General features: G+C 70.4%; 50 protein-coding genes and 1 pseudogene (2 of these 51 only partly in view). 25 read left to right on the forward strand and 26 right to left on the reverse strand.

Going from position 1 to position 56,930, the window contains the following annotated elements; all coding sequences use genetic code 11:
• The 4 genes from AB0G59_RS05445 to AB0G59_RS05460 form a co-directional block, all read right to left on the reverse strand.
• Positions 1-1,284 carry the 5' portion of an MFS transporter gene (locus AB0G59_RS05445; RefSeq protein ID WP_360908259.1) on the reverse strand. Its footprint begins 24 nt before the window's first position, so the window shows 1,284 of its 1,308 coding nt (coding positions 1-1,284); it begins with the start codon at positions 1,282-1,284; its stop codon lies beyond the left edge, outside the window.
• On the reverse strand, positions 1,281-3,656 hold the full coding sequence (locus AB0G59_RS05450) for a lantibiotic dehydratase (RefSeq protein WP_360908262.1): 2,376 nt from the start codon (positions 3,654-3,656) through the stop codon (positions 1,281-1,283). Before AB0G59_RS05450 ends, AB0G59_RS05445 begins: the two co-directional genes overlap by 4 nt.
• A 297-nt stretch (positions 3,657-3,953) precedes the next feature.
• Positions 3,954-4,436 (reverse strand): nuclear transport factor 2 family protein, encoded by a 483-nt coding sequence (locus AB0G59_RS05455; protein ID WP_360908264.1) that lies wholly within the window; start codon positions 4,434-4,436, stop codon positions 3,954-3,956.
• Between the two features lie 14 nt (positions 4,437-4,450).
• Positions 4,451-5,188, reverse strand: coding sequence for an SDR family oxidoreductase (locus AB0G59_RS05460; protein ID WP_360908266.1), 738 nt, complete (start codon positions 5,186-5,188; stop codon positions 4,451-4,453).
• Between the two features lie 124 nt (positions 5,189-5,312).
• Between AB0G59_RS05460 and AB0G59_RS05465 the strand changes: the two genes are divergently transcribed.
• Together AB0G59_RS05465 and AB0G59_RS05470 are read left to right on the forward strand one after the other, a co-directional pair.
• Positions 5,313-6,140, forward strand: a complete 828-nt coding sequence (locus AB0G59_RS05465) for a helix-turn-helix transcriptional regulator (protein WP_360908268.1) — start codon at positions 5,313-5,315, stop codon at positions 6,138-6,140.
• A gap of 287 nt (positions 6,141-6,427) precedes the next feature.
• On the forward strand, positions 6,428-6,991 hold the full coding sequence (locus AB0G59_RS05470) for a serine hydrolase domain-containing protein (protein ID WP_360908270.1): 564 nt from the start codon (positions 6,428-6,430) through the stop codon (positions 6,989-6,991).
• 42 nt (positions 6,992-7,033) lie between these two features.
• Here AB0G59_RS05470 and AB0G59_RS05475 read toward each other — a convergent pair whose 3' ends face one another.
• Entirely contained in the window at positions 7,034-7,492 is a 459-nt protein-coding gene (locus AB0G59_RS05475) for an Lrp/AsnC family transcriptional regulator (protein ID WP_360908271.1), read from the reverse strand.
• 62 nt (positions 7,493-7,554) lie between these two features.
• On the opposite strand from AB0G59_RS05475, the gene AB0G59_RS05480 reads away from it, so the two are divergent.
• Positions 7,555-8,328 carry an AzlC family ABC transporter permease gene (locus AB0G59_RS05480; protein ID WP_360908273.1) on the forward strand — a complete coding sequence of 258 codons (774 nt, stop codon included), beginning with the start codon at positions 7,555-7,557 and terminating at the stop codon, positions 8,326-8,328.
• The gene (locus AB0G59_RS05485; protein ID WP_360908275.1) at positions 8,321-8,650 is read left to right on the forward strand and encodes an AzlD domain-containing protein; all 330 of its coding nucleotides are present in this window, start codon (positions 8,321-8,323) and stop codon (positions 8,648-8,650) included. Before AB0G59_RS05480 ends, AB0G59_RS05485 begins: the two co-directional genes overlap by 8 nt.
• Before the next feature lie 60 nt (positions 8,651-8,710).
• Here AB0G59_RS05485 and AB0G59_RS05490 read toward each other — a convergent pair whose 3' ends face one another.
• Positions 8,711-9,697, reverse strand: coding sequence for an MsnO8 family LLM class oxidoreductase (locus AB0G59_RS05490; RefSeq protein ID WP_360908277.1), 987 nt, complete (start codon positions 9,695-9,697; stop codon positions 8,711-8,713).
• A gap of 207 nt (positions 9,698-9,904) precedes the next feature.
• On the opposite strand from AB0G59_RS05490, the gene AB0G59_RS05495 reads away from it, so the two are divergent.
• Both AB0G59_RS05495 and AB0G59_RS05500 read left to right on the forward strand, forming a co-directional pair.
• The gene (locus AB0G59_RS05495; protein WP_360908279.1) at positions 9,905-10,972 is read left to right on the forward strand and encodes a polyprenyl synthetase family protein; all 1,068 of its coding nucleotides are present in this window, start codon (positions 9,905-9,907) and stop codon (positions 10,970-10,972) included.
• Between the two features lie 46 nt (positions 10,973-11,018).
• Positions 11,019-11,510 carry a polyketide cyclase gene (locus AB0G59_RS05500; protein WP_360908281.1) on the forward strand — a complete coding sequence of 164 codons (492 nt, stop codon included), beginning with the start codon at positions 11,019-11,021 and terminating at the stop codon, positions 11,508-11,510.
• 14 nt (positions 11,511-11,524) lie between these two features.
• On the opposite strand, the gene AB0G59_RS05505 is transcribed toward AB0G59_RS05500, so the two are convergent.
• Entirely contained in the window at positions 11,525-12,850 is a 1,326-nt protein-coding gene (locus tag AB0G59_RS05505) for a M14 family metallocarboxypeptidase (RefSeq protein WP_360908283.1), read from the reverse strand.
• Positions 12,851-13,016: 166 nt separating this feature from the next.
• Here AB0G59_RS05505 and AB0G59_RS05510 point away from each other — a divergent pair, with 166 nt between their 5' ends.
• A complete protein-coding gene (locus AB0G59_RS05510) occupies positions 13,017-14,432 on the forward strand; it encodes a polysaccharide lyase 6 family protein (protein ID WP_360908286.1) in 1,416 nt (471 codons plus the stop codon).
• Positions 14,404-15,053 (forward strand): annotated as a pseudogene (locus AB0G59_RS05515) (methyltransferase domain-containing protein). Before AB0G59_RS05510 ends, AB0G59_RS05515 begins: the two are co-directional and overlap by 29 nt.
• Positions 15,054-15,345: 292 nt before the next feature.
• On the opposite strand, the gene AB0G59_RS05520 reads toward AB0G59_RS05515, so the two are convergent.
• Genes AB0G59_RS05520 through AB0G59_RS05530 form a run of 3 tightly spaced genes read right to left on the reverse strand, consistent with a single transcriptional unit; the run spans position 15,346 to position 19,070 of the window.
• Positions 15,346-16,713, reverse strand: coding sequence for a HAMP domain-containing sensor histidine kinase (locus AB0G59_RS05520; protein WP_360908288.1), 1,368 nt, complete (start codon positions 16,711-16,713; stop codon positions 15,346-15,348).
• A gap of 44 nt (positions 16,714-16,757) precedes the next feature.
• Positions 16,758-17,465, reverse strand: coding sequence for a response regulator transcription factor (locus AB0G59_RS05525; RefSeq protein ID WP_360908290.1), 708 nt, complete (start codon positions 17,463-17,465; stop codon positions 16,758-16,760).
• A 45-nt stretch (positions 17,466-17,510) separates the two neighbouring features.
• Positions 17,511-19,070 (reverse strand): alpha/beta fold hydrolase, encoded by a 1,560-nt coding sequence (locus AB0G59_RS05530; protein WP_360908293.1) that lies wholly within the window; start codon positions 19,068-19,070, stop codon positions 17,511-17,513.
• A gap of 208 nt (positions 19,071-19,278) precedes the next feature.
• On the opposite strand from AB0G59_RS05530, the gene AB0G59_RS05535 reads away from it, so the two are divergent.
• Positions 19,279-20,430, forward strand: coding sequence for a GDSL-type esterase/lipase family protein (locus AB0G59_RS05535; protein WP_360908295.1), 1,152 nt, complete (start codon positions 19,279-19,281; stop codon positions 20,428-20,430).
• 126 nt (positions 20,431-20,556) lie between these two features.
• On the opposite strand, the gene AB0G59_RS05540 is transcribed toward AB0G59_RS05535, so the two are convergent.
• Positions 20,557-21,141 (reverse strand): TetR/AcrR family transcriptional regulator, encoded by a 585-nt coding sequence (locus tag AB0G59_RS05540; RefSeq protein WP_360908297.1) that lies wholly within the window; start codon positions 21,139-21,141, stop codon positions 20,557-20,559.
• A gap of 81 nt (positions 21,142-21,222) precedes the next feature.
• On the opposite strand from AB0G59_RS05540, the gene AB0G59_RS05545 reads away from it, so the two are divergent.
• From AB0G59_RS05545 to AB0G59_RS05560, 4 genes are all read left to right on the forward strand, one after another.
• On the forward strand, positions 21,223-21,660 hold the full coding sequence (locus AB0G59_RS05545) for a nuclear transport factor 2 family protein (RefSeq protein WP_360908299.1): 438 nt from the start codon (positions 21,223-21,225) through the stop codon (positions 21,658-21,660).
• A gap of 17 nt (positions 21,661-21,677) precedes the next feature.
• On the forward strand, positions 21,678-22,517 hold the full coding sequence (locus AB0G59_RS05550) for an NmrA family NAD(P)-binding protein (protein ID WP_360908301.1): 840 nt from the start codon (positions 21,678-21,680) through the stop codon (positions 22,515-22,517).
• A gap of 383 nt (positions 22,518-22,900) precedes the next feature.
• Positions 22,901-23,233 carry a cytochrome P450 gene (locus AB0G59_RS05555; protein ID WP_360908303.1) on the forward strand — a complete coding sequence of 111 codons (333 nt, stop codon included), beginning with the start codon at positions 22,901-22,903 and terminating at the stop codon, positions 23,231-23,233.
• Positions 23,234-23,281: 48 nt separating this feature from the next.
• Positions 23,282-23,830, forward strand: coding sequence for a hypothetical protein (locus AB0G59_RS05560; RefSeq protein ID WP_360908306.1), 549 nt, complete (start codon positions 23,282-23,284; stop codon positions 23,828-23,830).
• 55 nt (positions 23,831-23,885) lie between these two features.
• Here AB0G59_RS05560 and AB0G59_RS05565 read toward each other — a convergent pair whose 3' ends face one another.
• The 5 genes from AB0G59_RS05565 to AB0G59_RS05585 all read right to left on the reverse strand — a co-directional run bounded on the left by AB0G59_RS05565 (position 23,886) and on the right by AB0G59_RS05585 (position 30,407).
• Positions 23,886-26,426 carry an FtsX-like permease family protein gene (locus tag AB0G59_RS05565; protein ID WP_360908308.1) on the reverse strand — a complete coding sequence of 847 codons (2,541 nt, stop codon included), beginning with the start codon at positions 26,424-26,426 and terminating at the stop codon, positions 23,886-23,888.
• 124 nt (positions 26,427-26,550) lie between these two features.
• Complete coding sequence (locus AB0G59_RS05570) at positions 26,551-27,333, reverse strand: ABC transporter ATP-binding protein (protein ID WP_360908310.1); 783 nt, start codon at positions 27,331-27,333, stop codon at positions 26,551-26,553.
• 176 nt (positions 27,334-27,509) lie between these two features.
• Complete coding sequence (locus AB0G59_RS05575; protein WP_360908312.1) at positions 27,510-28,772, reverse strand: HAMP domain-containing sensor histidine kinase; 1,263 nt, start codon at positions 28,770-28,772, stop codon at positions 27,510-27,512.
• Between the two features lie 5 nt (positions 28,773-28,777).
• Complete coding sequence (cseB, locus tag AB0G59_RS05580; RefSeq protein ID WP_360908314.1) at positions 28,778-29,473, reverse strand: two-component system response regulator CseB; 696 nt, start codon at positions 29,471-29,473, stop codon at positions 28,778-28,780.
• A 259-nt stretch (positions 29,474-29,732) separates the two neighbouring features.
• Positions 29,733-30,407, reverse strand: a complete 675-nt coding sequence (locus AB0G59_RS05585; RefSeq protein WP_360908316.1) for a TetR/AcrR family transcriptional regulator — start codon at positions 30,405-30,407, stop codon at positions 29,733-29,735.
• 143 nt (positions 30,408-30,550) lie between these two features.
• On the opposite strand from AB0G59_RS05585, the gene AB0G59_RS05590 reads away from it, so the two are divergent.
• A complete protein-coding gene (locus AB0G59_RS05590) occupies positions 30,551-31,189 on the forward strand; it encodes an SRPBCC family protein (RefSeq protein WP_360908318.1) in 639 nt (212 codons plus the stop codon).
• 165 nt (positions 31,190-31,354) lie between these two features.
• On the forward strand, positions 31,355-33,280 hold the full coding sequence (locus tag AB0G59_RS05595; protein WP_360908320.1) for a S41 family peptidase: 1,926 nt from the start codon (positions 31,355-31,357) through the stop codon (positions 33,278-33,280).
• A 101-nt stretch (positions 33,281-33,381) separates the two neighbouring features.
• On the opposite strand, the gene AB0G59_RS05600 is transcribed toward AB0G59_RS05595, so the two are convergent.
• The 3 genes from AB0G59_RS05600 to AB0G59_RS05610 form a co-directional block, all read right to left on the reverse strand.
• Positions 33,382-33,807 carry a peptidase inhibitor family I36 protein gene (locus tag AB0G59_RS05600; RefSeq protein WP_360908322.1) on the reverse strand — a complete coding sequence of 142 codons (426 nt, stop codon included), beginning with the start codon at positions 33,805-33,807 and terminating at the stop codon, positions 33,382-33,384.
• 390 nt (positions 33,808-34,197) lie between these two features.
• Positions 34,198-34,827 carry a class I SAM-dependent methyltransferase gene (locus AB0G59_RS05605; RefSeq protein ID WP_360908324.1) on the reverse strand — a complete coding sequence of 210 codons (630 nt, stop codon included), beginning with the start codon at positions 34,825-34,827 and terminating at the stop codon, positions 34,198-34,200.
• A 94-nt stretch (positions 34,828-34,921) separates the two neighbouring features.
• A complete protein-coding gene (locus AB0G59_RS05610) occupies positions 34,922-35,551 on the reverse strand; it encodes a TetR/AcrR family transcriptional regulator (protein ID WP_360908326.1) in 630 nt (209 codons plus the stop codon).
• A 90-nt stretch (positions 35,552-35,641) separates the two neighbouring features.
• Here AB0G59_RS05610 and AB0G59_RS05615 point away from each other — a divergent pair, with 90 nt between their 5' ends.
• The 3 genes from AB0G59_RS05615 to AB0G59_RS05625 all read left to right on the forward strand — a co-directional run bounded on the left by AB0G59_RS05615 (position 35,642) and on the right by AB0G59_RS05625 (position 38,043).
• Positions 35,642-36,586 (forward strand): beta-ketoacyl-ACP synthase III, encoded by a 945-nt coding sequence (locus AB0G59_RS05615; protein ID WP_360908328.1) that lies wholly within the window; start codon positions 35,642-35,644, stop codon positions 36,584-36,586.
• Positions 36,587-36,691: 105 nt separating this feature from the next.
• Positions 36,692-36,862 (forward strand): 50S ribosomal protein L32, encoded by a 171-nt coding sequence (gene rpmF / locus AB0G59_RS05620; protein WP_190066072.1) that lies wholly within the window; start codon positions 36,692-36,694, stop codon positions 36,860-36,862.
• A 5-nt stretch (positions 36,863-36,867) separates the two neighbouring features.
• On the forward strand, positions 36,868-38,043 hold the full coding sequence (locus AB0G59_RS05625; RefSeq protein WP_360908330.1) for a GTP-binding protein: 1,176 nt from the start codon (positions 36,868-36,870) through the stop codon (positions 38,041-38,043).
• A gap of 292 nt (positions 38,044-38,335) precedes the next feature.
• On the opposite strand, the gene AB0G59_RS05630 is transcribed toward AB0G59_RS05625, so the two are convergent.
• Complete coding sequence (locus tag AB0G59_RS05630; protein ID WP_360908332.1) at positions 38,336-38,953, reverse strand: TetR/AcrR family transcriptional regulator; 618 nt, start codon at positions 38,951-38,953, stop codon at positions 38,336-38,338.
• A 66-nt stretch (positions 38,954-39,019) separates the two neighbouring features.
• Between AB0G59_RS05630 and AB0G59_RS05635 the strand changes: the two genes are divergently transcribed.
• From AB0G59_RS05635 to AB0G59_RS05665, 7 genes are all read left to right on the forward strand, one after another.
• Positions 39,020-40,354: an alpha/beta hydrolase gene (locus AB0G59_RS05635; RefSeq protein WP_360908334.1), complete on the forward strand. Its 1,335-nt coding sequence runs from the start codon at positions 39,020-39,022 to the stop codon at positions 40,352-40,354.
• A 241-nt stretch (positions 40,355-40,595) separates the two neighbouring features.
• Positions 40,596-40,805: a cold-shock protein gene (locus AB0G59_RS05640; RefSeq protein WP_360908336.1), complete on the forward strand. Its 210-nt coding sequence runs from the start codon at positions 40,596-40,598 to the stop codon at positions 40,803-40,805.
• Between the two features lie 88 nt (positions 40,806-40,893).
• On the forward strand, positions 40,894-41,106 hold the full coding sequence (locus tag AB0G59_RS05645) for a hypothetical protein (protein ID WP_360908339.1): 213 nt from the start codon (positions 40,894-40,896) through the stop codon (positions 41,104-41,106).
• A gap of 291 nt (positions 41,107-41,397) precedes the next feature.
• Positions 41,398-42,855, forward strand: coding sequence for a phage tail sheath C-terminal domain-containing protein (locus tag AB0G59_RS05650; RefSeq protein WP_360908341.1), 1,458 nt, complete (start codon positions 41,398-41,400; stop codon positions 42,853-42,855).
• Between the two features lie 26 nt (positions 42,856-42,881).
• Positions 42,882-43,322, forward strand: coding sequence for a phage tail protein (locus AB0G59_RS05655; RefSeq protein ID WP_360908343.1), 441 nt, complete (start codon positions 42,882-42,884; stop codon positions 43,320-43,322).
• 35 nt (positions 43,323-43,357) lie between these two features.
• Entirely contained in the window at positions 43,358-44,683 is a 1,326-nt protein-coding gene (locus AB0G59_RS05660; protein WP_360908345.1) for a phage tail sheath C-terminal domain-containing protein, read from the forward strand.
• 6 nt (positions 44,684-44,689) lie between these two features.
• Entirely contained in the window at positions 44,690-45,124 is a 435-nt protein-coding gene (locus AB0G59_RS05665; RefSeq protein WP_360908347.1) for a hypothetical protein, read from the forward strand.
• 30 nt (positions 45,125-45,154) lie between these two features.
• Here the strand turns inward: AB0G59_RS05665 and AB0G59_RS05670 are convergent, their stop codons facing one another.
• The 6 genes in view from AB0G59_RS05670 to AB0G59_RS05695 are tightly spaced (at most 47 nt apart) and all read right to left on the reverse strand, a layout consistent with a single transcriptional unit that may run on beyond the window.
• The gene (locus tag AB0G59_RS05670; protein WP_360908349.1) at positions 45,155-47,305 is read right to left on the reverse strand and encodes an ATP-binding protein; all 2,151 of its coding nucleotides are present in this window, start codon (positions 47,303-47,305) and stop codon (positions 45,155-45,157) included.
• Positions 47,302-47,928 carry a DUF4255 domain-containing protein gene (locus AB0G59_RS05675; protein WP_360908351.1) on the reverse strand — a complete coding sequence of 209 codons (627 nt, stop codon included), beginning with the start codon at positions 47,926-47,928 and terminating at the stop codon, positions 47,302-47,304. The genes AB0G59_RS05670 and AB0G59_RS05675 overlap by 4 nt, the downstream gene beginning before the upstream one ends.
• Before the next feature lie 47 nt (positions 47,929-47,975).
• Positions 47,976-50,939, reverse strand: coding sequence for a beta-propeller fold lactonase family protein (locus AB0G59_RS05680; RefSeq protein WP_360908353.1), 2,964 nt, complete (start codon positions 50,937-50,939; stop codon positions 47,976-47,978).
• Positions 50,936-54,235, reverse strand: a complete 3,300-nt coding sequence (locus tag AB0G59_RS05685; RefSeq protein ID WP_360908354.1) for a baseplate J/gp47 family protein — start codon at positions 54,233-54,235, stop codon at positions 50,936-50,938. Before AB0G59_RS05685 ends, AB0G59_RS05680 begins: the two co-directional genes overlap by 4 nt.
• A complete protein-coding gene (locus AB0G59_RS05690) occupies positions 54,232-54,798 on the reverse strand; it encodes a phage tail protein (protein WP_360908356.1) in 567 nt (188 codons plus the stop codon). Before AB0G59_RS05690 ends, AB0G59_RS05685 begins: the two co-directional genes overlap by 4 nt.
• A 19-nt stretch (positions 54,799-54,817) precedes the next feature.
• Positions 54,818-56,930 carry the 3' portion of a hypothetical protein gene (locus AB0G59_RS05695; RefSeq protein ID WP_360908358.1) on the reverse strand. 38 nt of this gene lie beyond the right edge of the window, so only the last 2,113 of its 2,151 coding nucleotides appear in the window; the start codon falls outside the window, past its right edge; its stop codon occupies positions 54,818-54,820.

Genomic DNA, 56,930 nt, shown 5'->3' on the forward strand with positions numbered 1-56,930 from the left:
GTTCTTCTCATCGATGGACGCGTTCGGGTCGACGCGGGAACTCGGCTCATCGGTTTCGGTGGTGAAGCGCCGAAGAGCGGGGAAACACAGAGCGACGAAGGCAATGCCGACGACACATGAGAGCCCGCCGGTCAGCGCGCTCACCGACGGGGTGGTGGCCGAAGCGACGACGCCGCCGCGGAAGTTGCCGAGGTGTGGGCCGCCGGCGCCGACCACGAAGTCGAGGGCGGTCGTCCGGCCGCGATACCCGTCGGGAATGCTGGTCTGGACGATGGACCCCCGCAGGACGACGGCCGTCGCGTCAGCGGCCCCCGCCACGACCAGCACGGTCAGTGCCAGCCACAACTGGTCGGTCAACCCGAGACCGGCGAGCGAGGCTCCCCACAGCGCACCCGCGGCGAGCAACCAGATGCCTTTGCGCGAGGTACGTCCCACCGGACCGGAAAATGACATGGCGAGGACCCCGCCGACCGCGGGAGCGGCGTTGAGCAGGCCGAGTGTGGTGGGTGACCCGCCGAAGCGGTCGGAGTTGAGGGCCGGCAGAAGAGCGAACGGCATCGCGAACACCGTTGCGGTCAGGTCGGAGAGCAGCGCACCCGCGACGATCCTGTTGCGGGCGACGTATCTGATGCCGTCCCAGATGGACCGGACACCGGGCTTGGACGATCCTCCTTCGACCCGCATGGGAGGCAGCCGGAAGACGCCGTACAGCGCGAAGAGGAACGTCAGCGCATCCACGAAATAGCAGATCTTCACCCCGCCGGCGGCGGCAAGGAATCCACCGATGGTGGGGCCGAGCATCACGCTCAGGTGAAATGCCAGCATCTGCAGGGTCAGGCCGGCCGGCAGCTGCTCCTTCGACAGCAACCGGGGGATAAATGTTCGGCGGGCGGGATTGTCGATGGCGAACAACAGCGACTGGGCCATGGTGAGTGCATAGAGAGGCCACACTTGTTCGCTGCCCGTGAAGGCCTGGACCCCGAACAGCAGGGAGACCACAGCCATACTGCTGCCCGTCACGAGGACGAGCTTGCGGCGGTCCAGTGCGTCCGCCAGCGACCCACCGATCAGACCTACGACGAGGGTCGGCAGCAGGGTGGCCAATCCCACCCCGCCCACCGCGGCCGAGGAACCGGTGACCTGGTACACCTGCAGCATGACCGCGAAGGTGGTCATCCGGCTGCCCAGCGATGACAGCGTGCCCCCGAGCCAGAGCCGGCGGAAAGCCGCGTCGGTCCTGAGGGGTTCGACATCGACGAGGATCCTGCGAATCTGCGCCTTCACTGTTCCTTCTGCCCCGAGTTGATAGCGCGCTCGCGGACCATATCTGTCCGGTCGGCGGAGAATACGGCGTATCGAAGCTCCGAGGTGACTTTCCCCCGGTTGCCGGTCAACCATAATTGGTCAGGGCCGGGAAGCATCTCGGACAGCACCAGTCGGCCGTTCCCGGCTGCCCGCGCCAGGCGCGAGACCTGACGTACCAGCAGAGGGCTGTCCAAGTCGCAGTAGACCGGTTTGAGTTCCTGTGGGAACTTCACGAATATGTGCCGGGGAAGACGCTCCCGCTCTCGCAAGCGCTGCACCGCCAGGAATCCCCGGTGCCAGTCCCGGTCGTGGAACCCGTCCGCCGGCAGTGCCCACATCGCGCGCTGGAGGACTACTCGCCCACATACCAGCCGGGGGAGATGCCGCCGAGCGCCCAGCGGAAGCGGCAGGCCGTCGACGCGCTGGGGAAAGGAGAACACAGCGAACGGGTTACGTGCCCGAACACCCTGCCAATAGAGAGGCGGGGAGGTCAGCCGAAGGCTTCGGTCACTGTGCGGCAGGTGCAGTCGCAGACCGCGCGGACTGTCGCTGACCATCAGTTCGTGCAAGCGCACCCGTGAGTCCGCCGGCCGAGACGATCGATCGGCCGCCTCGATGTCGAGGCACGGCAGATCGACTCGAGCGTAACTCTTGTTGCGATGCCTGTGCGTTACGTCGGCAAGGTCCTCGTCCTCACCCAGGATCGTCCGATAGGCGTCCGCTACATGGGCGCCCAGTTCGACGTCAGGGCAGGCCTCGGCGACCCACGGTGCGAACAGGCCGTGCGACAACCCCTCCTCGGCTGCGTGCAGATCGCCCACCACGGCCAGGAAGTCCCCGCGAACCAGCCCGTCCGGACTGTCGGTGCACAGCATCAGATCGGGGTTGCAGACAGCGGGCAGGGCCTCGCCCGCGAGCGCACGCGCCGCCACGATCGCGTCGTCGTCGATGTGATGCACCGGTTCCGTGGATTCCACGGGGGCCAGCAGCTGCTCCAGTGCGGCCTGCTTCGCGGCCAGCAGGGACTCGACCTCGTCGTACCGGACCGTAAGCGAGGTGTCATGGCGCAGGCAGGCGGTGACGAAGTCATGAACCGGTACGTGCGCTCCGACCCCGAAAACGTCGCGAAACCAGTGCTGCATCATGCGCCGCACCGCGCTCAGGCGGGCCCTGGGCAGCATCAGGAAGATGTCGTACACGAAGGCGAGATCACGCTCGATCACGTCGCAGAGCGGCTGCCCCAGCACCATGTCGCCGTGCTCGCTGTCGCAGTCCTCGTTATAGATGGTGCGATCACCGTAGGTGACGCCTGCCGCTCGGTAGAGCGAGTCACTGGTGGCTGCGGTGAATGCCGTCTCCAGCGCGGTGATGGCGGCCGCCCGGTCCGGTTCGCCGACCGCTGCGGCCAGACCGGAGAGGGCGGACCCGACAGCGTCAAGGTGCCGCTCGGCATCCCGGTCTCCCACCTCAGCGGCGAGGTGACGCAACGGCTGAAGCGTGTCCCTTCCCCCGTACGGGAGCTCAGGGCCCGTCAGCACCGCGCCGGATTCGGCAAGCCAGCGCAGCATCGCCACAGCCTCGGCTTCCGGCAGCGGTTCGCCGTACTCGGCCTCGTACTGGCGGCGGATCTCGCCCACCGGCCGACTGCCGTCGCACAACCGCAGCAACCGCGCCTCGCGTTCCGGGATCGAGAACTGGAAAACGCCGGTGACCGCCTCCGGGAAGCTCTGGTGTCGCTTGCTGAAGTCGTACCCGATGACCCCCAACCCACCGTCGGTCAACCGACAGCCGGGGGCGATACGCGGCCGCCACCAATGGTGAGCAGTGGCGGCATCGCCGAGGAAGGACGTCTGCAACTGTTCCGCGGCCCAGGGTGACAACTGCGGGCGGCGCTGCGGGACGACAGACGTCGACATCACACCGATCCGGTCGGGGTCGAACACGGCGGTGGTGATGGGCCCGGCATGGCTGACTGTTTCGTTCTTGGCGCAGTACCTCTGGAGCATCAAGGTCAGCGTGTCCGTCTGCTGGCGGTCCGCGCTACGCCACGTCTCCATCGTCTCGACCCGCCGATCCAGCCACGGTGCCATCCGCCGCCACAGCGGGGGGTTGGCGAACTGCACGGCATCGCGCAGTCCCGGCTCCGTATGGAACCGCCGAATGACAGCGGCAGAGGTCTGTGTCACCTCGGCCTCGTACACGGCGCCCACCTCGGCGGCGATGTCACCTCGGCGCAGCGCCGCCACCGTCGCACCGGACCCCAGCTCCGCGAGCCAGGAGGCCGGAAAACCGGCGCTGCGCACCACGAGCACCCGCAGAGCCCGCCACGGCGGCGCGGCGGCCTCGTTCACACGACCACCCACAGGTTGGGCACTGTTTACCACCCGTAGTTGCTGAAGTGAGCCGGAAAGGTAGTTTTAGTGACAATGCAGCCGAAACGAAAGCCCTGTCAACGGCCGGGCTGAGCGCCTCCTGTGGGCGGGATGAGTTCTGGTCACCCGGCCCCGTCCGTGCATCGACTGCCCTGCGGCTCCACCTGGGGCGCTGCCCAGCGGTGGCCGAGTGCGCCGGAATATATCAGTCCGAAAAGCACCGATCGTCGGGGTGCGTGGGCATGTTCGAAGAGTCGCGTAAGGGTGAATGTGTGCTCACTCCGGTTCGAAGGCTCGCAGGGTGTCGTCGCCGTCGGTCCACAAGACCCCGAGCCGCTGCCGGGCCAAGAGCCAGCCGTCCCCGTTCCGGCGGAACTCCCAGTCGTAGGAGCCGCCCATGGAGTAGGGGGCGGAGGTCCTCCCGGGAGCGGTGACGGCGACGAACCACATGTATCCGATGCCGGTCGCCCGGTCGCCTGCCACGTCCACGTCCACGTGCATGTTGAGGATGTGGTGCTGCATGCTCGTGTAAGGCGACTCGGCCTCCTCCACCTTCGCCCGGATGGCCTCCCTTCCCTGGATCCGCCCCCAGGGCCCGAACTCCAGCACAGCGTCTTCGGCCCAGCACGCGGACCAGGTCCGCCAGTCCTTGCGGTCCAGTGCCCGCCAGCCTCGGATCATGAGAGCGTGCAGGGCGTCGCGGTCCTCCAGGGCCCGCACCCTGCGCGCCAGGTCCTCGAGGGCAGGGAAGTGCGGCATTGCGGTTCCTTTCGTCACTGGGCACTCGCCGCAGGTCGTACGACGATCTCGTTCACGTCGACGTACGGCGGCTGGGAGATCGCGTAGGCAACGGCGTCCGCGATGGCGGAGGCCGGCAGGGCCACGGCGCGGTACGCCCGCATGGCCGCCCGGGCGGCAGGGTCCGCGATGCCGTCGGCGAGTTCGGACTCGGTGACACCCGGCGAGACCAGCGTGACCCGGACGTCACCGGCCGACTCCTGACGCAGGCCCTCGGAGATCGCACGGACCGCGAACTTGGTCGCGCAGTAGACGGCGGCGGTGGGAGAGACCTCGCGCGCGCCGACGGAGGCGATGTTCACGATGTGCCCGCCGCCTTGCGCGCGCATCACGGGCAAGGCGGCGGCGATGCCGTGCAGGACACCCCGTATGTTCACGTCGATCATGCCGTTCCACTCCTCTGTCCTGAGCGACTCCAGCGGCGACAGCGGCATCACCCCGGCGTTGTTGACCATCACGTCCACGCGGCCGTAGCGCTGTTTGGCCGCCGCCACGAAGTCGTGGACGTCGGCCGCCTCGGTGACGTCCAGGCGCCGGGACGCCGCCGTGCCGCCGGCGGCGGTGATCTCCATGACGAGTCGGTCCAGGCGATCGGTGCGCCGTGCCCCCAGGAACAGGCGGTGGCCGTCGGCGGCGAGCCGGCGGGCGGTCGCCTCGCCGATCCCACTGCTGGCGCCGGTGATCACTACGACCTTGGCTGTCTGCTCTGGCATGACTGCACCCTTCTCTCGGTAGGGCACCGAGTCTGGGCGGGATGTTCCGGGCGGCCCAGGCCGTGTGCCGCCTGGGTGCGGTACACCCAGGCAGCACGCCGGGCCCACGGCCTAGCCTGGGCACATGACCGACAACCAGCTGGGTGAGTTCCTGCGCGCGCGCCGGGCCGCCGTGCGGCCCGACGAGGTCGGGATGCCGAGCCATGGCGTGCGGAGGGTGGCAGGGCTGCGCCGCGAGGAGGTCGCCGTACTGGCAGGAGTGAACGCGGACTACTACACCCGACTGGAACAGGGCCGCGAACGTCACCCGTCCGCGCAGGTGGTGGATGCGCTCAGCCGCGCGCTGCTGCTGGATACAGACGCCCGGACGCACCTTCACCAACTGTCCGGAACCGCACCGTCCCAGCGGCCCGTCGCCGCCACCGACCGGGTCGCCCCCGACTTGCGCGTCCTGCTGGACGGCTACCCCAGCACTCCGGCGTTCGTCATCAACCCGACCTTGGACATCCTGGCCGCCAACGCCCTGGCCGAAGCGCTGTATTCCTCCTTCGAACCGATGGACAACCTGGCCCGCATGGTCTTCCTCGACCCGGCGGGCCGGCCCTTCCACTCCCGGTGGGACCGGACGGCCGAGACGGTGGTGGGGCATCTGCGCCAGGCGTCCGGCGTCGATCCGGGCAGTCCACGCCTACGGGCTCTCACAGGCGAACTCAGCGCGCACAGCACGGACTTCGCCCGGCTGTGGAACACCCACACCGTGCGCGGCAAGACCCGGGAGAACAAGTACTTCCACCACCCGGACGTCGGCGGCCTGACCCTCACCCACCACGCCTTCGACGTGCGGGACGCCCCGGGCCAGCAGCTGATCATCTACCATGCCGAACCCGGCAGCCCCAGCGCCGAGGCACTCAGCCTGCTCGGCTCCGTGCACGCCACGGCGCACCGCGCCTAGGGGCTGCCTGCGACGGAAAACGTCAGCCCATGTGGAGATCTGACGTGCGCGGCAATGATGCCTGAGGAAGCGTACGGGCGTCCGCCGTGCGTGGCGCACCCGCGCGGTCCAGATGCAGGACTGCACCAACGACGCCAACCAGCGCGCGTATCCTTCTCAACCACTCCGGCACTGCCCGCGGTCTTGGTACACAGGCGGCCCTTCCGTAACGCGGTCAGCAACACCCCCCGCAGTTGCACCGGGCCGCATGAGTACGGCCCGGTTCCAACGACTGTGAGGTGTACGGAATGGCGTTACGGAAGAGCACGAAGGCCGGCGTGGTGGGTATCGCGGCGGCCGCAATGGCGGCCACTGCCTTCGTGGGGCCCGCCCAGGCGGCATCGGACGTAGCTCCCGCGGGGGCCGGCCACCGGGCCACGCAGCGCGCGATGGACGCGGCTGTGAAGGCGGGAATCCCCGGCGTCACGGCTCAGGCACGTGACACCGACGGCGTCTGGAAGTCGGCTTCGGGCGTGGGGGACCTGAGGTCGGGTGCGCCGCGCGGCAAGGACGACAAGTTCCGCGTCGGCAGCATCACCAAGACGTTCGTGGCGACGGTCCTGCTCCAGATGGAGGCGGAGGGGAGACTCAGCCTCGACGACACCGTGGAGCGCCGGCTGCCCGGCCTGGTACGGGGCAACGGCAACGACGGCGGCAAGATCACCGTCCGGCAGCTGCTCAACCATACCAGCGGCCTGTTCGACTACCTGGCCGACGAGGAGTACAGCAAGACGTACATGCAAGGTGACGGCTACCTCAGACACCGCTACGACACCCTGCCGCCCGAGAAGCACGTGAGCACGTCAACCTGAGTGACCGAGTCGGCCTAGTTGTCGCGGGCTCGCGGGCTGCTCTTATGGATTGGTCTTGATCTCCTTCATGGTCAGGTGGGATTCGAGGCGGAGGACGGCGGGCAAGCAGCTGAGCTTGCCGGTGAGGAAGGCTTCGTAAGCGGCGTGGTCGGCCACGGCGACGCGGATGAAGTAGTCGGGGCGCCCGTACATGCGGCGGAACTCGACGACCTCTTCGTAAGAGGCCACGGTGTCCTCGAATTCCTCGAAGCTCTTGCGGTCCTGGGCGTAGATCTCGACGTCGATGAGGACCTCCAGCCCGCGACCCATGGCCTCGGGATTGATGGCGGCCCGGTACCCGGCGATGACGCCGGTCTCTTCCAGCCGCTTGACCCGGCGCAGGCAGGGCGGCGGGGTCAGGCCGACCCGCTTGGCCAGCTCGACGTTGGTCAGCCGCCCGTCCTGGCGGAGGTGAAACAAAATTTCTCGATCGACCTCATCGAGGCTCACTTCATTGCTCACAGCGCCATCATAGAGCGATAAGCAGCAACCATATGAGGCGGGATTCTTTCTAAAATTTCTCCATGAACATAAGCCCGGCTGCCACCGAGGGCCGTCCTCGGCCTGCGCCCGCCCCTGCGCCCGTCCCCCCGCCCGCCGGACCGCTCGCCAGACCGTCCGAGGCGCGTGCGGCGTTCAAGGCGTCCGTGGGCGCCGGCCTGGGATTCGTCCCCCTCGGGCTTGCCTTCGGGGCGCTCGCGGCACAGTCGGGCCTGGACTGGTGGTGGGCGGGGCTGTCCGCGACGCTCGCCTTCGGCGGATCGTTCGAGTTCCTGCTCATCGGCATGGTCACCGCCGCAGCCCCGCTGGCGGCCATCGCACTGTCCGCGTTCATGGTGAACGTCCGGCACGTCTTCTACGCGCTGTCCTTCCCCCTGCACCGAATAACCGGCCGCCTCGGCAAGACGTACGCCACCTTCGCCCTGTGCGACGAGGCGTACGCCCTCACCACCGGGAAACAGGCCCGCTCCTGGTCCGGCCGGCGCATCCTGTGGCTGCAGCTCTTCCTGCACCTGTACTGGGCAGCCAGCGCGGTGGCCGGAGCCCTGCTCGGCTCCCTCATCCCGGACGGCGTCACCGGCCTGGACTTCGCCCTCACCGCCATGTTCACGGTCCTCGCCCTCGACGCCGTCCGGGACCTGCGCGGCGACCTGCCCACCCCCGCGCTCGCCCTGCTCAGCGCCCTGGCCGCCCGACTCCTCTTCCCCGGCCAGCTGCTCCTGGCCGCCTTCGCCCTGTTCACCGCCGCCCTCCTGACCCGCCACCTCACCACCGGCAGGAAGCCGACCCATGCCTGACACGCGCTACGCCATCGCCGCCGTCCTCGTCGCCACCGCCGTCACCTGGGGCCTGCGAGCCCTTCCCTTCGCCGCCCTCACACCCCTGCGCGCCAGCAGCACCGTCCAGTACCTCAGCACCCGCATGCCCGCCGGCGTCATGGTGATCCTCCTCGTCTACTGCCTGCGCGACCTCCCCCTCACCCACGCGCGCGCCGTGGCCCCGCTGGCCGCTCTCACCGTCACCGTCGGCCTGCACCTGTGGCGCCGCAACGCGCTGCTGAGCATTCTCGGCGGCACGGCAGCCCACGTGATCCTGGCCAGCACGGTCTTCGCCCCCTGAGCCCCGCCTGACGCGGACGCCGGTGCCGCCGCTTGTCCACCTACGTAGCCCGGCGTTTCCCTACGGGGTCGCCGTGGCCTCGATGTACTGCTTGATGAGTTCGTAGGAACGAATGCGGTGGCCGAGGTCATAGACCGGTGTGGTCAGCATGAGTTCGTCCGCTCCGGTCTCACCGACCAGTTGCGCGAGCCGGTGCACGACGGTTTCGGGTGTCCCGACGGCCTGCTGCGCACGGAAGCCGTCCAGCGCCCGCCGTTCTTCCACCGTGAAGGAGTGGGCGGCCGCGTCCGCCGGGGTGGGGAAGGGGATCTCACTGTGGCCGTTGAGGAGCCCGGCTTTGACGACTTCCATTGGTCCGGCTCGCCGCGCGGCCTCTTCTTCCGTCTCGGCACACACCGCCTCCACACACACCAGCACCCGAGGCTGCTCGCACCAACGGGACGGGGTGAACGCCGCCCGGTAACGCTCCAGGACCCCGAGGGTGTTGTCCGGGCGGATGTGGTGCGCGACGGCGATCGGCAGGCCGAGTTCCGCGGCCAGGGCGGCTCCTGCGGTGCTGGATGCCAGGAGCCATGGCTCCGGGAGCGGGCCGAGCGCGACCTCGTCGACCAGGAGGGACAGGGTCGCGGCTATGTCGCCTCGGTATTCCCCGTCCGTCGCCGGTCCGGCGCCGCGGCGCAGCGCCCGTGCGGTGGCCTCGTCGAAGGTCCCGGGGCCACGGCCGATGCCCAGGTCGATGCGATCCTCGTGCAGGGCGGCCAGCGTGCCGAACTGCTCCGCCAGCGTGATGGGGGCGTGGTTGGGGGCCAGCACTCCGCCCGAACCGAGACGGATGGACGAGGTCGAGGCGGCAGAGTGCGCGATCAACACGACGGGCGGGAACGCGCCGATCGCGGGCGAGTGGTGATGCTCGGCATACCAGATCCGGTGGTAGCCCAGCCGTTCCATTCCCTGTGCGAAGGCCGTGGTGTCGCGCAGGGTATCCAGGGCCCGGGCGCCCTCTTGAACTATCGCGACTTCCAACGCTGAAAGCGGTACATCGATCATGTCGTCAGCATAGAGATCACGCAGGTGAGCACGGCGGCGAGGCCGAGGAAGACGCCGATCGCCATGGGCGATCAGCTTCCGGATGAACCGTCCGGTCGGACGGCGAATGCTGCAGTAACTCCCGGTCGGCGGTGTCGTTATGCGGTGGGCGGAGGCCCCGAGACGACCACTGCGGGGCTGCGGACCACGGGATGGGGCGAGGCAGTGATGACACGCATTCTGTTGCACAGCACTGTCTCGCACGGCACATCGGAGCGGCCGCCGGGGAGTGAGGAGATCCTCGAGCGGGGGGTGGCGCTCGTCGAGCCCGAGCTGCGCCGGATCGTGGCACGGCTTCATCCGTCCGTGGCCCAGGTGTGCCGCTACCACCTGGGATGGGACGCAGAGGGCTCGGCGGGCCTCGTGCAGCGGGCCGGCAAGCGCGTGCGCGCGGCGCTGGCGGTGCTGTCGGTCCGCTCCGTCGGGGCGCCGGAGCGGTTCGCCGCGGTCGCCGGAACGGCCGTCGAGCTGGTGCACCAGCTTTCCCTTCTGCACGACGACGTCATGGACGGTGACACCGAGCGTCGCGGTCGGCCTGCCGCCTGGGCCGCGTTCGGTACGGGTCCGGCCGTGCTCGCCGGTGACGCTCTCGTTGTGCAGGCCGTCGCCGGGATCTTCCACGCGCAGGCTCCCGGGGCTGCTGCGGCCACCAACGCTCTCATCGTGGCCGTGGAGAAGATGGTGGAGGGGCAGGCGGAGGACCTTTCGCTCGAAGGGTCGTCCATGAGCGAGGTCTCCCCGGACCGGTACGTGCGCATGGCGCGCGGCAAGACCGGAGCTCTCTTCGGCTGTGCCGCGGCTTTGGGCGCTGTGCTGGCCGACGCGCCGGCCCCCGTGACGCAAGCACTTCACTCCGCGGGGAGCGAGCTGGGGGTGGCCTTCCAGATCCTCGACGACATCCTCGGCCTGTGGGGCGAGAGCGCGATCACCGGGAAACCCGTCGGGACGGACCTGAAGCGCGGCAAGAAAACGTTGCCCCTGCTGCTTGCGGTCGGCTCCGGCACCGCCGCCGGCCGGCGGCTCGCGGACCTGCTGGACTCCGGTCCTCCGGCTCCGATCGATGTCCCCGAAGCCATGCGGCTGCTGGAGGAGACGGACAGCAGGCGACGTTCCGAGGAGGCGGCTGTCCGCCACGTGGCGTCGGCACTGGCGGCCCTCGGCGGGGCATCCATCCCTGCTGACGTACGGGCACAGTGGCGGTCTTTCATCACCGACCTGTCCCGCCGCAGCAGCTGACACTCACCCCGACGACGATCGTCACGCAGCCGACAAGGAGACTGACGTGAGCCGCCACGAGATGCGCTTCGCCGGACGCTGGAGGGCACCGCTCCCGGCCGGCACCATGTACGCGAAGCTTGCCGACATCGAGCACTACCCCGGATGGTGGCCGGCCTTCCGTTCCGTGAGGCAGACCGGCGAACAGGAGTGCGAGGTCGTCATCAGGTCGATGCTGCCCTACGAGCTGACGGTTCGGCTGAGACCGCTCGTCCAGGATCCGGTCGAGCGTGTCTTGGAGGCGGCACTCGAAGGGGACATCACGGGCATCGTGCGATGGCGCGTGGGAGACGGCGGCGGGCACGGCTGCGTGGCCTTCTTCGCTGAGCATGTCAGCGTAACGAAGGCAGCGTTGCGACGCTGGATGCCACTGGCGCGCCCGTTCTTCCACCTCAACCACGCCGTGGCCATGCGATCGGGACAGCGCGGTGTGGTGGTCGGTGTCCAGCCCTTGGTAGCCGATGGGGGAGTGGATGTGCGCGGCGTTACCGACCAGTAGCAGGCAGGTTGGCCCTAGCAGTGGTCGACGGGTTCGGCTGCGGTGAGTTCGTACGAGGCTCTGGCATCCAGTAGCAGCGGTACCAGGGCACGCAGCGGCTGGCGCAGCGGGACCAGTGCGCCGCCTGCGGGGGAGGGGATGGTCTCGATGCCGTGCAGGGCGAGTTCGTCCTGCGTGTCCGCGTACTGCTCGGCAGTGAGCCGGTAGGCGCAGGGCGGGTCGGACAGGGTCTGGCCGGGGGGTACGGGTTCGTTGTCGGCGCCGCCGAGGTGGACCGGGCCCCGGTCGGCGAGGCCCTTGCCGCGTGCTGCGGCCGTGGCCGAGGTGATCTGCCGGCGACGTTCGTCCGCGAAGGCGAACGTTCCGTCGAGTGCGACGAGGTGGGACCGGACACGACGCCGGTTGTTCAGGGCCTGGTCCGCCTTCTCGGCGTCCGTCGCCGGTTCGATGCGGCTCTCGATGAGCAGGCTGATCGCGTGCTTGATGCCGGCGGTGTTGCGCAGGATGCGCTCCTGCCCGTCGCCGGCCACCTGTTTGACGGGGTCGCCGGTGGCGGGGTCGGTCCAGATGCCATAGGTGCCGGTGCTGTGCCCGGCGTCGTGGGCGGCGGGGCGTACGTAGGCCGCCGAGAGGGTCTGTGCCTCCCGGTGCACGCGGGGGTCGGTGTTGAGGTTGCGCGGCCAGAGGTCGAACAGGTCCCTGTCGTAGTACGGCGGGGTGGCGTGGTACTCGTGCAGGTCGTAGACGATGTCGGGCCGGTGGTCCCGGATCACGGCGGCCACGGCGCGGCTCTCGGCGGTCGTGAGGGCGAGGTGGTCACGGTTGACGTCGACGCCGTCCGCGTTGGCGCGGGTGTCGGCCGCGCGGCCGTCGGGGTTGGCGGTGGGGACGACCAGGACGGTGGTGCGCTCGAGGAAGCGCAGCGTGGCCGGGTCCGTGGCGTGGGCGAGGTCGCGGATGCGGATGAGGCAGGCTTCGCGGCCGGCGGGTTCGTTGCCGTGCTGGCTGCAGGTGAGAAGGACGGTTTCGGCGGTGCGGCGGGCGGGGCCGATGCGGACCAGTTGGAGCGGTCGGCCCTGACGGGTGGTGCCGATGCTGCGGACGGCGACGCGGCCGCTCGACCGGTCGAGTGCGGCCAGGAGCTGCTGTTCCTCGGCCTGGGTGGTCCAGCGGGTTCCGTTGCTGAGTTCGAAGCCGGTGCGGGGCAGCGGGGCGCGGGCGGCCTGGGCGACCTGGGCAGCCTGGACGGGCGTCTGGACGAGAGTCAGGGCGAGTGCGGCCGTGGTGAAGCCGATGGCGAGAGTGCGGATGCGGGCTGTCAATGGTGCGCGTGTCCCCATGGGGCGGAAGGTACCCGGGTCCACTCCTGCGCAACAGAGCGCCCGAACTTGTCGTCCCCGCTGCGCTAGTCGTCGGTCCCGTGGTGGCGGTCCGTCAGCCGTTGCGCAACGGCACGGCGGGGTACAAGGATCAGCCCGGAACGCTTCCGTTTTCTCAGGAGTCATCATGAAAAGACGTACGTTTCTGACCGGCACCCTGCTGGGTGCCGCCGGGCTCACCGCTGTCCCGGCCGGCGCTTCGGCGGCCTCGGTGACGGTGAATTCCTTGGACGGACTTCAGAAGGCGATCGATCGCGCGGTGCCCGGCGACCGCATAGTCGTGGCCGACGGCGCGTACACCGTCCCGTCGAAGGGTGCCCTTCGTGTCTCGGGGAAGAACGGCACCAGCAGCGCACCGATCAGCATCGTCGCGGAAACCCGTGGTGGCGCGGTGCTGCAGGGTGAGCGCAGCTTCGTCTTCAGCAATTCGAGCAACATCACGGTCAGCGGTTTCGCCTTCCGGCAGAGCAGCACTCTGGAGATCCCGGCGAACTCCTCGAGCATCCGGCTGACGCGCAACGACTTCCGGTTCGCCGATGTCAGCGGGCTCGACTGGGTCGTCGTGCGGGGCAACGACGTCAAGATCGACCGGAACCGGTTCCACGACAGGACCACCGAGGGCATCTTCGTCGTCCTCGACGGTCCCGACTCGACCGCCGTGGCTCAGAACCTGCATCTGTTCAAGAACCACTTCTCCGGTCACAGCTTCGCCGGTGCCAACGGCGGAGAGGCGGTCCGGCTCGGCGAGAGCAAGCGGTCGCTGTCGAGCGCTCACGCGGTCGTGGAGTACAACCTGTTCGAGAAGTGCGACGGAGACCCCGAGACCATCTCGGTGAAGTCCTCGGACAACACCGTCCGGTACAACACCATCCGCAACAGCCGTGGCGGAATCGTGCTGCGGCACGGCAACCACTCCACGGTGGAGGGCAATTACCTGCTCGGCGGCGCCGAAGGTGTGCGTGTCTACGGCAACGACCATCTGGTCGTCAACAACTACCTCAGCGGCCTGTCGGGGCGTGCCCTGGTCATCGGCAGCGGTACCACCCGAGACCACCACCCCGGCGAGTCGGCGGAGGAGAGGCGGGGCAACGACGCGTGCGACCGTGCGGTGATCGTGCACAACACGCTGTTCGGCAACGCCAGGACGCTCTCGGGCGAGGGCCGCGACCACGCGCCCCAGGATGTGGTCATCGCCGACAACCTCCTGGTCGCGAGCTCCGGCAGCCTGGTCGCGATGGGGAAGAGCACCCGTTTCATCTGGCAGGGCAACATCCTGTGGGGCGCGGCGTCCGACGGCAACATCCCCTCCGGTGGATACCGCCGGGTCGACCCGCTGCTCCGGGAGGAATCCGACGGGGTGTTCCGGCTGTCGGCGGGCAGCCCCGCGATCGGAGCGGCGACGCTGAAGAGTCCGGCCGTCGCCGAGGACATCGACGGTCACCCGCGCGGCAGCGCCCGTGACGTCGGCGCGGACCAGTACACGACACTGGCCCCGGTCCGTCGTCCCCTCACAGCTGCGGACGTGGGCCCGAACGCCTCGTGAGCGGGTTACCGGGTCGAGTTACCCGGTGACGTTCCGGCACGTCGACCGGCTCGGGATCGGTGCCTGCATGCGGTGCTGGGAGGTCGGCGTCGGCGGTCCCTCCGTACCCGTCGGGCTGGCCGAACGAGTCGGCCCGACGGTCACGGTGATCGCCACCGACATCGACGTGTCCTGGACGCCGGACATCGCCGATGGCGTGATCGAGGTGCTGTCCCACGACGTGACGGCCGACCCGCCGCCGCCCGGTGGCTTCGACCTCGTGCACGCCCGGTTGGTGCTGGTGCACGTCGCCGACCGCGCCGAGGCACTGCGCCGGATGGTTCGGGCGCTGCGGCTTGGTGGCTGGTTGCTCCTGGAGGACGCCGCCCCCAGGTTGCAGCCGCTGCTGTGCCCGGACGAGTCGGGTCCCGAACAGCGGCTTGCCAACCGGTTGCGGTCCGGCTTCCGCACTTTGATGGCGAGGCGCGGCGCGGACTACTTCCCGATCACCTCGCCGGCATGTGCCGTCCCGGAGGACGCGACGGGGTGGCAGGTCCCCGCGACCGTCTGGTGGCGGAAGGGCTCGCAACGGACGAGGAGATCGACCGTCACCTGTCGAACGTTGCCTCCGGGCGGCCATGACGTGGGTTCTCTGCCGGGATCGCGGCGCAGTGTCGTCCAGGGCAGCCGGTCACCGTTGACTTCGACGGAGCCCTCGGCGCTGTCCAGAGTGATGGTGACTTCCCCGAAAACGAGGTCCTCGACAACGGTGGTGATCCGGACCATGGGTGCTCCTTCGCGCGCGGTGCGGCTGCCGAGGGTGGTCAGGCGCCTCCAATGGTCATGGACATTTTCACGAAGGGGACGTACCCCTGTGGACCAGCGACTGACCCGGGCACGCGCCGGGAGCTCAGCCGCATCCCGTCCCGCCGGTTCACGGTGCTCTCCGGGAACGCCTCCGCGCCGTCAACCCCCTCGGCCCGCCCCGGTCGTGAGGCGGCAGGGCGAAGCCGACCTCCGCGCCGCCGCCGGCCGCCGTGGTGGCGAAGACGGTTCCGGCGTCGGCCGCGATGATGTCGTGCACGATGGCCAGACCGAGACCGGAGCCGGGTGTCGCCTGGGTCCGGGGGCCGCGGTAGAAGCGGTCGAAGATGGCGTGCTGCTCGCTGGGCGCGATGCCCGGGCCCTGGTCCCGTACGGTCAGCCTGCCCCCGCCGATGTGCACGGTGACCGGGGTGCCCTCGGGGCTGAACTTCACCGCGTTGCTCAGCAGGTTGTCGATGCACCGCTGGAGGGCGCGGGGCCGGGCGCGCACCGGGACCGGTGGGTTCGCGTCGTCCTCGATGACGAGGACGGTGCGCCCGGTCCGCAGGCGGAAGCGCTGGGCGCTGTCCTCCGCGGCGACGGCCAGGTCGACGGTCTCGGGCTCCTCTTCCGTGTGGCGGTCGGTGGCCAGCTCGACGAGCTCGCGCACCAGGTCGTCGAGGGCGGCGGTCTCGGTGACCAGGGTGGTGAGGATCTGCTCCTCGTCCTTGGGGTCGAGCCTGCCGCGCGCCCGCTGCAGCAGCTCGGCGCTCCCGCGCACCGAGGTGAGCGGCGTCCGCAGTTCGTGGCTGGCGTCCTGGACCAGTTGCTGCTGCTGGGCGCGGGAGCGGCGCAGTGCGGCGAGCATGTGCTCGAAGCTGTGCGTCAGTTGGCCGATCTCGTCGGATCCGGCGGGCGGGAGCGGCGTGGCGAGGTCCTGCGTGGTGGTGATGCGCCGGGTGGCGGTGGCCAGCCGGCGGACCGGTCGCAGGATCCGGCCCAGGACGAGCCAGCCGAGGAGCGCCGCGAAGCCGATGGCGGCCGCGGTGGTCCAGGAGATCCGCCACAGGAACTGGTCGTCGACGCGCGCGGCGCCCTCGTAGCTCTGGCCGACCATGACCGCCCCACCGCCGGGCAGGGGCCTGGTCAGGGTTCCGTACTCGGTGCCGGAGACGACCACGTCCGCGCGGCTCTCCCCCTTCCCGGTACGGGCCACGCGCAGCGCGTCCGGCGAGACCGGCAGGGCGTCGCGGCCGGGCGCCAGCGGCCGTACCGCCCCCTGGGCGGATACGACCTGTTCGATCATGTCCGGCCGGGTGGGCGGGGCCAGGCCGGCGGCGAGGAGGGTGACGACGGTGTTCGTACGGTCGTCGAGGCCCCGCTCGAGCTCGTCGGCGACCAGGTCGCTCACGCCCCGGTACGACATGAAGGCGGCGAGGGATATGGCGAGCGCGGCGGCCGCGGCGACGACGGCGGTGACCTTCGTGCGGAGCGTCATGCGGGTCTTCGTGCCGAGTGTCGTGCAGGCCTTCGTGCGGAGCATCATGCGGGCCGGATCGTGTAGCCGACGTTGCGGATGGTGTGGATCAGCCGGGGCTCGCCGCCCTGCTCGGTCTTCTGGCGCAAGTAGCCGATGTAGACGTCGAGGGAGCGCGACGTGGTGTCGAAGTCGAAGCCCCAGATGCGCTCGTACATCTGCGACCGGCTGAGGACCACGCCCGCGTGGCACAGCAGCAGTTCCAGGACGTCGAACTCGGTCTTCGTCAGGTCCAGTCGCCGCTCGCCGCGGGACGCCTGCCGGGAGGCGGGGTCCAGGGTGAGGTCCGCGAGGGTCAGGGCTGCGCCGGCGCTGCTGTCATCGGGTTGCTCGGCTCGACGCAGCAGCGCGCGTATGCGGGCGAAGAGCTCCTCGGTCGCGAACGGCTTGGCCAGGTAGTCGTCGGCGCCCGCGTCGAGTCCGGCGACCCGGTCGCCGACCTCGTGCCGGGCCGTCAGGACCAGGACGGGCAGCCGGTCGCCGCGCCTGCGCAGCATCCGGCACAGGCCGAGGCCGTCGAGGCCCGGCATGACCACGTCCACCACCGCCAGGTCGGGCCGCTCCTGTTCCAGTAAGCCGAGGGCTTCCAGGCCGTCGGAGGCCATGAGCACCCGGTAGCCCTCGAAGCGCAGCAGCTGGTCCAGGGTGCTGCGCACTCCCGGGTCGTCCTCGACGACCAGCACCGTCCGGCTGTGTCCCGTTTCGTCAGTCATGTGATCATCTTGGTCGGTGGTGGAAGCGGTCACGGCGCCGGCCCGTCAGCCGCGGACGGGGTGGACCGGAGTGACGGCGATCGGCGGGAGGGCGCGCAGGCAGGACGTGTCGCCCGAGGTGCCGTTGCGGAGGAAGTGCGAGGAGATCCCGGTGACGCAGCGGCTCGGCTCCAGCTCGGGCACGTGCCCCATGTTGCGGGCCGAGAGGAACCGGCTGTCGCGGAACTGCGCGGCGGCCTTCTTCCCGCTCGCGTCGGGCGTGTTGGCGTCGAGGTCGCCGGAGAGTACGAGGACCGGGACGTCCGGCAGTTTGAGCTTCGTGGGCTGCGGATCGGGGGTGTTCTCGCGCGGCCAGCCGATGCACACGTCGCCGGCGTCCGTGGTGCCCTCGGTGAAGCCCTTGGCGCTGAACGCCCCGTGCTCACCGGGACGTACGGCAGCCAGTGCGGCGTTGTACTGGCGCCACCGCTCGGGCAGCGGCGCGTCCTTCGACCAGGCCTTGCGGTAGTCGTTGCAGGTGACCGCGATGTACGGCGCCTGGTCCACCGTGCTGCCCGTCTTCCCCTCCTCCTGGACCAACTTCCGCAGCGGCGCGGCGTCGCCCTTCACGAAGCGGTCGAGGGCGTGGGGCAGCTGACCGAGCAGCGAGGGCTTGTCCGGCTCGAAACCGACCTGGCTGCTGGCGGCCTCGAAGAGGAGGTTGGCCAGCTTGTCCTCGGTGAACCGTTTTGTGTAGACGCCGTGTTCGGTAGTGATCGGCACCGTCATGGGCTGGGCGCGCAGCCGCGCGGCCGTGGTGGCCAGGTCCCGCACGGCCTGCCGGCCGTCACATGCGACGGGGACCCTGCGCTCGCACACCCGGTGCAGGTTCGATGAGACCGCCTGGGCGCTGGGCCGCGCCAGCGGGTCAAGCTGGAGGGGGTAGGCGCCGGACAGGACGATGGAGCGTACGTGCTCGGGGTGGCGGGAGGCGTACACCGGCATCAGGTACGTGCCGTAGGACAGCCCGTACAGGCTGAGCTTCGCTACGCCGAGGTGGGCGCGGATCGCGTCGATGTCGTCGGCGGTGGCCGCCGAGGTGTAACCGGCGGCCCTGGGCCCGAGATTCTTGGCGCACCGTTCGACCGCGGCCCGCTGCCGGTCCCGCGTGCCGAAGCGGTACTCGGCGTCGGTGACCCCGCACGGGACCGGTTGCGACGTCCCGGTGCCGCGCGGGTCGACGAGCAGCAGGTCGTGGTCCTTCAGCAGGCCCTCCAGGCCCCAGGCGAACGCCTCGGCCTTGTCGATCGAGGTCTCGCCCGGGCCGCCCGGGTTGACGGCGACGGTGCCCTTGGCGGGGCCGGGCGCGCTGTGGCGTACGACCGCGTAACTCACCTTGACCTCGCCGAGCTCCGGCTTCCCCACGACGAGCGGACGGTCCAGCCGGCCGCAGTCGACCTGGTGCCCGTCCATGGTCGGGCACCAGGCGGGTGCGGTCGAGGCCGCGGGGCTGCTCTCGGGCGCGGAGGCGGTGGCCGTTGCGGTCGCCGTCGGCAGCACCGAGGCCATCACCGACATCGTGCTCACCGCCAGAACCGCACGCCGCGCCGTGCTCTTGTACGTCATTGCCCACTCCTCTGCCATGCGTTCTGCAGTTGCGGGCACAACGTTGCCGGGCGCACTTCGCAGGCACGGCAGAACGGTGGCAAAAGCATGTAAGAACCGGAGCGGTGCATCAGAGGTCGTTCGGTAGTGGTGTGCCAGGGTGGCGGCGGAGAACTCGCGGGTGTGTACACGCATCCGGGAGCCGAGAGCGTTTTACCGGGCAGGAGCGATGACGATGGCGATGCGGGCGGTTCCACTGGTGGGCGGGCCTGTGGAGTTACGGGGTGCGCTGGACCTGGAGATGACACAGGCGGGGGTGATGCCGCGCCGGTTGCCGGCGTGGACCAAGGAGCAGTACCAGGACCCGTCGGTCTACGGGGTGACCCTGATGCCTTCGGGGGTGCGGCTGGTGTTCCGCACGGATGCGTGTGAGCTGGAGTTCGAGGTGCTCACCTCCACAGGACAGCTCGACACCGACCCCCATCCCCGCCCGACCGGGATGCTGGAGCTGCTGGTGGACGGCGTACCGGCCGGGCGTCGGCAAGCGCCGGTGGGCAACGTGGTGCGGATGGCGGGGCCCGGGGTCGTGCAGCGAGTGATTCCGGGCGAGCCGGGGACCGTACGGTTCGCCGGGTTGCCGGCCGGCATGAAGAACGTCGAGCTGTGGCTGCCGCAGCAGACCCCCACGGAGCTGGTGGCGTTGAGGGCCGACGGCGAGGTACTGGCGCCGTTGCCGGACGGGCGGCGCCGCTGGGTGCACCACGGCAGTTCCATCAGCCACTGCCTCGAAGCCGACGGCCCGACCGGCACGTGGCCGGTGGTGGCGGCTGCGCTCGGGGGAGTGGAGGTGATCAACCTCAGCCAGGCGGGTAACGCGCTGCTGGACCCGTATGTCGCCCGGACGATCCGTGACATGCCCGCCGACCTGATCAGCCTCAAGGTCGGCATCAACATCGTGAGCCTGGCCGCCTTCCGGCTGCGCACATTCGGCCCCGCGGTGCACGGGTTCCTGGACACGATCCGGGACGGGCACCCGGACACCCCGCTGCTGCTGATGTCCCCGGTGAGCTGTCCTGCCCTTGAGGAGACTCCCGGCCTGACCGCGATGGGCCCGGACGGGAAGGTCACAGCCCTGGGCGACCCGGCCGATGTGGCCGGTGGGGCGCTGTCGTTGACGGTGGTCCGTGCCGAGCTGGCCCGGACCGTGGCGGCCCGGCAGGCCCGCGATCCCCACCTCCACTATCTCGATGGACGCGAGCTGCTCGGCCCGGACGAGGTGGATGACCTGGCCGACGGCCTTCACCCCACCGCCGCCGCATACCGCCGGATGGGCAAGCGCTTCGCCGCCCGCGCCTTCGCGAACGACGGTCCCTTCCGCTGAGTGCCCGGGGCTGCTGAACGACCAGGGCTCCGCGCTGCACCGGGGGTGCGGAGCCCGAGCGTCTCATCGGCCGGCGTGTGGCGCCGCGCACGTGCATCCGTTTGGCCCGCCTCTTGCCCGGCCCGCTCAGGTGCGGCCCACGATCTTCGCCGTGAACTCGGCGAGAGCCGCCCGCATGTGCTCGGCGGCCATCTGTTCCTGGCCGACGAGGTGTTCGACGAGGTCGGCGCGGGTGGCGGCGAGCAGGGCGTGCGCGGCGTAGGAGCTGTCGCGTAGGCCGCCCGGCGTCCGCTGCAGGGTGTCCGCGAGGGTGCGGTGCCACCACGCGTAATGGGCCGCCTGATAGGGGCTGCCGCTGCCGGTCTCCTCCAGGGCGAGGGTGAGGTGCCGGTTGTCGAGCTTGAAGCTGAGCAGGGCGTCGAGCAGGGCGGGTACGCGTTCTGCGGGTGGGGTGGCGGGGCCGAGGGGGGCGGGTCCTTCTTCCACGGCGTGACGCAGGGACTGGATGCGCTGCTCGACCACTGCCTGGATGAGGCCGGTCCGGTCGCCGAAGCGGCGGAAGAGGGTGCCTTTGCCGACCCCGGCCGCCGCCGCGATGTCGTCCATGGAGACACCGCCGGGGCTCTGGCTACGGGCGAACAGCTCGTCGGCCGCGGCCAGTACGGCCTCGCGGTTGCGCAGTGCGTCCGCGCGTTCCTTGCGCTGGGTCATGACTCTCCTCTTGGCAAACGGACTGACGGTCCGTATCGTTAAGCGGACCGATGGTCCACATATTAGAGGACGGCGTTTCCCGTGACCGAAACCGAAACCCTGACCCCGGCGGAGCTCTACCGCCACAGCCTCCGCCTGATCCTGGACAAGGACATCGACGGCTGGCTGTCCCTGTGCGACGAGAGCGTGGTCTTCGAGTTCCCTTACGCGCCCGAGGGCTACCCGTCGCGGCTGGAGGGCCGACCGGCCGTGGCCGCGTACATGCGGGACTACCCCGACCACATCGACCTGCGCGAGATCCCCGCTCTGGAGATCCATCAGACCCAGGACCCGCGCACGATCGTCGCCGAGTGGCGCGGAACCGGCCGCATCGTGACCACCGGCGCGGCCTACGACATGTCGTACGTCGCCGTGGTCACGATCGACAACGGCCGTATCACCCATTACCGCGACTACTGGAACCCCCTGGCGGTGCCGGATTCCGTGCGTGACGCGCAGTCCTCCGCCCCCGCCGCGTGAGGAAGGAAGAGAACGAGATGACCACGCCCACCGTTCTGGTCACCGGAGCCACGGGAAACACCGGCCGCCGCGTCGTGTCCCGGCTCGTCGCACTCGGGCACACGGTGACGGCTGCCGGCCGTCGCGCTGCCGCACAAGACGGCGCCCGGGCTGTTCGCTTCGACTGGCACGACACCGCCACCCACGGCGACGCCCTGCGCGGCGCGGACCGGGCCTACCTCGTCCCGCCCGTGGGCGATCCGGACCCGGCCGCCGTCATGCTGCCCTTCCTGGAGCGGGCCCACGCCGCCGGCGTGCGGCGCGTGGTGCTGCTCAGTTCGTCCGCGATACCCGAGGGAGGGCCCGGCGTCGGCCGCGTGCACAGCGAACTGGCAGGGATGTTCGAGCGGTGGGCGGTGCTGCGGCCGTCATGGTTCATGCAGAACTTCACCGACCAGCACCTGCACGCGGACAGTATCCGCAGCCACGGCGCCATCCTGACGGCGACAGGTGACGGGCGCGTGGCCTTCGTCGACGCCGACGACATCGCGGCCGTCGCCGTCCATGCCCTCACTGATGAGACGCTGCCGGCCGACGACCTGGTGATCACCGGCCCCGAGGCCCTGAGCTACGACGACGTCGCCGCCGTCATGACCAAGGTCCTGGGCAAGGACGTGTCCCACCGGCCGCTCACCTACGAGCAGATGCGCGACCACCTGGTGAGCGGCGGAATCCCCGAACAGTTCGCCGCGATGCTGGCCGCCATGGACCGTGCCATAGCCGACGGAGCCGAAGACCGCGTCACCGACACCGTCGAGAGGGTGACCGGCCGACCGCCACGCGGATTTCACGCATACGTCCGGAGCGTCATGGGCTGAGAGGCGGCTGAGGCCGGCGCCGGGCAGGGAGGGACGACGGGCGCGGCACCTTTGAAGTCTCGGTCCCGCGCCGGAGTACGTGACGTTTCTGCAGGGTAGTCGTGTCCTCGGTGCCGCCAGGGCGCCTGCCGAGGGGGCGTGAGTGGACGACCACGCGCACGTGTATGCCATGCCGGTACGGGAGTTCAAGGGCAATCCCCCGCCCTTGCCCGAGGCTCCTGTCTTCCGGATGCGCCTGCCCAGCGGAGACTTGGTCTGGGCCGTCACCGGATACGACGAGGTGCGTACGGCACTGAGTCACCCCCTCCTGGCGCGCGATGTCGCCGCGGGCACCCCGGAGTTGGGCGCGGCCGGAGACGCCGGCCCTGCTGTTCCGCGTCCTCGTGGCGCGAGAGGATTTCGAACTCGGCGGTACGCCGATCCGGCGGGGCGACAGCGTCATGCCCCTCACCTGGGCCGCCAACCGCGACCCCGCACACTTCAAGGACCCCGGCCGCCTCGACATCCGGCGCCGGGACAACGCCCACATCGTCTACGGCCACGGACCGCACAGGTGCCTGGGAGCGGCTCTGGCCACGGCCGAACTCGAAATCGCGATCAGTACCCTGCTGCAGCGCATGCCCGGCCTGCGCCCAGCGGTTCCGCTCCACACACTGGACTGGTGCATGGACCGGCTCCCCGGAGGGGGACTGCTGACACTGCCCGTTCAGTGGTGAGCTGAAGGGGATCTCCAGAACGTAAGCGGCGCAGCGGAGGGGGAGGCCATGACCGTAATCGTCGGGCTCGTGCACAACGAGCGGGTGCACCTGGGCGGGGACTCGGCCGGTGTCTGCGGCCTCAGGATCACCGTGCGCCGGGATCCGAAGGTCTTCCGGAACGGTCCTTACGCCATGGGCTTCACCACCAGCTTCCGCATGGGCCAGCTGCTGCACCACGCGTTCAAGGCGCCCAAGCCCAAGGGCGACCTGGACCGCTTCATGACCACCGTCTTCGTCGACAGGCTGCGCACCTGTCTCAAGGACGGCGGCTGGTCGCGCAAGGACTCTGAGCAGGAGCAGGCCGGGACGTTCCTTGTCGGCATATACGGTCGCCTGTTCACCGTCCACGACGACTATCAGATAGCCGAGCCCGCCGACGGATACGCGGCTGTGGGGTGCGGGGACGAACTCGCACTTGGCGCTCTGCACGCCACCGCGAGCCTGGGTCTTGCACCACGTCAGCGTCTGGCTCTGGCCCTCGCGGCTGCCGGCCACCACAGCGCCGGGGTCTCCGAGCCGTTCAGTTACGTCACTGCGCGAAAGCGCTCCTCCTGATCAGGAGAGCCCACAGCCGCGAGCGGAGATCCGGATCGGCGTTCGGGGCGAGTGCTTACTGCGCCGCCGTCGCAGCGGGAATGTCGACGCGGGCAGCCCTGTTGGCCGGCCAGATCGAGGCCATCAGCGCGCCTGCCAGGGCGATGAGTATGCCGAGGGCGAGGCGTCCCCAGGGGAGGACCAGCGTGTAGCCGGCGACGCTGTCCTGGAGGGTGCGTCCGAGGGCCCAGCCCAGGAAGACGCCCAGGGCCGTGCCGAGGGTCGCGCCGAGTGCGCCGAGGAGCAGGGCCTCCAGGCGGATCATCCGGGTCACTCCGGTGCGGTCCAGGCCGAGGGCGCGCAGGGTGCCGATCTCCTTGCGGCGTTCGAGGACGGACATGGCGAGGGTGTTGGCGATGCCCAGTGCGGCGATCGCCAGGGCCATGCTGAGCAGGGCGTAGAAGACGTTGAGTTGCTCGCCGATGCCACTGCTGTCCTGGGCGCGGATGCTTGCCTGGTCGAGGACGGTCAGGGCGGGGTTGTCGCCGAGGGCGTGGGTGACGCCCGCGAGTGCGGCCCGGCTGGGTCCGCCGTGTGTGGCGACGAGGACCGCGTGGGTGCTCGGGGCGGAGTCGTAGCGGGCGACGAGGGAGTCGGGTGCGGTGATGCTCGGCATCAGGTCGCTTTGTTCGTCCGCCTGGTAGATGGCGCCGATGGTGACGCTGCCGCGTTGGCCGTCCTGACGCTGCAGGGGGAGGGTCTGGCCGACATGCCAGCCTGCCTCCTTGGCCTTGAAGTCGGCCACGGCGATCTGGCCCTTGGCCAGGCAGTCGAGTGAGCCCGCGACCATGTCGTACCGCAGCAGTCGGCCGATGGTGGCGGGGTCGACGCCGGTCAGGACGGAGGAGGTGCCGGCCAGGCGGTATTCGGTGGACTGGTTGAGCGGGCTGAAGGTGGTGCCGGACAGCTTCTCGAGGGGAGCGGTGGTGGCGGGGGTCATTCGCTGGCCGCCCGCGGGCTTGACCACGTAGTCGGCGCGGAGGGCGTGGGTGGTCGCGCGGTCGAGGTACTGGGAGGCGGAGGCCCCCAGGACGGACAGGCCCGAGGCGAGGGTGAGGGCAATGGCGAGCGCGGCGGCGGTGGCGCCGGTGCGGCGCGGGTCGCGCAGGGTGTTGCGGGCGGCGAGGTCACCGTGCACCGGGTGGAGGCGGGTCAGCAGCGGCTTGCACAGGGCTACGAACGGCCGGGACAGCAGCGGGATGAGGCCGATCGCCCCGGTCAGGGTGAGGGCAGCGCCGATGCCGATGACGGTCCGGGCGTCCTTGCCCGTGGTGAGGGCCCCGTACACCGCGGCGGCGGTGCCGGTGAGCGCCAGCGCGGCGCCGATGCCGGTGCGCAGGGAGCCGGCGCGCGCGGGCGCCGTGTGCTCGGCCGCGCTGAGCGCGGCGACGGGCGGGATGGCCATGGCCCGGCGGATCGGAAGCCATGCGGCGACCATGGGCAGGAGGGTGCCGACCAGCATGGAGATGATCACGGTGCCCGGGGTGAGGACCAGCGGGCCGGCCGGGGCGTCGGCGGGGGCGAAGAGCGACTGGAGCAGGGCGGCGACCCCGGTGCCGACGGCGACGCCGGCCACGGAGGCGATCGCGCCGACGAGGAGGGACTCGGCCAGCAGGATGCGGCGCACCTGCCGGCGCGTGGCGCCGATGGCCCGCATGAGGGCCAGTTCCCTGGTGCGTCGGGTGACCAGCATGGTGAAGGTGTTGGAGATGAGGAAGGCGGCGACGAACAGGGCGACCGCGGCGAAGCCCACCAGGATCTGGCTCATGGTGTCGCTGTCGCTGGAGGCGAGGTTCGCCTTGATCTGGGCGAGCCGGGCCCCGGTGACCGCGGTGGTGCCCTGGGGCAGCACCGGATCGACGCGGCTGAGGAGCTGCGTCACGTTGGCATCGCGGGTGGCCGTGAGCTCGATGTGCTGGAAGCGGCCGGGCTCGAGGAAGAGCCGCTGGGCGGTGGTGTCGGTGAACAGCGTCAGGCTGCCCCCGGAGGGGAGCTTGGTCCCGTCGGTGCGGAAGATGCCGGCGAGGGTGTAGGAGGCGGCGCCCTTGTTCGTACCGACGCGCACGGTGTCACCGACGCGGTAGCCGCCCTTCGCGGCGGTGGTCTCGTCGAGGGCGATCGTGTCGTCGCCGGTCGGGCCGGAACCCTGGGTGAAGCGGTACGCGGGGTCCTTGCCGTTCGCTGCCGGGGCGAAGTTGCCGCCCTGGGAGGACCCCTGGGAGGACGTGCCCTGACCGATGAGCTTGCCGTCGCGGTCGGCGACGGCGGCGAAGCCGTCGACCCGGCCCGCGGCGGCGGCGACGCCGGGGAGCTTGGCCAGAGTGGTCACGGTGCGGGCGTCCAGGCTGGCCGGCCGGCCGCCGGGGGAGGCGTCAGCGGCGACGTCGACGGCGATGCGCTCGTAGCCGGCGGTCGCCTTGGCGGTGGCGGCCTGGTTCAGGCTGTCGCCGTAGACGAGGCTGCCGGTGATGAAGGTGACGCCGAGCATGACCGCGAACGCGGTCATCAGTAGGCGGGCCTTGTGCGCGAACACGTTGCGCAGGGCGGTACGGAACATGGGGTGCGGATCCTGGGAGGCGGGCTCGGCGGATGCGAGCGGGAGAGCGGGCGGGTGGCGGGTGGCGGGTTCGGTGCTGGCGTAAGCCGGCGGGCGGCGGGCGGCGCGCGGCGCCGACGGCCGGTCAGCTGGTGCGTGAGCGGGTGTCGAAGGCCTTCATCCGGTCCAGGACCCGGTCCGGGGTGGGGTGCGTCATCTCGTCGACCAGGCGGCCGTCGGCGAGGAAGACCACGCGGTCGGCGTAGCCGGCGGCGACGGGGTCGTGGGTGACCATGACCACGGTCTGGCCCAGCGCGCGCACGGAGTCGCGGAGGAAGCCGAGGACCTCGGCGCCGGCGCGGGAGTCGAGGTTGCCGGTGGGCTCGTCGCCGAAGACGATCGCGGGCCGGGAGACCAGGGCCCGGGCCACCGCGACCCGCTGCTGCTGCCCGCCGGACAGCTGCCCGGGCCGGTGGTCGAGGCGCTGGGAGAGGCCGACCATGGAGACCACCTGATCCAGCCACTGCCGGTCGGGCCGGCGGCCGGCGATGGTCAGCGGCAGCGTGATGTTCTCCAGCGCGGTGAGCGTCGGCAGCAGGTTGAACGCCTGGAAGATGAAGCCGATCCGGTCGCGGCGCAGCGCGGTGAGCTGCCGGTCGTCGAGCGCGCCCAGTTCGGTGGTGCCGATGCGGACGGAGCCGGAGTCGAACGAGTCGAGCCCGGCGGCGCAGTGCATCAGGGTGGACTTGCCGCAGCCGGAGGGGCCCATGATCGCGGTGAACTCGCCCTCCCGGAAGGCGATGCTGACACGGTCCAGGGCGACGACGCGGGTGTCGCCGCTGCCGTAGACCTTCGACAGGTCGGTGACGGCGGCCGCGATCCCGGTCGTCGGGTGCGGTGTGAGCGTGCCAAGGGGTTCGGCGGTCACGGGGACTCCTCTTCGGGTGCCAAAGGGTGCACGTCGAAGGGTGTCCGGGGTACGTATCGGGGCCTGGGCCGCCGTGTATCGGCGCCCGCTCCGCTTCGTATCGGTTCTGTAGGGGCCGGGTCGGGGCAGGCCGGTATGGGGCCGGTACGGGTGAGGTCGGGCCGGACCGGTACGGGTCAGGTCGGCAGGCGCAGGGTGGCGACGGCGCCGCCGTCCGGGGCGTTGCCGAAGCGCAGCTCGGCGCCGAGGAGCCGGGCCTGGCCCAGGGCGATGGTCAGCCCCAGGCCATGGCCCGATCCGCGCTCCTTCGCACCCGTGTGGAAGCGGCGCGGGCCGTCGAGCAGCAGGTCCGGGGGGAAGCCGGGGCCGTGGTCGCGCACGACGACCGTCCGGCCCTCGACGGTGACCTGCACCGGGGCGGACCCGTGCCGGTGGGCGTTGATGACGAGGTTGCTGACGATCCGCTCGAGGCGGCGCGGGTCGGTCTCCACGGTCAGCGAGGCTTCTGCCTGCTGTGTGTCGGCAACGGTGACCTCTGTGTCGAAGCCGGTGCGCGCCACGGCCTCGGAGACGACCGCGTCGAGCGGCACACGGGCGCGTACCGGCTGTTCGGCGCCGACGTCCAGCCGGGAGATCTCCAGGAGGTCCTCGACCAGGCCGCGCAGGTCGCGCACCCGGGTCCGGATCAGATCCTCCGTCTCCCCGGGCGGCAGCAGATCGACGGCGGCCAGCAGACCGCCGACGGGGGTGCGCAGCTCATGGGCCACGTCCGCGGTGAACTGGCGCTCGGTGCGCAGCCGGCGGCTGAGACTGTCGGCCATGAGGTCGACGGTGGCGGCGATGTCGGACACCTCGTCGCGGCCCTTGGTGGGCCCGGTACGGGCGTCCAGGTCCCCGGCGGAGATCCGGCCCGCGGTCTCGGAGACCTGGCGCAGCCGGCGGCCGAGCAGCCCGGCTCCGTAGACCGCCAGGGGCGTGGCCGCCGCGAGTGCGATCAGCGAGGCCACGGTCATGGTCACGTCGAGCCGGTCCAGATTGTGGAGCTCCGAGCTCATGTTGACCCGGACGGCCAGTACCCGGCTGCCCGGGCCGTCGACCCGCTGGGCGGCCCAGACGCTCGGGCCCACATTTCCGTTGACGTGCCCGTCGTAGGCCGTAAGCCGGTCGTCGCCGGCCGGGTGTCGCAGTGCGGCGGGCAGCTCGGCCGGGTCGAGCTCGGCACCGTCGGTGAGAGTGCCGGTGCGGCGGTAGGTGTCCATGGCCGAGTACAGGCTGTTGAAGGCCCGCATCTGGGCCCGGTCCCGGATGTCGTGCGCGGTCCACACGTGCACCAGCACGCCCACCGCCACCGCGACCAGGCATGCCGTGGACGCGGCCAGCGCGGCGATCTTCCAACGCAGGGGTACGCGGGCAGGCCGCGACCGGTTCAGCGAGCGCACCGGTCTCAGCGCCTGAGCTTGTAGCCGAAGCCGCGGACCGTCTCGATCCGGTCCCGGCCCAGCTTCTTGCGCAGCCGCTGTACGCACAGGTCCACGACCCGGCTGTCGCCGTCCCAGCCGTACTCCCACACGTCCCGCAGCAGGGTGTGCCGCTCCAGCACGATGCCCGGGTGGGCGGCGAACTCCAGCAGCAGCTTCAGTTCGGTCGGGGTCAGCGCCACCGGGCTCCCGGAGACGAACACCTCCATGCCGCCGGTGTCGATCGTCAGGTCCCCGAAGGTCAACAACTCGCCCTCGGACGGTGATGGCCCGTCGCCTGTGGTCTGCCCAGGTCCCGGGGCGGGCGCGTAGGTCGCCCGCCGCAGCAGCGACCGGATACGTGCCACGAGCACGTAGGTGTCCACGGGTTTGACGACGTAGTCGTCCGCCCCGGCCTCCAGACCGGCGACGATGTCGAGCCCGTCGCCGCGGGCGGACATCATCAGAACCGGCACCAAGCTGGTCTCGCGGACCCTGCGGCACAGGCCGATCCCGTCCAGACCGGGCAACATCACATCCAGAATCAGCAGGTCGAAGGCTTCGTCGCGGAAGAGCTCCAGCCCGGTCAGCCCGTCGGCCGCGGCCTTCATCTGGTAGCCGTAGCGCTCGAGGGCGACGGTGAAGGAGCGGCGCATCAGGTCGTCGTCCTCCACCAGCAGCACGCGAACAGGCTGGGGAGAGGCCGGAGCCGGGGCGGACGAGGACACGGGCAGATGACTCCTGTTCGGATGGTCGTGAGGTATAGGCCGGCGGGTGCACTCATGTGCAGACGGTGGCCTGAAAGGAACGATAAGGCTCCGGCTTCCTTCGACCCCCTTCGCCGTGACCTGGCGCACGGATTCGATGGACAACCAAGCGCTCCCTGATACGCGCCTGATACAAGGCCCGTCCAGGTCCCGTCCAGGGTGGTGCGTCGCTCCGTCAGGCTCGGTGTGTCAGCAGGCCGTCCAGCTCGGCTGTGAAGAACACGGCGGGGTCGAAACCCATGTTGGTGAAGTGGCCGGCGAGTTCCAGGGACAGAACGCCGTGCAGCCGGGTCCAGAAGGCCAGGGCCCGGTGGAGGGCCGCGGGCGGGGCGAGGTGGTCGCCGGCCCAGTCCCGGTGGTCTTCCAGGTGGTCTTCCAGGTGGGCGCTGAACGAGGTCGCGGGGCCGTCCGGGGTGAGCGCCGCGCACGCGTCGAGCAGCGTTTTCATGATCTCGTCGGAGATGCCGGTGATGTCCTCGGGTGCGTGGTAGCCGGGGACGGGTGTGCCGTAGATGAGGAAATACCGCTGGGGGTCCTCCAGGGCCCAGCCGCGCAGGGCGTGTGCCAGTCCGGCCAGGTCGGCCGGGTCGGCACCGGTGGCGGAGGCCGTGCGGAGGGTGTCGGCGAGGCTTCGGTAGGCCTCCCGGATGAGCTCGGTGATCAGCTCGTCGCGGCTGGCGAAGTAGCGGTAGAGCGCGGGTCCGCTCATGCCCATCTGTCTGGCGATCGCGTTGAGGGAGAGCGCGGACGCCCCCGCCGTGGCGATCTGCTCCCAGGCGTGCGCCTTGATCTCCGCGCGCACCTGGGTGCGGTAGCGCTCGCGCGGCGTCTGCGCGTCCGTCTTCACCATGGTCTGTCGCCTTCCCCAACCACGTGGCTACAGCTTCAAGATTTAGTTAGAGGCTATCACGCAACCTGTTGACCCCTCGGTCCGCGCTGCGTTACAACTTCTAACGAACGCGCTAGCTTCTAGCTCGATAAGAGGGGAACGACATGTCCGGCATCCGCAGCACCCGCATCCGCGCTGCCCTGTTCACCGCCCCGCTCGTCGCCATCGGCATCCTCGACTCCACTGTCGTACCGGCCGGGGCCACTGCCTCTCACCCCGCCAAGTCGCTGACCTGCCGCGGGGAAGGCGTCGAACCCAACGCCCTCGTCCGCCACCGGACCGAGACCGTGATCCACGCGCCGCTGCGCACCATTTGGAAGCTGCAGACCGATGTGGAGCGCTGGCCGTCCTGGCAGGGCGCCGTCACGAGCGTGAACCGCCTCGACCACGGCCCGTTCCGCAAAGGTTCGGCGTTCCGGTGGACGACCCCGGTACCTCCCAACCCCACGACCCCCGCCACCAGCCTCGAGATCACCTCGACCGTCGAGCAGCTCAAGCACAACTCCTGCATCCGCTGGACCGGCCCTGCGGTCGGCGAAGGGCTGCGCATCGACGGCGTCCACATATGGAACTTCACCAAGGTCAAGGGCGGCGTCCGCGTGAGCACCGAAGAGACCCACACCGGTGCCGAGGTCGAAGCGGACGTTCCCACCGCGACCAAGATCCTCCGCCAGGGCCTCGAGACATGGCTGCGCGAACTCAAGACCGCCGCCGAAGCCCCCACGCAGAGCCGGCCGTACTGAACCACGAACCAGGCCCGGCCCTCTCGGGCCGGGCACGCGGGGGGCGGGGTCCGCCCAGTCGGGTGAACGCGTCGCGGATTCGCCGTGGGGTAGATATCAGGACACCTGTCGTCGGTCGAAGACTGGTGATTCGCGCAGTAGCCCGTCGGACACCCAGGAGCCGCCATGTCGCCCAACCCGGCCGACCCCACACCCCAGGAAACCGATGACTGGCTGGTCGCATCGGCGGCCCTCAGTAACTTCCTGGCCACCGCGAACACCCTCACACTGGCGGAGCGACGACTCCTCGTCGAGCAGGCGCTGGTCCTCTTCGAGCAGAACTATGTCCATCTGCCACTGAAGATGGCGATGCACGCGGTGAACCCGGTACAGCGGCTGCGGGTGATGCGCAGGCGGCTGGAGCGCCAGACCGAGGACACCATGCCCAAGGAGTGGATCTTCCACGCGGAGCTGTCGGAGATCTTCCACTCCGTCCGGGACCTTCACACCAACTACCTTCTGCCCAACCCCTTCGCCGGAAAGATTGCGTTCCTGCCGTTCCTGATCGAGGAGTACATCGACGAGGAGGGGTCGCATTTCCTGGTCACGCATGTCGCGCAGGACCTCTCCGCCTTCGGATTCGCCCCCGGTGCCGAGATCACCCACTGGAGCGGTATTCCCATCGCCACGGCTGTCGACCTCAACGCCGCCCGGTACGCGGGCAGCAACGCCTCCGCCCGGCACAGCCGGGGCCTGCAGTCCCTCACCGTACGGCCCCTGCGGATCCATCTGCCTCCGCTGGAGGAGTGGGTGACCATCAGCTTCATCGACCGCGACGGCACCGAGCGAGAGCTTCGCCAGGAGTGGCAGATCCGCGACAACTTGCCGACGTTCGTCGACACCGACGCGCTCAGCACCGCCGCCGCGTGTCAGGGCCTGGACCTCGATGCTGACGAAACCAACCGTGCCAAGCTGGCGCTGTTCGCGCCGGGCGCACTCGCTCGGGAGAGGTCCGCCGCGCAGGGCACCGCCGACCTGCCCGAGCCACGGCAGGGCGAGCTGGTCACCACCATGTCGACCGTGTTCAAGGCGCGGGAGGTGCGGACCTCGTTCGGCACCTTCGGCCACATCCGCATCTTCACCTTCAACGTCCAGAGTCCGGCGGAGTTCGTGAAGGAGTTCGTCCGCCTCATTCGCCTGCTGCCCCAGAACGGGCTCGTCGTGGACGTCCGTGAGAACGGCGGCGGACACATCCACGCTGCCGAGTTCACCCTGCAGACCCTGACGCCGCGCCGGATCGTCCCTGAGCCCGTCCAGTTCCTCAACACCCCGCTCAACCTGCGGATCTGCGGCAGGCACCGCGGTGACCCGGCCATCGACCTGGGGCCGTGGGTGGCGTCGATGGAGCAGGCCGTCGAACTCGGCACGGCCTTCTCCAGCGCCTTCTCCATCACACCCGAAGACGGCGCCAACGCCATCGGCCAGCAGTACTTCGGCCCGGTCGTCCTGATCACCAACGCGCGCTGCTACTCGGCCACCGACATCTTCGCGGCGGGCTTCCAGGACCACCGCATCGGCCCGGTGCTCGGCACCGACGACGCCACCGGCGCGGGCGGCGCCAACGTCTGGACCCATCAGCTGCTCACCGCCTTGCTGGAAGGAGAGGAGAACGTGCCGTACGAGCCGCTGCCCAAGGGGGCGGGCATGCGGGTGTCGATCCGCCGGACACTGCGCGTCGGTGCGCTGTCGGGCACGCCCGTGGAGGACCTCGGCATCAAGCCCGACGAACGCCACCACATGACCCGGCGCGACCTCCTGGAGGACAACGCCGATCTCCTCGACCGGGCGGGCCGGCTGCTGAGCGAGCAGCCCGTGCGCGAGATCGCCATCGCGGACGTCACCACCGCCGACGGAGACCTGCGCCTGCGGCTGCGAACCGCCAACGTGGACCGTGTGGACGTCTACCTCGACCAGCGGCCCCGGGCATCGGTGGACGCCACCGACGGCCAGACCGAGGTAACGGTGCCCGGCGCGGCCAGGGCGCGCTCGGCCCGGCTGGACGGCTTCGCGGACGACCAGCTTGTCGCGAGTACGACACGAAGCCTCCGGTAGGCAGACGGCCAACTCAGAACACCGAGCACTGGCGCAGTGCATCGGCACGCCGGCTCAGCGAATCAGGCCCCTCGCTCCGGCACATCCTTCCCACCCGGCAGTCACCGTCGGCCGGCCTCTTGGCCGTCGCCGCCGGGCGGTGTGCCACAGCTTGGTCCGCCCGGGCCGTCGAACTGCACCGAGCTGAAGAAGTCCCGGTACGCGGGGAAGAAGTTGCCCTTGCCGGCCGGGCCGGCGGAGGTGGTCGCCGTGCAACCGGCGTAGTTCGCGTCGGACCAGAGGTAGATGGTCGAAGCGGTCCGGTTCCAGTCCGACTTGGCCCGGTCGTTCATACCGAGCGTTACCAGGTCCGGCGTGCTTCCTCGCAGCTTGATCATGTCGCCGGTGCCGTCGAGGCCCGAGAACATGCAGTAATAGCCGTCAGGGCAACGGTCGTACCTGTCGGCCGCATGGGCCGCGGAGGCCGGCAGCACGATGGCAGCCGCAGCTGCCGCCAGCATAGGAAGGGCACGCATCGAATTCCTCATCTGCTGATGCTCCTTGGTCCGAATCCCGAAGGCCTAGCCACCTGATGAAGGACGCTGCCCGCCCTCTCACCGCCGCGTGGCATCGCGTCTTCCCAGGCAGGGATGACAGGCGCGGTCATTGCCGGTTGGGCTCGCCGTGCGACGTTATCGGGAATCAGCCGTGCGGGGGAGGGACAGTGAAGCTGATACCTCAGCCGCCCGATGGACTGCTCGGAGGCCATGTGCGCCATGGGCTGGGTGCTTCCCGACCATGCGAGCGACCAACGGTGCACCGAGCTCAGCGGCGGCCTTGCGGGCCACACCCGGGCACCGCCGTCGTCACCTTCGAGACGTTCGACCACTAAGGATTGTCCGACGCCGTCAATTCCGCTCAACCCACCCGTCGGACACTTAGTGGAGGCGGGCCAGCAAGTGGGCGTCGAGGAAGCCCCGCTCGGAGGCCGGGTCGTGGAGCAGCCGGGCGAACGTGACGAGCCCGGCCCCGGCCAGCAACTCGGCGAACCGGTCAACCGGCCAGCTATAGGCGGGCGTCACCTTGTGGTCGAAGCGGACCGGCTCCGGTCCGTCGGTCGCGAAGAACGAGACCAGGAGCAGGCCCCCTGGTGCCAGGACACGCACCTGCTCGGCGAGCAGCGCGGGCAATTCCCCAGGCGGGGTATGGATCATCGAGTAGTGGGCCAGCACGCCGCCGAGCGCGCAGTCCTCGACCGGCAGGGCCTCCATCCGCGCCGCGTCGAACCGCAGCGCCGGATGGGCCCGCCGGGCGTGGTCGACCATGGCCGGGGAGAGGTCGAGCCCGAAGGCGTCCAGCCCCAGGTCGTGCAGCATGGCCGTCAGATGTCCGGGCCCGCACCCGACGTCGGCTGCCCGCAGGTTCCCCGTCCCGCGCACCAGCTCGGCGAAGGTGCCGACCATGGCCCGCGCGAACGGCTGCGTCTCCAGCCGATCAGCGAACATCGACGCATACAGCTCGACGACACCGTCGTAGGCCGCCCTGGTCTCCTCCTGGTGCTCCACCACGGGCAAGAAGCTAACATCCGCGCACGTTCGCAGCCGTTCCCCGGCCCCGTAGCGGGAGCCGTCCGCCGGGGTTCGTCCCGTCGGTGCGGCACCCTCACGATCCGCCGGAGGGTGCTTGCTCCTGTCCGAAGAGGCGATTCAGGGCCCGTCGAGTGCGTTCGGCAGCGGTCGGCTCGGCGAAGAGCTGGATTTCCTGGTTGAAGGCCATGTAGAGCCCCACCAGTTCGTAGGCGACCTGTTCGGGATCTGTGCCCGGGGGCAGGTCGCCGCAGTCGGCGGCGATGCGTACCTCGCCGGCCAGCCGTCGGCGCCATCCCCTGAACAGGCGTGCCACTGCCTCACGCACGGGGCCGCTGCGCGCATCGAACTCGACGGCTGCGGTGGTGAAAAGACAGCCGCCGGGGAAGATCTCGCGTTCCGTCTCGATGTAGGCGATCCAGGCGTCGCAGACGGCGCGCAACCGGGGAAGGCCGGGCTCTTCGTGCTGCGCCCGCTCCCATACCGTCCGCGCGAAGACCGCCGACGCGCCCTCCAGAGTGGCGAGCTGCAGGGCTTCCTTGGTGCCGAAGTGTCCGAGCACTCCGGCCTTGCTCATGCCGAGGTCCGTGGCGAGCCGCCCGATGGTCAGCCCTTCGAGGCCCTCGACCGAGGCGACGGCGATGGCACGTTCCACGATCCGCTCCCGCGTCCTGCGGGCCTCGGCGACGGACTTGCGGGGGCTCATGCCGTCATCGTAGCCGACGGGAACCCATTTAGCGTCCGACCGATCGGTTGCTATATTCCCGGCACTGCTGTCCGACCAAGGAGCACCGCCGTGCCTGGATCCCGTATCGCCTCCCTGGGGCACTACCAGCCCGCCCGCGTCCTCACCAATGACGACCTGGCCGCTATGGTCGACACCAGCGACGACTGGATCCGCCGTAGGACCGGAATCGCCACGCGGCGGATCGCAGCGCGGGACGAGTCGGTCACCGATCTGGCGTCCGCCGCCGCGGGCAAGGCGCTGGCCGCATCCGGTCTCCAGCCGTCCGACATCGGCCTGATCACGGTGGCGACCTGCTCCGCCGTCGATCGCTGCCCCTCCATCGCCGCCCAGGTCGCGGGCCGCCTCGGCATCCCGTCCGCCGTCGCCTACGACCTCAACAACGGCTGCGCCGGGTTCTGCACCGCCCTCGCGGGCGCGGACCACGCGGTACGGGCCGGCGCCGCCCGGCACGCCCTGGTGATCGGCGCCGAGAAGATGTCCGACGTGACCGACTGGAGCGACCGCAGCACCTGCGTCCTGCTCGGCGACGGCGCGGGCGCTGCGGTCATCAGCGCCGACGAGAAGGAAGGCGTCGGCCCGGTCGTCTGGGGCTCGGACCCCACCCGCGGTGACGCCGTCCGCCTGGTCGACGACTGGCATCCCCGCTTCGCCCAGGAAGGCCAGACCGTCTTCCGCTGGGTCACCACCGAACTGCCCGCCATCGCCCGCGAAGCCTGCCACCGCGCCGGAATCACCCCCGCCGACCTCGCCGGCGTCGTCACCCACCAGGCCAACCTCCGCATCATCGAGGCCGTCGTGCGCCAACTCGGCCTGCCCGAGCACGTGATCGTCGCCAAGGACGTCGTCGAGTCCGGCAACACCTCGGCCGCGTCCGTCCCCCTGGCCCTGTCCAAACTGACCGAGCGCGGCGACATCCCCTCCGGCTCCCCTGTCCTGCTGCTCGCCTTCGGCGGCGGCCTGTCCTGGGCGGGCCAGGTCGTCACCTGCCCATAGCCGCCCTCACGCCATCACCGACCCGCTGCCGGAGGAATGAGTTGGTAATGGGATCCATTTTCATATAGCGTCGGGCTCGCACCGACCGGAGAGGACCCCGAACCCATGGCCGTACCCAAGCGGAAGATGTCCCGCAGCAACACCCGCCACCGCCGCGCGCAGTGGAAGGCGGTCACGCCGCAGCTCGTGCCGGTCACCGTCGACGGCGTCGCCCATCTGGTGCCGCAGCGCCTGGTCAAGGCCTACGAGCGCGGTCTGCTGCACCCCGAGGGTTGACGGGCATGAGCGGACGACTGCCTGTCACCGTCCTGTCCGGCTTCCTCGGAGCCGGCAAGACCACCCTGCTCAACCACGTGCTGAGCAACCGTGAGGGCCTGCGGGTCGCGGTGATCGTCAACGACATGAGCGAGATCAACATCGACGCCGCGCTCGTGCGCGGCGGCGAGGCCGCCCTGTCGCGGACCGAGGAGCGCCTGGTCGAGATGACCAACGGGTGCATCTGCTGCACCCTGCGCGACGACCTGCTGGAGGAGGTCGACCGCCTCGCCCGCGAGGACCGATTCGACCACCTCCTGATCGAGTCCAGCGGCATCTCCGAACCGATGCCCGTGGCGGCGACCTTCGCCTTCCCCCGCGACGACGGCGCCACCCTCGGCGACCTGGCGCGCCTCGACACCATGGTCACCGTCGTCGACGCGGCCAACTTCCTGCCGGAACTGGAAGGAGGGGACGGGCTCGCCGAGCGCGGGCTCGACCAGTACGAGGACGACGAGCGCACCGTCAGCGACCTGCTGGTGGACCAGATCGAATTCGCCGACGTCATCGTGCTCAACAAGCTCGACCTCGTCGACGCGGAGAGCGCCGGACGTCTGCGGGCCGCCCTCACCCGGCTCAACCCGCCGGCCCGGATCGTGACCGCCACCCGCGGGCGTGTGGCCCTCGGTGACGTCCTCGGGACCGGGCTGTTCGACCTGGAACGGGCACAGCAGGCCCCGGGCTGGGTCATGGAGCTCAACGGGGACCACGTCCCGGAGACCGAGGAGTACGGGATCTCCAGCACGGTCTTCCGCTCCGACACCCCGTTCCACCCGGGCCGCCTGTGGGAGTTCGTCACCGAAGGCCTCGACAGCGGGGCCTACGGCCGGATCCTGCGCTCCAAGGGCTTCTTCTGGCTGGCCAGCCGCCCCCGGGTGACCGGCCTGTGGTCGCAGGCCGGCTCCGTCGCCCGCTTCGAACCCTCCGGAGCCCGGGACGCGGACGCGGACAGCGCGCAGGGCCAGGAACTGGTCTTCATCGGCACCGGCCTGCACGCCGAGGCCCTCCGGACCGCCCTGGCCGGCTGCCTCGTGCAGGACGGCGAAAGCCTCCCCGCCGCCGACCCGTTCCCCGCGTGGGACACCTACGGAATCGACGACGCCTGTGAGTACGAGCACCCCGTGCTCGTACCGCAGGACTGAGGCCCCCGGGCCGGGCAGTGGTCGCAGCCACGGCACTGCCCGGCCCGGCACGCCGGTCGTGCCGTGGATGGGGTGGGACTTGGCCGTGGTCATGCTGCAGGCTTTCGCCAGGATGCTGCGGTCCTGGTTGTAGGCGGCGGGACTGAGCGCCGGCCTGGGCCACGGCGAGGGCCGCAGCCGCTACTGCGGCGAAGGGCCTTGCCCGACGCGGAAGATGCTCGCGGGTCTGTCGGTGACGGACCACCCCTGGGTCCACCCAAGCGGAACACGAGGTGGTTGACCTGAGCGTTCGTTACGGAGCGGGTTCTGCGCGCCGAAGGCTGCGGAAGACCGCGGGGGTGGTCCAGCCGCGCAGCGTGGCGTGAATGGTCGATCGGAATGTGGTCTCGGCCGTGGCGGTGTCGAGGGCTCCGGCCAGTTCGAGGGTGACGAGTCCGTGCAGGGTCACCCAGAGCGAAAGAGCGATCGACGTCGCTTCGCCGGCGAGGACAGACTCCGTCAGGGCGCGGTCGATCGCCGCGAGGAGTGGTCGGATGGGGTCGCTGGTGCCGACTGTGCCTGACGGGTCGAAGGATTGCACGCCACCGAACAGCACCGTGTAGAGGTGGCTGTGTTCGCGTCCCCATCGACGGTATGCGGCGGCCAGTGCGTAGAGGTCGGCGAGGGGGTCCTCGGAGGTCGGCACTGCCGACACGTCCTGGAACAGGCCGGCGACGGCTCTGTTGCGTACCTCGCCGATCAGCCCGTCCTTGCCGCCGAACAAGGAGTACACCGCTGTCGTTGACGTTCCGGCGGCAGCGGCCAGGGATCGGACGGTGAGCGACTCCCGCGGACGGGTGGCGAGCATCTCGGTCGCGCACGCCACGAGCCGCTCTTTGACGGTGTCGTCGTTCGTTCTCGGCCTACCCACGAAGACCAGCCTACCCTCTCTGATAACGTCGTTTTGAAACAGCGTTCTGAAACTTTGGGGGTCCTCATGCCAACGTCCGTCATACGTCTCGTCCGCCTCACCGGGCGCCTGGTGCTGGGCCTGGCCGCCATCGTGGGGTTAGTCGCCGTCTTTCTCGCACTGATCGTCCTCACCGACGGGGCGGGCTCGGGGCTCGCCGCATGGCTGACGACCCTTGGAATCGCGACTGTCCTCGCACTGTGGCGGGGGTGGCGCCGTGGCCGGCCGGCGCGGCTCGTGCCGTTCCTGCCGGTGGTCATCGCGGCGGCATTGACGGCGTCGGTCTGCATCCCGACCGTGCCCACGACGCGGCAGCATCCGCCCGCCCTGCCCTTCGTCGCCACGCAGCACTGGAGCCTGGCCACGGGCAGCCGGGTCGCGGTCTACCACTACCCGCCCGCGAACCCCACCACCCGGCACCCCATCCCGTTCGTGTACCTCAACGGCGGACCGGTACGCGGCATCTCGGTACTCGACCACCGGTTCCTGCAACTCCTGGCGCGACAGGGTTACGACGTCTACGCCTACGAACAGGCCGGCGGCGGACGAAGCGACCTGCTCCCCATGGACCAGTACACGATCTCCAGGTCGGTCCGCGACCTCGCTGCCTTCACCCACCGCCTGGGCAAGGGCAAGGTCGATGTCCTCGGATTCTCCTCAGGCGGAGTCGTACTCACCCGAGCCCTGGCCGACCCCGGCGTCGCCGCACACGTGCACCGGGCGATCATCGCCGAGCCCGGCCCGATGGACGGCCCCACCACGCGGATCAGCGGGCACAAGGGCCGACCATCCGCGCGCGGCCTCGCGCCGGCCATGACCGGACCCCGGTCCACGAATATCCCCCGGTACGCCGCCGCATTCGGCCTCATGCGACTCGGGCTCCTCACCCCCGACACCGGGCTGATCGGACAGGCCGAAGGCGACAACGCGTTCACCGCCGCCGATCTCGGCAGCGACACCGCATCCGCCTACTGCGCGCGCGACGCGCACCGCATCCCCACCGAAGACACGGCACAGAACTTCTCCTTCAGCCCCGCCCCCAGCCTCCGCATCCAGCAGACGGTCAAGGACTCACCCTCCATCGCCCCGCAACTGAGACACTCCCGGACCCCCGCGATGCTGATGATCGCCGAGTGCTCCTCCCAGGTCCGGCAATGGGCGACCGCCATCCTTGCCGACGACCCCGCCATCCAGCGCACGCAGTACATGCCCGGAGTCGGGCACCACATGTGGAACGGCCTCGACGACAACAACGACCGGGCCATCGCCTCCATCACCGCATTCCTCCAGGACAAGCCGGCACCCCTGCCGAACCACCCGACCAGCGGTGAGATCCCAGCCTTCCTTCGCGACCACAAGTGACGACGACCGGCTTCGCTCGCGTGGGCCACGCCCGTTCGCTCGGGTCACCTGGATGGCCTAACGGACAGGAAGGGAAGTGCCTGACTTTGCCCGTGTGGAGCGTTCCAGGTATGGGCGGTACTGTCGGATGGATAGTCGCCTCTTTGCTGAATGAGTACCTCTTTCGGTACCTATCGGTGGGGGCTATCGACACTGTTCCGCTGGGTATCGGCGGAGCGCCGCCTCAACCCCTGGAGGGGTCATGGCTACAGGGACCGTCAAATGGTTCAACGCCGAAAAGGGCTTCGGGTTCATCGCGCAGGAAGGGGGCGGCCCTGACGTGTTCGTTCATTTCTCGGAGATCGACGACGCGGGAGGTGGCTATCGCTCCCTGGAGGAAGGGCAGAGGGTGGAGTTCGAGGTCACCCAGGGCCAGAAGGGGCCGCAGGCCTCCCGGGTCAAGCCGCTCTGAACTCCCGGCACGCGACGAACACACCTGAGAATTGCATCCCGTTGCAGAGGCCGGTGCCGAAGCCGGTGCTAGGGGCTGGGAGGACGCAATGGCCGATCGGCATACCCTGAGCGTGCTCGACTGGCACGATGACGGGTCCTCCACGTCGTCTGTCTGGATCGTCAGCGCGGATGAGCGAGAACGAGTGCAGGATTTCCTGGGGCGTGTCCCGGATGTGGAGGGCGTCGTCACGCCGGAACAGGCGGACGAAGCAAGGGTGATCACCCAGAGCTGGCTGACCTGCGCCAGCGAGGACCCATAGCAGCCGTTTCGTCCAGCGAAGTCCCCCTGACGGCGGCGGTCACTCGGTGAGGCGGCCGACGCCGTACACGACGCGCTGACGGCCGCGGCGAGCGGCTGCGCCACCTTTACCTGAAACCCCGCTACGTCATCTGTCGTACCTTCCTCCATTTGCATGCGCGTACCCCGCGGGAGTGGTTGGCTGAAGGATCGCATTCCCGATGAGAGGGGCAAACCGGGCATGGTTTCAGGTCCGTTGGCACCCGGAGTGTTCATCAAGGAGCGTTCGAGCGGAGTCCGGACAATCACCGGGGTGGGGACGTCCACCCCCGCATTCCTCGGCTACACCGTGCGCGGCCCACAGGCGCCCACGCCGCCGGTACGGATCAGCAGCTGGTCCGAGTTCGTGGACACGTTCCACTTCCGCTCCCCGATGGGGGTGGAGGAGTTAGAGCGGGAGCTGGAGAGGCTGTCCGGGGCCGTCACGGAGGCCGAGGCGGAGCTCGAGCGCCTGGGAACGGACCTCGCGGAGAAGGCCACCACAGGCGATCCCCCCGTCCTCACCCAGCAAGAGATCACCGTCCTCGTCCTGGTGCAGGCCGCCGACTGGGCCGGCGAAGCTGTCAGGGAAGAGGACAGGGAAGCAGCCGAAGCCGCGGCGCAGAAGGTGGCGGCAGCCCTTCCCGGGCCGTACGGGCTCTGGATCGCGGCCGGGAACGAACTGGCCGACCTCAAACGGCGCGAGGGAGAGCTGACCGTCCTCGCCGGATACTTCGAGCAGTCCGGAAAGATTCAGCTGCCCGAAGCGGTCTACGGTTTCTTCGCCAACGGAGGAACATCCTGCTACGTCCTCCGGCTCGACCCCGACAAGACCCTCGCAGACGAGGTCGACGGCAACCCCGACGAACGCACGGGTCTGGCCGGACTCAAGACGGTGCCGGACGTGACCATGGTCGCCGTCCCGGACGTATGGCGCGAGGACACCACGCCGGAGATCGGCGCCGCCATCATGGGCAAGGTGGTCGCCCACTGCGTGACCATGCGCAACCGGCTTGCCCTCCTCGAACCACCGCCCGACACCGCACCGGCCGGTGTGCCGCAATTCCTCATGCATCTGGCGAGCCCGGACGTAGAGGATGCGGCGTTCACGGCGCTGTACTACCCCTGGGTCAATGTGCCCGGCGTGGACGGTGTTCCGCGTACGGTGCCGCCGTCCGGTCATCTGGCCGGTGTGTGGGCCCGTACGGATGCCGAGCGCGGCGTCTTCAAGGCCCCCGCCAACCAGAACCTGCGCGGCGTGCTGTCCCTCCCCACGCTGCTCACCGACCAACGCCACGGGGAACTCAACGACAAGGGCGTCAACTGTCTGCGGGTCTTCCCTGACCGGGGTCTGTTGGTGTGGGGTGCCCGTACGCGTTCCAGTAGTCGTGACTGGCGTTATCTCAATGTGCGTCGTCTGGTGTCGTTCCTGTCGGATTCCATCCGTCAGTCCTCGACCTGGGCTGTCTTCGAGCCCAACGACGACCGTCTCTGGGGCACCCTTCGGCATTCGGTCAGCAGTTTCCTGACCGATCAGTGGCGTCAGGGGGCGCTGCTCGGACGTACGCCGGACGAGGCCTTCTATGTGATCTGTGACCGTACGAACAACACCTCGGCGACGATCGACGCCGGTCAGGTGATCTGTGACATCGGTATCGCGCCGGTGCGTCCCGCCGAGTTCGTCCAGTTCACCATCACCCAGATCGCCGGCCAGCCCGGCGCCAACAACTGACGCCCGGAACCCAGGAGGCAACGCACGTGTTGACCGGTGACACCTTCAGCAGCAGCACCTTCGCCGTCGAACTGGGCAAGTTCCAGGTCGAGACCGTCCAGGACGTGTCCGGACTGACCCTGGAACAGGACGTCGTCGAAGTCCGGCAGGTGTCCGCGACGGGCGAGCTGATCGTGCGCAAACAGCCAGGTGCTCGCAAGAGCGGTGAGATCACGATCACCCGTGGCATGGACAAGAGCACCGCGTTCACCGACTGGATCAAGGCCACGCTGGTCAACGCGGACCTCGACAGCGCCCGGCAGAACATCACCATCGCGCTGAAGGACGCACAGAAGCAGACCGTCCGCCGCATCCACCTCGCCAACGCCTGGGCATCCCGCTGGGAAGGCCCCCAGCTCGGCGCGGCCAACTCCGGGATCGCCACGGAACAGGTGACGATCACCTACGAGGACATCACCGTCGAATAGCCCGGAGCCGATCAGCCGAAAGGGGAACAACAGCGATGACGACGAAGCCTCCGGGTGTCTACGTCACGGAGAAGTCCAGCGGCGTACGCATGATCGTCGGAGTGGGCACCTCCACCCCGGCCTTCCTCGGATACACCACCGAACCGACCGGGAATGCCGGTGGGGCGGGGACCCCTCCGTTCACACTGGACGAACGCACCGTCCCCCAGCCGATCCGCGGCTGGCAGGAGTTCGCCGACCGCTACAGCATCGCGGGGCTGGGGACAGAGCTGTCGGCTCTCCGGAAGAAGAGCGACAAGGCACCTGCCGATTTCAAGAGGATCCAGGTACTCCAGCGATGCTTCACGCTGGCGGAGGCGGTCTACGGTTTCTTCGCCAACGGCGGCACGTCCTGCTACGTCGTCGGCTTCCTGAATCCGCATGCGGTCGTGACGGAATCCGGCCTCGGCGGGGACGCGGAGGCACGCACGGGACTCGGCGGCCTGGAGACGGTGCCGGAAGTGACCATGGTCGCCGTGCCCAGTCTCTGGGACATGACCGTCGCGGCCACCGAGGCCGAGGAGCCGCCCGCCCCGGTTCTGCCGACCGGAAAGTCGCTCATCGGCAAGGTCCTCGCCCACTGCACCGCGCAGCGCAACCGTCTCGCGGTGGTCGACGCGCCGCCCGGGCAACTCGTCGAGCCACTCAAGACGTTCGTCGGCACGCTCGACTCGCCGGACTCGGATGCCGCGGCGTTCACGGCGCTGTACTACCCCTGGGTCAAGGTGCCCGGTGTGGACGGTGTTCCGCGTACGGTGCCGCCGTCCGGTCATCTGGCCGGTGTGTGGGCCCGTACGGATGCCGAGCGCGGCGTCTTCAAGGCCCCCGCCAACCAGAACCTGCGCGGCGTGCTCGACCTTCCCACCCTGCTGACCGACGACCAGAACGGGGAACTCAACGACAAGGGCGTCAACTGCCTGCGGGTCTTCCCCGGCCGGGGTCTGTTGGTGTGGGGTGCCCGTACGCGCTCGAGCAGTCGTGACTGGCGCTATCTCAATGTGCGTCGTCTGGTGTCGTTCCTGTCGGATTCCATCCGTCAGTCCTCCACCTGGGCTGTCTTCGAGCCCAACGACGACCGCCTGTGGGCCACCCTCCGGCACTCGGTCACCAGCTTCCTGACCGATCAGTGGCGTCAGGGTGCGCTGCTCGGCCGCACTCCCGATGAAGCCTTCTATGTGATCTGTGACCGTACGAACAACACCTCGGCGACGATCGACGCCGGTCAGGTGATCTGTGACATCGGTATCGCACCGGTGCGTCCCGCCGAGTTCGTCCAGTTCACCATCACCCAGATCGCCGGCCAGCCCGGTCAGGGGGGCTGAGGCCCCGTGCAGAAGATCGTGGTGAGGCAGGGCGACATGGTCACGCTCACCATGAATCCTCCCGAAGTGCTCACACCACCGCCGCCACCCGCCCCCCTGCCGCTGGGAACGGCGGGCTTTCGGATCGAACAGCACATCGCCTGTGTGCCCGACGACATCGAGTCGTGGGTCATCCCGCCCGTCGGCTACGTGACACCGACCTTTCCGAAACCGGGAACCTTGGGCGTCGAGTTGAAGGTGCCCTCGGAGAACCGCGCCACGTACGGCAGGACGAGTCAGGGCGAGACGGAGGTCGTCGTCAACGGTGGCCCGTTCGACGTGGTCTTCACCGTGGAGTCCCCGGCGAGCGACCTCTCCGGCGGCATGGACACCCCAGGGGCCACCTACCAGGGCAAGGCGACCCTCACCTGCCCCCGCGTGCGACCCGTGACGGCCGGCTGACCCGCCTGAGCCCTTGATCCCGAAAAGGGTTCAAGGGCTCAGGCGCGGGGCGCATGGCCGTTCCCCGGTGGGGAAGCGGGACTCGTCCATATAGCGGCCGAGTTTGGCGTACTCCTCGCGGACGGCCGTCAGCAGATCCGCCATGGTGAGCGGGCGGTCCTCGTCGGCGGCCCGGTAGGCGGCGGTGATGACGCAGCATCGGATCGAGCCGCCGGACAGGTCGAAGGCGGAGGCGAGGGCCGCCAGGCCCTCCTGGTCGATGTCGTCGGCCCGGGGTGCGGCGGTGCCCAGACAGCGGTCCCACAGGGCTTGGCGCCGGGCATCGTCGGGCGCGGGGAAGTGCACGACGAGATCGAGACGGCGCAGGAACGCCGCGTCGATGTTGGCGTGCATATTGGTGGTCAGCAGGGCCAGACCGTCGAAGGACTCCAGGCGCTGGAGGAGGTAGGAGGTCCCTGTGTTGGCGTAGCGGTCGTGGGCGTCGTGGGTGGCCGTGCGCTTGCCGAAGACGGCGTCGGCCTCGTCGAAGAGGAGGACGGCGTCGACGGCGTCGGCCTCGGTGAAGATCCGTTCGAGGTGCTTCTCGGTCTCGCCGATGTACTTGTCGACGACCGTGGCGAGGTCGACGGCATACAGGTCGAGGCCGAGATCGGCGGCCACGACCTCCGCCGCCAGGGTCTTGCCGGTCCCGGAGCCGCCGCTGAACAGGGCGGTGATGCCACGCCCGCGTCCCCCGCCCGGCCGCATCCGCCACTCTCCCAGGACCCGGTCGCGGTGGCGTACGCGCCGGGCGAGGTCCCGTAGCTGCTCGTGCGTCCGCTCGGGCAGCACCAGATCGTCCCAGCCGACAGCGGGGCGTACGGGCCGGGCGAGGCGGTCGAGCGCGCCGCCGTTCCACGAGCGGGCGGCGTCCCGGACCGCGGCGGCGTCGACGGGGGTGCCGTGTGCGGCGGCCCGCCGGCCGGCCGCCGCGGCCACGGCGCGGATCCGGCCGGGGCCGAGGCGGTACCGGGCGCCGACGGCGACCGCCTCGTCGGTCACGGTGCCGGCGTGGGCGCCGAGTTCGTACCGCCACAGCGCGGTGCGTTCGGGCGCCGTCAGGGGCGGGCAGTCGGCGAGCACCGGGGGAGCGGCCGTCCAGCGGGCGTCCCACGGCTGCCTCCCGGTGAGGACCAGAGGAACCGGGGCGCCGGCGAGCGGGGCGAGCAGGTCCTGTACGTGCCGGGCGTCGGGGGAACCGACGGGGCCGACGATCAGCCCATGGCCGCGCAGCCGTGCTTCGAGGAGCGCCGCGCGAACGAACCCGGCCGGGTCCGTCTCGTGGGCCAGGCCCGCGAGGTCCAGACGGAGCGCGGGCCGTCCGCACGCGCGCAGTGCCGCCTCGGCGACGGCTTCGGCCGTACCGTCCGGGCTGTCGCGCAGGTGGACCGGGTGGCGGTGGGCGAGCAGCCGGGTCAGGTGCCGCACGGCTTCGGCCACGGGGCCCTCGCCCAAGGGCCGGCCGCGTTCGGGCGGGGCCAGCAGGTGACGCAGGGAGGACGGCAGGGAGTCGTCGCCCAGCAGGTGCGCGGTGACCCGGTCGGGGACGCGGAGGGACCGGGTCAGGAACGGCCGGGAGACATCCGGGATCTCCACGAGGCCACCGGCGCGCAGGGGCGCGTCGGCCGCGAGGACCCGGCGGGCGGTCACCGAGGCGCTCGGGACGTCGCAGAGGGCGAGGGCCAGGCCGGTGGTGGCGTGGCGGCAGGTGATGTCGTCGTTGAGGTAGCCGTAGCAGCGCTCGAACCGGGCGTCGACGTCGGGGGCGAGCGCGATCACCACCATGTCGAGGGCGAGCGCGTCCAGCCCGAACTCCTCGGCGAGGCGGCGCGGGGGCGGCGCGGCCCCGGCCGCCGCGGCCGCGTCCTCCCGGGCGCGCAGAGCGGCGGCGAGGGCGTCGTCCGCGGTGGCGGGGATCAGCGGGCCGGCCGGTGCGTCCAGGAGGTGCGAGGCCATGTCGTCGGAGATGTAGAGCCCTTGGAAAGGGTCGAAGGGCGGTGCCAGGAGCTCCGCGGGTGCGGACTCCTCGCCCGTACGGTGGGCGATCGCGCGCCGCACCCGGGCCTCGATGACGGCCAGTCGGGCGAGCAGCCAGTCCGCGGCCGTGGCGGTGGGCGCTCCGGGGTGTGCGGTGGCGGTCACCGCGCGTCCTCGTCCGTCCCCGGCCCGGGCTTGAGCGCCTCGCGGACGACAGGGGGCCCGGTCACCCAGTGGGTGTAGCTGTCCGGGAGGAAGGACAGCAGGGGGATGGTCACGGTCACGTTGAGGGCGGGGGTGAGCATGTGCCCCTTCGCGCTCCACAGTTCCGTCAGAGCACGGTCCTCGGCAGGCGGGTGGCCGACGTCGAGGAGCGCGGACAACTCCATCTCCTCCAGTTCCGGGGGCAGGGGCACGGGGAAGACCCGGCTCCTGGCGAAGCCGACGAGGAGTTCGCCGAGGATGCGGTGGGCGCTGAGGGCGTCCGGGGCCCAGGCGGCGACCAGATACGACAGCCGGGCATAGCGCGGCGGGTCGGACTCTGCCCTCTTCTGGCGGGGCGCACCGCCGACCGACGCCACGTCGTACTGGTAGACGGTGCCGGTCTGCCGCCGGTCCAGGTCCTCGCGGATGTCGTACAGGTAGACACCGACCGCCTCGGAGCCGGCGGTCTCACCGAGCGCTCCGTCGCGTCCGGGCGGCTGGAAGGTGACGGGGATGCCCGGCGGCGGCCATGTCACATCCTGCTGTACGCGTGACTTCAATGCCTGGTCGACCAGTTCGATCATTTTGTGTGCCTCTGTCCGCGCCGGAGGGGTGGGTGGAGTCGGTACGGTCAGTTCGTCGTCGGCACGCCGACCGCCTGCCGTACGTCGAGCCCCAGCGGGGTCGTCGTGTCCAAGGGAGCGAGCGTCGTGGTGTCGACCACCGATACGGCCGCGCCCGCCTCGTCGGCGAGGTACACCAGGTGCTTCGCGGACTGCGGGTGAGGTGCGCTTCCGGTGAGCCGTTCGCCGGCCGGTACGGTGAAGCGGGGCGTTCCGGTCCGGGTGTCGAGCATCAGAAGCTCTCCGCTGTTCTCGGTGGTCACGAAGAGCCAGGCCCTGTCCGCGGATACCGACACTGATTCGGGCTTGGTGTTCTCTGGAAGCTGCCAGGTGGCGACGACCTTGGGCGTGCCCGGTGAGGCGTCGTCGGGGCCGATGACCGAAATGCTGTCGCTCCCGTGGTTGGCGACATAGGCGCGGAGGCCGCCCCCCGGGACGCTTGTCACGCCCATGGGGTCCCGTCCCACGTCCAAAGAGGTCACCTGGTGGTCGGAGAGGCGGACGCATCGCAGGGAATCGGCGGTGCGGTCGGTGACGTAGGCGTAGGCGCCGTCGTCGGTGACGGCCACGTCCCATGGCTGTGACGCGCCTGGCTGTCCGACCTTGACGGGCGTCACCTTGGACCCGAGGACGGTGACCGTCCTGCTGGTGAAGTTGGTGACATACAGCGTCCCGTCATCGGAGATCGCCGCCGAGTACGGGAAGTCGTTCTTGTCGAGGGGGCGGGTCTCGGTGCGCTCGACTTCGAGTCGCGAGTCGTCCTTGACGGTGATCACGGCCAGGCAGGCTTCGCGGGGGTCGGGGCTCGTCTTGCCATGGTTGACGACGCACAGCGTCCGGTTGTCCCGGCAGACCACCAGCGCACCGGGCCGGTCGATGTAGGCCTGGGCCGTGGCGACGGGCTGTATCTGATCGCCTCCTCCCAGCCGGATGCCGTACACCGTGCCCGGCGCCCCGTTTCCCGACTTCCACTCCTCGGGGTCGACCGCGTAGAGGTAGTGGCCGTCAGGGGAGAGGGCGAGCCCGAGATAAACGCGGTCCGTGCCGCTCTTGACCTGGATCGGTGGCGGCTGGTGCACCGCTGGGTTGACGGTGACGTCGAACACCTCGACCGTTCCCCGGTCGGTGGCGGTGTTGGACACGTAGAGGGTCGTTCCGTCGGGCGACAGGGCCAGGCCGTAGGGCTGCCTCATGACAGGGGATTTGGTCACGGCCATCTCGAAGTCCCAGTCGGCTTCCAACGACGTGCGACTGAGGACCGAGACGGTTCCGTTGTCGTAGTTGGCGACGTAGAGCCGCAGTTCGTCGGGTGACAGGGCTATCTCGTGCGGGCCCGCGAGGTGGCCTTTCTGCGTGCCGATGGCGCCTTGTCGCTCCCAGGTTTCCGGCCCTGTCCTGTGAAGTATGGCGATCTGCCCGCGCGACCCCTGTTGCTGTTCGGGGGCGAAGTCGGCCACGTAGAGCGTCCGACCGTCCTTGGAGACGGCGGCACCGGTGGGCCCCTGGCACCCCACGACATCAGCACCGATCGTGTGCGTACCGCCCTTCGGGTCGACGAGCGAGACCGTCGCCGTACCGGAGTCGGCGGTCACCGCGTACCGGCTGTCGGGGGTGACGGCCACCCCGTACGGGCGTGCGTCGGACGCCAGGGGGACCGGGGTCACCGTGACGTCGCCGCCGGTGCCGAGCTCGTTCCCCGGGACCGGGGTGAGGACGAGAAGATGCGACGAATCCGGACTGGTCGCGCAGGCGAACCCCCGGTCGGGTGCGATGGCGACGCCCCACGGCTTGTGCGCGGCCCCGAGGGGGACCGGGGCGAGTGGGGCGAGGCCCTCGAGGTCCAGCACCGCGACGTTGTCCGACGCGGAGTCGGCCGCGTAGGCCCAGGTGCCGTCCGGGGACACGGCGGCATTGACCGGCCTCGACCCCTCTCCGGCCGGGATGCCGGCCGTCCTGCGCGGGGCGGCACGCACGACGGTCAGCTGTCCGGTGACCTGATCGGTGACATAGGAGTGGTGGCCGTCCGGGCCGAACACCACCCCTGCGGGCACGCCTTTCAGCGCGACGGCCGTGTGGCCGAGGGTGTCCGTGCGGATGGCCGTGAGAATGCCCGAGGTCTGGCCCACGACATGGATCACTCCGCCGTCCGGGGAGAAGGCCACAGCGACAGGATGCGCGCCGGCCGGAACGGTGCCGGGGGTGTCGATCCGCCCGCTGTCCACGTCCACGGTGGCGACGGAGACGGACGCGGAGCCGTAGTTCGCCACGCACAGGCGGTCGCCGGCGGGGCCGAGCGCAAGGGCACGGGGCTCGGCCCCGACGGGCACGGGGTCACCCACCGCCGCGCCGTCGGCGTCCAGGTCCAGCACCGTCACCCAGCCATCCGCCGTGCCCTCCCCCCGACTCGCGACGTACGCGAAGCGTCCTCCCGGCGCCACCGCGACCGCCCGGGTGACCCCGGGTACGCAGACGGTCGCGCTCACGGACGGCGCGCCCGCCTGGCTCACGTCCACCACCGACACCGTGGCGTCCGTCTCGTCGATCACACAGACCCGTCGCGCCCCGCCGCCCGGGGCCGCCGCCAGCGCGCAGGGGCCGCTACCGACCGGCAGCGGCGGTCCTTCCCGCACCCCTTCCTTGTCGAACACCACGACCTCGCCGTCCGCCCACGCGGCCACGCATACCTGGTCGTGCACCAGCCCCGCCACGACGGCGCACGGGCTGTTCCCGGCGAGAACGGCACCCAGCACCGGTTGTTCCGGGACCGCGAGGTTCACCACGGACAGCGTTCCGTCGTCGTGGTTCACGACGTAGGCCCGGGTGCCGTCCGTACTGACGGCGACGGCGCGTGGGTTGCTCCCCACAGAAGGGAAACGGACCTCGGGATGCTCCGGTGCCGCGAGGTCCACGACGGCCAGAGCGTCCGCACCCCAGTCCGGGGCCATCAGCAAGGGCTCGTTCGGATCGCTCATGAGGGAACCTCCGCGACGGTGACTCGGTGTTCGACGGAGTACACGGTCTCGCCGGGGCCGCAGCGGATCCGTACGACGGGGTCCGACGCCGAGCCGTCGAGCGGATCGACCGGCACGAGCTCGGCCGTGGCGACGCGGCCCACCCCCGGCACCTGTTCCAGCACCCGGAACGCCTCGCCCGCGTACACCGGGCGCCCCAGCGGCCATCCGGTGCCGTCCGGGCCGCCGCCGACGGGGCTGAAGTACCGGTACAGGGCGCGTTCCGCGGCGGCGCGGAGCTCGGCGCGTTCCTCGGCGGTGCGGTAGTCGGTGGGAACGATCCGGGCATCGACACGGATGCCGTGGTAGGCGGGCTGCTTCAGCCACACCGGAACGCCCTCCGGCTGGCAGGCGCGCAGGGAGCGGCGCAAGGTGTCGCAGGCGTCGCGGGTGGGGGTGAGCATGTGGAACGGGAACCAGCCCCGCTCGTCGGCGGTCACGAAGGGGACGACCATCAGCGTCACGCCGGCCTGGGTGCTGCCACCACTGGTGTCGGTGTAGCCGTTCTTGCCGTCGCGCGATGCGGAGACGTTGCGCACGCCGACGATGCGGTCGTCCGGGTTCTTCAGCCGGCTGATCCTGCCCGCAGGGATGTCGTTGCCCGCTGCGCCGAGCGTGCTCTTGTACGGGCCGTCCACGGTGATGGGCGTGTCCGCGGGCAGCGGGATGGCGCCGTACTGCCGGGTGCCCGAGGGGCCGCCCGTCACCTCCGGGCCGAAGTGGACCTGGCCCGTACTGGCGTTGATGACCACGTCCTCGCTGTCCGGGCCGGAATCGTGGAAGGACGTGACGGTAGACCAGCTTTCGGTGCCGACGAGGACCTTGGGGAGCCCCTCGTCCTCCGGGACGTACACCGGGGAGTGCAACAGGGGGTAGACCTGACCGGGCTTGTCCGTGGACGAGAACGGCTCTCGTGCCCGGTCGTGCTCCTCGTACTGTTCGGCGGGAACCTTGTCCGTCGTCCCGGAGTCGGCGTAGACCGTGTACGGCGTGGTGGGTGTGCCTTTGGGGTCGAGGATCTGGACGGCGATCCACCATGCGGCTTCCTCGTCCGGGAAGTCGTCGCCCCGCCTGTCGACGGCGTCCTGTGCCGTGCGGGCGAGGTCGCCGCGTGCGACGGCCGCCTGCCACCGCGCGGACTTGCTCACGTGGACGGGGTGGGCGGAGACCGTCGTTCCGTTCGCCGGCGTGATCTCTTGCGCGGGTGCGGAGGCGTAGGCGAGGGGTGCGGCGGTGTCCCACCACGGAGCCGCCTTCCTCGGCGCGAACACGGACACCGCGATGCGGTCCTCCGGCTCACGGTCCCCTCCCGCCGTCACCCAGAGCGTGAGGCGGCCCGGATCATGCGGCTTCTTGATCTCCACCAGGGCCAGGACCAGCCCGCCGCCCTCCTTGAAAGGCCCGGAGAACTCCCCGCCCGCCTGGTAGTCACCCGCCTCGAACATCCCGACGGCGGCGGTGACGCCGGGGACGAGCCCGAGGCGTGCCGCGCCCATCGCGTCCGGCGGTACGCGCGTGGCCTCCTTCGTCGTCGTGAAGACCGTCTCGCCGTCCTCCGTGGTGACCTGTATCCCTGCGGGAAGCGTCAGTGCGCCGGGCGCCAGGGTGAAGGCGACGTCCGTCCTGGCGGGCCGCCACGGCAGGTAGTTGCGGGCCGGGTCGAGCGCGTCGTCGGGTGCGTCCCGGACGTGGTGGATACGGGCCATGCCCGCCGACGCGGCCAGCGCGAGCTGTTCGTAGTCGACGGGGACGACGGCCCGCTCCGGCACCGGGGCGCCCAGGGGCAGGCGCGTCGCGCAGGCGGCGGCGCTCTCGCGTTCCGTGCCGCCGACCGCCGGCGCGGGGTTGGTCACGGAGGAGACGTACGGCAGCGGTGTGCGCAGCACGGTGATGGTGCGGGCGGGTACGTTGCCGCGGGCACCGCCGCCGGTCAGATAGCGCCGGATCCGTACGACCGCTCCCGCCGGCAGCGGCGCACCGTGCTGTCGCGGTCCCCGGGCGCCGGCCACCACGGGCGCGAATACGGCCTCCCCGGTGCGCGGGTCGAGGGTGAAGTGCCGGTCGTCGGGGCCCGATCCGGCGAGTGAGGCGACGTACGTCCACTGTGCGGTCCGCCCGCCGAGTACGGCTTCGACGACGAGGGGGTCGGTGCTGCGGGGCAGCGGCGGATGGGTGAAGCGGAGGCGTTCGCCGGGGGTGCCCGTCGCGGTGCCCAGGGCCTCGTTCCGTACCAGCCCGGCCTGGACGACGGGGACGGAGACGGCGAGCACCGGGTCGAGCGCGACCCGGGTCAGCGGGCTTTGGCCCGCGTCGGCGCGGTAGCGGATCAGCCCGACGTCCCTCAGGCGCTGCACGGAGTCGCCGCCGCCTTCTCCGGCCGCCCGGTGGAGCAGGAGCTGGGCGGGCGCGTGGGCGGGGGGAAGGTCGAGCGTGACCTTGCCCGGCCGGCCCTGGACGGTCACGGTGTCCGTGACGACCCGGCAGCCGGTCCAGTGCGTGCCCTGCCAGGCCTCCCAGTGCCCCTGGGTGACGCCCGTGCCCACCTTGGGTGCGAGTCCGACGCCCATGCTCACGTCCAGCGTCACGCGTGTACTCGGTACGGGCACCGACAGGACGACCAGGGCGTAGGAGGAGTGCGAAGAGCCGCTACTGGCCGTGCTCACCGGGCCGGTGTTCGCGAAGGCGTCCCCGGGCGGTGGGAAGTCGCCGAGGTAGGGGAGGTTGAGGTGGAAGGCCGGCCCCGCGAAGGCCGGGCCGCCCGGCTCGACGGTCCGGCCCGACGCGGAGCCGAACTCGGTCAGCATGCCCTCCAGGGCGCCGTCGGCCTTCCTCGATTCCGCGAAGTCCCCGGCGGCGACGAGGACACAGGGGTTGAGCACCGCCTCCGTCAGCGTGCTGAAGACGACCGGTTCCGCTTCCCCCACCGGTCGTGTGGCGACCTCCTGGCCCGCGGGGACGACCACCGGCTCGGGCGACGGCGCGGCGAGCCGGAGGACGACCTCGGTCTGTGCGGGCGCGGGCCGGTACGGCCGTACGCCCAGGAGCCGCAGCATCTGCAGCCGGCGCTGGTCGGGGGCCAGGTTGAGCCGGTCGCGCAGGGCCACGACCATGTCGGTGCACGTCTCGATCAGGCCCCGGCCGGGGTCCGTCCGGTCCTGGCCGGTCCAGGTCCCCACCTTCCGCCGTACGGCGGCGACGGTGCCGGCGACGATCTCGTCGCGGGTGCGTCCGTCGTACTCGGGTGTCGGCAGACTCATCCCTGCTGTGACCTCTCGTCAGGAGCCTTGTGCGCGAGGGCGACCGTGACCTTGACTTTGAAGGGGAGGTGGGCGGGGCAGTGCGCCCTTACCAGGCGCGTGAGGCGGCTCTCGAGGGCCCGTTGGTCCTCCCCGGCCGGGGAGGTCAGGGTGACGGTGAGCATGCGTCCGGCGCGGGGTGCCGGGTCGTGGTGGGTGAAGACGCGGCCGGGGTCGTCGACGACGAGCGCGAAGCGGGGCGGCACCCAGCCGTGGATCTCCCGGGCCTCCAGCAGCAGCCCGTACGGCGTCCCGCGATGAGCGGCCAGGCGGGGCGCGAGGTCGACGGCCTTGCGCCGCAGGCCCTCCGGCCAGCCCGGCTCCACCCGGGCGCCGGTGATCCGGATCAGCCAGTCCAGGAAGGCCGGTGGCGCACGCCAGGGGTCGAGCACCGCCTCGAGACCGTCGATCCGTTCCTCGGCGGGGGCCATGGCCTCGCCGATCGCGGCCGCGAACGCGAGCGCGACCGTGTCGTGCCCGTAGACGGCCGGCAGGGGGAGGGGACGTGCGGAGTACGCGGACATGCGCGGTCCTCTCTCTTCCTCAGCCTTCGGTGATGTCGACGTCGATGACCGTGTCGCCGAGGAGGACCAGTCCGCCGTCCGAGACCTCGACGGACGGCACGGCCCCGTCGCCGTCGTCGGCGAACAGGCTCACGTCGGTCGTGCCCCGGACCTCCGGCACCGCCTCCAGCACCGTGAAGACGTCGCCCGTGTGGACGCGCCGGCCCCACGGCCAGCCCCGCCCGTCCGGTCCGCCGGCCGTGGGGTGGAAGTATCGGCGCAGGGCCCGTTCGGCCGCCCGCCGGGTCCGCTCCTTGTCCGCCGTCGTGCTGCTCCAGGGGCGTACGGTCGCCGCGATCCCGAAGCGGTGGTAGCGGGGTTTCCCGACCCGCAGCCGTTCGCCCAGCAGCCGGGAGGCGTTGACGACGCCCACCACCGAGTCCAGGACGTCCGGGGGGACGTCGAACGCGTCACCGGGCGGGTCCTGCGCCGGGTCGCCCTCGAAGAGGGGCACCAGGAGGACGTGGAGCGGGTCGTCCTCGCGACGCCAGAGGGCCGGCTCGGTCCTCGTCCCCTTCATGAAGAAGAAGACGCCGCCGATGACGACCACGGCGTCCGGGGACACCTGGCACTGCGGGGAGAGGCCGGGGAACGCCTCCGAGATCAGGGACCGCACCCCCCGGCTGCCGGTCTGCGGTATGAAAGGCCGTTCGGTGGACGTGGAGGTGTAGGTGTAGGCGCGGTGGTAGAAGGTCTCGCCCTTGAAGAAGAACAGTTCGTACGCGTCGGCCGAGGCGGGGTCGGCGAGGACGGCGACCTCGTCGAGCTCCGACGAGAAGTCGTCCGGCAGGCCGGGGAACATGCTGCTGATGTCCTGGGGTGACGCGCCCTCACCGTCCTCACCCTCCCAGAGGCACTGGGTCCCGTAGAACCACAGTCCGGGCTCGCCCTCGCCGGTACGGATGACGGCGTCGAGGCACTTGGCGTCCGCGACGGGCCGGGGCACCGCATCACCGTCGTCGGGCTCGCCCGGCCCTCCCAGGGGCAGGGGGAGAGGGGTGATGGTTCCGCCGTCGTCGAAGTAGTGCACGGCCCGCAGTGGGTGCCGGGCGACGACGGCGCAGGCGAGGACCTCGGCCGGGCGCGGCGGTTGCGCGAGGGCGGTGGGCACGCGTGAGTCGGTGGGCCGGGTGAGCGCCGTGACCCGGACCCGGGCCAGCCCGGCCACGTGTTCCTCGATGATCTGCTCGTGGTCGGCGGCGGTGACCGCCCGGCGCAGGGGGGCGAGGCCCAGCCCCGCGCGTTCCAGCGCCTGCCGCCAGTCCTCCGCGTCCTCGGCGGGGGCGAGCACGCCGTGGGCGGTGGCGCTCAGCCCGGCCTGTGACACCATCGTCAGCGGTGTGCCGGGGGGAAGGCCGCCCTTCCGGCCTCGGTACACGTGGTACTCCGCGCTGATCGTGGTGCCTTCCGGCGGCACGTTCCCGTGCTGCTCGGGCCCGTCCGCGGCGGGGACCAGAGGCCCGAGGACGACCTCGCACGAGGCGTCGTCCCACCAGTGGACCCGGTCGTCCGGCCCGGCCTCGGCGAAGGTGCGCACCGCCGGCCAGACGGCGCCCCCGACCCGGACCGTCAGCGGCGGGCCGAACGGTGGCTCCGTGACGGGAGCGCCGGACCGCCACGGCCGGTGGCGCGTCGCGAATCGACCGCCCGGAAGGCCGTCGGCCGTGCCCAGTACCTCGGTGACCGGAACGAGTTGCTCGAGCGCCTCCACCACTCCCGTGGACTGGTTCTCGTCGAGAGTGAGCGGTGCGGTGGTCGCCAGGACGACCGGCTGCTCGCCCTTGGTCCTGACCTCGGTGCCCTCGGGGATCTCGCGGCGCCCGGTCGTAGCGTCGGTGCGTGCGAGCAGGACGGTGATCCGGGCGGGTGAGGCGGGGAGCGGCGTGATGCCCATGAGGCGCAGCAGGGCAAAGCGCTGACGGTCTGTCATGCGATGGGCGCGGTAGAGCAGCTGGTCGGTCCGCTCGGCGCACGCTTCGATCAGGGTGACGCCGGGGTCGGAGACGTTGTGATCGGTCCACTCGGGCGCGCGCTGCGGCAGGGCTCGCTTGGCGGCGTCCACGAGCGGCTGGAAGCGCAGGTCGTCCAGGTCG

It is taken from the genome of Streptomyces sp. NPDC021096, from assembly GCF_040641275.1.
Lineage (GTDB): Bacteria > Actinomycetota > Actinomycetes > Streptomycetales > Streptomycetaceae > Streptomyces.

Excerpts from the sequence above, each read along its gene's own strand:
- AB0G59_RS05455 (WP_360908264.1), bottom strand. The coding sequence starts at position 4,436 with ATGCCGCACTTCCCTGCCCTCGAGGACCTGGCGCGCAGGGTGCGGGCC.
- AB0G59_RS05460 (WP_360908266.1), bottom strand. The coding sequence starts at position 5,188 with ATGCCAGAGCAGACAGCCAAGGTCGTAGTGATCACCGGCGCCAGCAGT.
- AB0G59_RS05465 (WP_360908268.1), top strand. The coding sequence starts at position 5,313 with ATGACCGACAACCAGCTGGGTGAGTTCCTGCGCGCGCGCCGGGCCGCC.
- AB0G59_RS05470 (WP_360908270.1), top strand. The coding sequence starts at position 6,428 with ATGGCGTTACGGAAGAGCACGAAGGCCGGCGTGGTGGGTATCGCGGCG.
- AB0G59_RS05480 (WP_360908273.1), top strand. The coding sequence starts at position 7,555 with ATGAACATAAGCCCGGCTGCCACCGAGGGCCGTCCTCGGCCTGCGCCC.
- AB0G59_RS05485 (WP_360908275.1), top strand. The coding sequence starts at position 8,321 with ATGCCTGACACGCGCTACGCCATCGCCGCCGTCCTCGTCGCCACCGCC.
- AB0G59_RS05490 (WP_360908277.1), bottom strand. The coding sequence starts at position 9,697 with ATGATCGATGTACCGCTTTCAGCGTTGGAAGTCGCGATAGTTCAAGAG.
- AB0G59_RS05495 (WP_360908279.1), top strand. The coding sequence starts at position 9,905 with ATGACACGCATTCTGTTGCACAGCACTGTCTCGCACGGCACATCGGAG.
- AB0G59_RS05505 (WP_360908283.1), bottom strand. The coding sequence starts at position 12,850 with ATGGGGACACGCGCACCATTGACAGCCCGCATCCGCACTCTCGCCATC.
- AB0G59_RS05510 (WP_360908286.1), top strand. The coding sequence starts at position 13,017 with ATGAAAAGACGTACGTTTCTGACCGGCACCCTGCTGGGTGCCGCCGGG.
- AB0G59_RS05520 (WP_360908288.1), bottom strand. The coding sequence starts at position 16,713 with ATGACGCTCCGCACGAAGGTCACCGCCGTCGTCGCCGCGGCCGCCGCG.
- AB0G59_RS05525 (WP_360908290.1), bottom strand. The coding sequence starts at position 17,465 with ATGACTGACGAAACGGGACACAGCCGGACGGTGCTGGTCGTCGAGGAC.
- AB0G59_RS05530 (WP_360908293.1), bottom strand. The coding sequence starts at position 19,070 with ATGACGTACAAGAGCACGGCGCGGCGTGCGGTTCTGGCGGTGAGCACG.
- AB0G59_RS05535 (WP_360908295.1), top strand. The coding sequence starts at position 19,279 with ATGACGATGGCGATGCGGGCGGTTCCACTGGTGGGCGGGCCTGTGGAG.
- AB0G59_RS05540 (WP_360908297.1), bottom strand. The coding sequence starts at position 21,141 with ATGACCCAGCGCAAGGAACGCGCGGACGCACTGCGCAACCGCGAGGCC.
- AB0G59_RS05550 (WP_360908301.1), top strand. The coding sequence starts at position 21,678 with ATGACCACGCCCACCGTTCTGGTCACCGGAGCCACGGGAAACACCGGC.
- AB0G59_RS05560 (WP_360908306.1), top strand. The coding sequence starts at position 23,282 with ATGACCGTAATCGTCGGGCTCGTGCACAACGAGCGGGTGCACCTGGGC.
- AB0G59_RS05565 (WP_360908308.1), bottom strand. The coding sequence starts at position 26,426 with ATGTTCCGTACCGCCCTGCGCAACGTGTTCGCGCACAAGGCCCGCCTA.
- AB0G59_RS05585 (WP_360908316.1), bottom strand. The coding sequence starts at position 30,407 with ATGGTGAAGACGGACGCGCAGACGCCGCGCGAGCGCTACCGCACCCAG.
- AB0G59_RS05590 (WP_360908318.1), top strand. The coding sequence starts at position 30,551 with ATGTCCGGCATCCGCAGCACCCGCATCCGCGCTGCCCTGTTCACCGCC.
- AB0G59_RS05595 (WP_360908320.1), top strand. The coding sequence starts at position 31,355 with ATGTCGCCCAACCCGGCCGACCCCACACCCCAGGAAACCGATGACTGG.
- AB0G59_RS05600 (WP_360908322.1), bottom strand. The coding sequence starts at position 33,807 with ATGAGGAATTCGATGCGTGCCCTTCCTATGCTGGCGGCAGCTGCGGCT.
- AB0G59_RS05610 (WP_360908326.1), bottom strand. The coding sequence starts at position 35,551 with ATGAGCCCCCGCAAGTCCGTCGCCGAGGCCCGCAGGACGCGGGAGCGG.
- rpmF (WP_190066072.1), top strand. The coding sequence starts at position 36,692 with ATGGCCGTACCCAAGCGGAAGATGTCCCGCAGCAACACCCGCCACCGC.
- AB0G59_RS05625 (WP_360908330.1), top strand. The coding sequence starts at position 36,868 with ATGAGCGGACGACTGCCTGTCACCGTCCTGTCCGGCTTCCTCGGAGCC.
- AB0G59_RS05635 (WP_360908334.1), top strand. The coding sequence starts at position 39,020 with ATGCCAACGTCCGTCATACGTCTCGTCCGCCTCACCGGGCGCCTGGTG.
- AB0G59_RS05640 (WP_360908336.1), top strand. The coding sequence starts at position 40,596 with ATGGCTACAGGGACCGTCAAATGGTTCAACGCCGAAAAGGGCTTCGGG.
- AB0G59_RS05645 (WP_360908339.1), top strand. The coding sequence starts at position 40,894 with ATGGCCGATCGGCATACCCTGAGCGTGCTCGACTGGCACGATGACGGG.
- AB0G59_RS05660 (WP_360908345.1), top strand. The coding sequence starts at position 43,358 with ATGACGACGAAGCCTCCGGGTGTCTACGTCACGGAGAAGTCCAGCGGC.
- AB0G59_RS05675 (WP_360908351.1), bottom strand. The coding sequence starts at position 47,928 with ATGATCGAACTGGTCGACCAGGCATTGAAGTCACGCGTACAGCAGGAT.
- AB0G59_RS05680 (WP_360908353.1), bottom strand. The coding sequence starts at position 50,939 with ATGAGCGATCCGAACGAGCCCTTGCTGATGGCCCCGGACTGGGGTGCG.
- AB0G59_RS05685 (WP_360908354.1), bottom strand. The coding sequence starts at position 54,235 with ATGAGTCTGCCGACACCCGAGTACGACGGACGCACCCGCGACGAGATC.
- AB0G59_RS05690 (WP_360908356.1), bottom strand. The coding sequence starts at position 54,798 with ATGTCCGCGTACTCCGCACGTCCCCTCCCCCTGCCGGCCGTCTACGGG.